The sequence below is a fragment of the Idiomarina aquatica genome (assembly GCF_004362895.1).
In the GTDB taxonomy this organism is placed as follows: Bacteria; Pseudomonadota; Gammaproteobacteria; order Enterobacterales; family Alteromonadaceae; genus Idiomarina.
In genome coordinates this window covers 1-57,671 of record NZ_SNXI01000004.1, presented here as the reverse complement: position 1 = coordinate 57,671, position 57,671 = coordinate 1, and the positions used below count along the sequence as shown (strand labels likewise).

Annotated in this window: 47 protein-coding genes (1 of these 47 running past the window's edge); 13 read left to right on the top strand and 34 right to left on the bottom strand. The window is 51.4% G+C overall.

Going from position 1 to position 57,671, the window contains the following annotated elements; translation table 11 throughout:
* Window positions 1-1,011: the 5' portion of a beta-ketoacyl-ACP synthase I gene (gene fabB, locus DEU29_RS04450; RefSeq protein ID WP_133539055.1), read on the bottom strand. The gene continues 204 nt to the left of window position 1, outside the view; 1,011 of the gene's 1,215 nt are visible here — the first part of the coding sequence; its start codon is at window positions 1,009-1,011; its stop codon lies beyond the left edge, outside the window.
* A 205-nt stretch (window positions 1,012-1,216) separates the two neighbouring features.
* On the opposite strand from fabB, the gene mnmC reads away from it, so the two are divergent.
* Window positions 1,217-2,974, top strand: a complete 1,758-nt coding sequence (gene mnmC / locus DEU29_RS04445; protein WP_133539054.1) for a bifunctional tRNA (5-methylaminomethyl-2-thiouridine)(34)-methyltransferase MnmD/FAD-dependent 5-carboxymethylaminomethyl-2-thiouridine(34) oxidoreductase MnmC — start codon at window positions 1,217-1,219, stop codon at window positions 2,972-2,974.
* Here mnmC and DEU29_RS04440 read toward each other — a convergent pair.
* Window positions 2,971-3,243, bottom strand: a complete 273-nt coding sequence (locus tag DEU29_RS04440; RefSeq protein WP_133539053.1) for a YfcL family protein — start codon at window positions 3,241-3,243, stop codon at window positions 2,971-2,973. The two genes, mnmC and DEU29_RS04440, sit on opposite strands and share 4 nt — an antisense overlap.
* Window positions 3,244-3,365: 122 nt before the next feature.
* Between DEU29_RS04440 and fldB the strand changes: the two genes are divergently transcribed.
* Window positions 3,366-3,890, top strand: coding sequence for a flavodoxin FldB (fldB, locus tag DEU29_RS04435; RefSeq protein ID WP_133539052.1), 525 nt, complete (start codon window positions 3,366-3,368; stop codon window positions 3,888-3,890).
* Between the two features lie 24 nt (window positions 3,891-3,914).
* Window positions 3,915-6,332, top strand: coding sequence for a zinc-dependent metalloprotease (locus DEU29_RS04430; protein WP_133539051.1), 2,418 nt, complete (start codon window positions 3,915-3,917; stop codon window positions 6,330-6,332).
* A 22-nt stretch (window positions 6,333-6,354) separates the two neighbouring features.
* Here DEU29_RS04430 and DEU29_RS04425 read toward each other — a convergent pair whose 3' ends face one another.
* The 3 genes from DEU29_RS04425 to DEU29_RS04415 all read right to left on the bottom strand — a co-directional run bounded on the left by DEU29_RS04425 (window position 6,355) and on the right by DEU29_RS04415 (window position 11,289).
* Window positions 6,355-6,750, bottom strand: a complete 396-nt coding sequence (locus DEU29_RS04425) for an acyl-CoA thioesterase (RefSeq protein ID WP_133539050.1) — start codon at window positions 6,748-6,750, stop codon at window positions 6,355-6,357.
* Between the two features lie 47 nt (window positions 6,751-6,797).
* A complete protein-coding gene (locus DEU29_RS04420; protein ID WP_133539049.1) occupies window positions 6,798-9,050 on the bottom strand; it encodes a S9 family peptidase in 2,253 nt (750 codons plus the stop codon).
* Window positions 9,051-9,132: 82 nt separating this feature from the next.
* A complete protein-coding gene (locus DEU29_RS04415; RefSeq protein ID WP_133539048.1) occupies window positions 9,133-11,289 on the bottom strand; it encodes a TonB-dependent receptor in 2,157 nt (718 codons plus the stop codon).
* Between the two features lie 174 nt (window positions 11,290-11,463).
* Between DEU29_RS04415 and DEU29_RS04410 the strand changes: the two genes are divergently transcribed.
* On the top strand, window positions 11,464-13,116 hold the full coding sequence (locus DEU29_RS04410) for a M28 family metallopeptidase (RefSeq protein WP_133539047.1): 1,653 nt from the start codon (window positions 11,464-11,466) through the stop codon (window positions 13,114-13,116).
* Between the two features lie 285 nt (window positions 13,117-13,401).
* Here the strand turns inward: DEU29_RS04410 and DEU29_RS04405 are convergent, their stop codons facing one another.
* From DEU29_RS04405 to cysS, 3 genes are all read right to left on the bottom strand, one after another.
* Entirely contained in the window at window positions 13,402-15,093 is a 1,692-nt protein-coding gene (locus DEU29_RS04405) for a GNAT family N-acyltransferase (RefSeq protein WP_133539046.1), read from the bottom strand.
* A gap of 244 nt (window positions 15,094-15,337) precedes the next feature.
* Complete coding sequence (locus DEU29_RS04400; RefSeq protein WP_133539045.1) at window positions 15,338-16,882, bottom strand: M17 family metallopeptidase; 1,545 nt, start codon at window positions 16,880-16,882, stop codon at window positions 15,338-15,340.
* Between the two features lie 18 nt (window positions 16,883-16,900).
* Window positions 16,901-18,280, bottom strand: a complete 1,380-nt coding sequence (cysS, locus tag DEU29_RS04395; RefSeq protein ID WP_133539044.1) for a cysteine--tRNA ligase — start codon at window positions 18,278-18,280, stop codon at window positions 16,901-16,903.
* 123 nt (window positions 18,281-18,403) lie between these two features.
* On the opposite strand from cysS, the gene DEU29_RS04390 reads away from it, so the two are divergent.
* Entirely contained in the window at window positions 18,404-18,901 is a 498-nt protein-coding gene (locus tag DEU29_RS04390; protein ID WP_133539043.1) for a peptidylprolyl isomerase, read from the top strand.
* A 10-nt stretch (window positions 18,902-18,911) separates the two neighbouring features.
* Window positions 18,912-19,634 carry a UDP-2,3-diacylglucosamine diphosphatase gene (locus DEU29_RS04385; protein ID WP_133539042.1) on the top strand — a complete coding sequence of 241 codons (723 nt, stop codon included), beginning with the start codon at window positions 18,912-18,914 and terminating at the stop codon, window positions 19,632-19,634.
* Window positions 19,635-19,762: 128 nt separating this feature from the next.
* On the opposite strand, the gene DEU29_RS04380 is transcribed toward DEU29_RS04385, so the two are convergent.
* On the bottom strand, window positions 19,763-20,362 hold the full coding sequence (locus DEU29_RS04380; RefSeq protein WP_133539041.1) for a Yip1 family protein: 600 nt from the start codon (window positions 20,360-20,362) through the stop codon (window positions 19,763-19,765).
* A 289-nt stretch (window positions 20,363-20,651) separates the two neighbouring features.
* Here DEU29_RS04380 and miaE point away from each other — a divergent pair, with 289 nt between their 5' ends.
* Complete coding sequence (gene miaE / locus DEU29_RS04375) at window positions 20,652-21,458, top strand: tRNA isopentenyl-2-thiomethyl-A-37 hydroxylase MiaE (RefSeq protein ID WP_133539040.1); 807 nt, start codon at window positions 20,652-20,654, stop codon at window positions 21,456-21,458.
* Between the two features lie 50 nt (window positions 21,459-21,508).
* On the opposite strand, the gene DEU29_RS04370 is transcribed toward miaE, so the two are convergent.
* The 5 genes from DEU29_RS04370 to DEU29_RS04350 form a co-directional block, all read right to left on the bottom strand.
* On the bottom strand, window positions 21,509-24,466 hold the full coding sequence (locus DEU29_RS04370; RefSeq protein ID WP_166635877.1) for a ligand-binding sensor domain-containing diguanylate cyclase: 2,958 nt from the start codon (window positions 24,464-24,466) through the stop codon (window positions 21,509-21,511).
* A 114-nt stretch (window positions 24,467-24,580) separates the two neighbouring features.
* Complete coding sequence (locus DEU29_RS04365; RefSeq protein ID WP_133539038.1) at window positions 24,581-25,540, bottom strand: isopenicillin N synthase family dioxygenase; 960 nt, start codon at window positions 25,538-25,540, stop codon at window positions 24,581-24,583.
* A 156-nt stretch (window positions 25,541-25,696) separates the two neighbouring features.
* The gene (locus DEU29_RS04360) at window positions 25,697-26,980 is read right to left on the bottom strand and encodes a dicarboxylate/amino acid:cation symporter (RefSeq protein ID WP_133539037.1); all 1,284 of its coding nucleotides are present in this window, start codon (window positions 26,978-26,980) and stop codon (window positions 25,697-25,699) included.
* A gap of 108 nt (window positions 26,981-27,088) precedes the next feature.
* The gene (gene sohB / locus DEU29_RS04355) at window positions 27,089-28,084 is read right to left on the bottom strand and encodes a protease SohB (RefSeq protein ID WP_133539036.1); all 996 of its coding nucleotides are present in this window, start codon (window positions 28,082-28,084) and stop codon (window positions 27,089-27,091) included.
* A gap of 239 nt (window positions 28,085-28,323) precedes the next feature.
* Window positions 28,324-30,738 carry a VolA/Pla-1 family phospholipase gene (locus tag DEU29_RS04350; RefSeq protein ID WP_133539035.1) on the bottom strand — a complete coding sequence of 805 codons (2,415 nt, stop codon included), beginning with the start codon at window positions 30,736-30,738 and terminating at the stop codon, window positions 28,324-28,326.
* Window positions 30,739-30,920: 182 nt separating this feature from the next.
* Here DEU29_RS04350 and DEU29_RS04345 point away from each other — a divergent pair, with 182 nt between their 5' ends.
* Both DEU29_RS04345 and DEU29_RS04340 read left to right on the top strand, forming a co-directional pair.
* Window positions 30,921-31,673, top strand: coding sequence for a YciK family oxidoreductase (locus DEU29_RS04345; protein WP_133539034.1), 753 nt, complete (start codon window positions 30,921-30,923; stop codon window positions 31,671-31,673).
* Window positions 31,674-31,722: 49 nt separating this feature from the next.
* Entirely contained in the window at window positions 31,723-32,793 is a 1,071-nt protein-coding gene (locus tag DEU29_RS04340) for a WD40/YVTN/BNR-like repeat-containing protein (protein ID WP_133539033.1), read from the top strand.
* Here DEU29_RS04340 and DEU29_RS04335 read toward each other — a convergent pair.
* The 12 genes from DEU29_RS04335 to DEU29_RS04280 form a co-directional block, all read right to left on the bottom strand.
* Window positions 32,741-34,852 (bottom strand): aminotransferase class V-fold PLP-dependent enzyme, encoded by a 2,112-nt coding sequence (locus DEU29_RS04335; RefSeq protein ID WP_133539032.1) that lies wholly within the window; start codon window positions 34,850-34,852, stop codon window positions 32,741-32,743. The genes DEU29_RS04340 and DEU29_RS04335 overlap by 53 nt on opposite strands.
* An 87-nt stretch (window positions 34,853-34,939) precedes the next feature.
* Window positions 34,940-35,152, bottom strand: a complete 213-nt coding sequence (gene nqrM / locus DEU29_RS04330; RefSeq protein WP_133539031.1) for a (Na+)-NQR maturation NqrM — start codon at window positions 35,150-35,152, stop codon at window positions 34,940-34,942.
* Window positions 35,153-35,164: 12 nt separating this feature from the next.
* Window positions 35,165-36,208 carry an FAD:protein FMN transferase gene (locus DEU29_RS04325; protein ID WP_243734475.1) on the bottom strand — a complete coding sequence of 348 codons (1,044 nt, stop codon included), beginning with the start codon at window positions 36,206-36,208 and terminating at the stop codon, window positions 35,165-35,167.
* A gap of 3 nt (window positions 36,209-36,211) precedes the next feature.
* Window positions 36,212-37,444, bottom strand: coding sequence for an NADH:ubiquinone reductase (Na(+)-transporting) subunit F (gene nqrF / locus DEU29_RS04320; protein ID WP_432206867.1), 1,233 nt, complete (start codon window positions 37,442-37,444; stop codon window positions 36,212-36,214).
* Window positions 37,445-37,484: 40 nt separating this feature from the next.
* Window positions 37,485-38,093 carry an NADH:ubiquinone reductase (Na(+)-transporting) subunit E gene (nqrE, locus tag DEU29_RS04315; RefSeq protein ID WP_133539030.1) on the bottom strand — a complete coding sequence of 203 codons (609 nt, stop codon included), beginning with the start codon at window positions 38,091-38,093 and terminating at the stop codon, window positions 37,485-37,487.
* 5 nt (window positions 38,094-38,098) lie between these two features.
* Window positions 38,099-38,731 (bottom strand): NADH:ubiquinone reductase (Na(+)-transporting) subunit D, encoded by a 633-nt coding sequence (locus DEU29_RS04310; protein ID WP_133539029.1) that lies wholly within the window; start codon window positions 38,729-38,731, stop codon window positions 38,099-38,101.
* Window positions 38,724-39,500 carry a Na(+)-translocating NADH-quinone reductase subunit C gene (locus DEU29_RS04305; protein ID WP_133539028.1) on the bottom strand — a complete coding sequence of 259 codons (777 nt, stop codon included), beginning with the start codon at window positions 39,498-39,500 and terminating at the stop codon, window positions 38,724-38,726. The genes DEU29_RS04310 and DEU29_RS04305 overlap by 8 nt, the downstream gene beginning before the upstream one ends.
* Window positions 39,493-40,695, bottom strand: coding sequence for an NADH:ubiquinone reductase (Na(+)-transporting) subunit B (locus tag DEU29_RS04300; RefSeq protein WP_133539027.1), 1,203 nt, complete (start codon window positions 40,693-40,695; stop codon window positions 39,493-39,495). The genes DEU29_RS04305 and DEU29_RS04300 overlap by 8 nt, the downstream gene beginning before the upstream one ends.
* Window positions 40,696-40,697: 2 nt before the next feature.
* Window positions 40,698-42,038, bottom strand: a complete 1,341-nt coding sequence (locus tag DEU29_RS04295; protein WP_133539026.1) for a Na(+)-translocating NADH-quinone reductase subunit A — start codon at window positions 42,036-42,038, stop codon at window positions 40,698-40,700.
* A gap of 174 nt (window positions 42,039-42,212) precedes the next feature.
* Entirely contained in the window at window positions 42,213-43,391 is a 1,179-nt protein-coding gene (fabV, locus tag DEU29_RS04290) for an enoyl-ACP reductase FabV (RefSeq protein ID WP_133539025.1), read from the bottom strand.
* A gap of 77 nt (window positions 43,392-43,468) precedes the next feature.
* The gene (locus DEU29_RS04285) at window positions 43,469-43,768 is read right to left on the bottom strand and encodes a BolA family protein (RefSeq protein WP_133539024.1); all 300 of its coding nucleotides are present in this window, start codon (window positions 43,766-43,768) and stop codon (window positions 43,469-43,471) included.
* Window positions 43,769-43,779: 11 nt separating this feature from the next.
* On the bottom strand, window positions 43,780-44,256 hold the full coding sequence (locus tag DEU29_RS04280; protein ID WP_133539023.1) for a hypothetical protein: 477 nt from the start codon (window positions 44,254-44,256) through the stop codon (window positions 43,780-43,782).
* Window positions 44,257-44,407: 151 nt separating this feature from the next.
* Between DEU29_RS04280 and DEU29_RS04275 the strand changes: the two genes are divergently transcribed.
* The gene (locus tag DEU29_RS04275; protein WP_166635876.1) at window positions 44,408-45,757 is read left to right on the top strand and encodes a capsule assembly Wzi family protein; all 1,350 of its coding nucleotides are present in this window, start codon (window positions 44,408-44,410) and stop codon (window positions 45,755-45,757) included.
* Here DEU29_RS04275 and DEU29_RS04270 read toward each other — a convergent pair.
* From DEU29_RS04270 to DEU29_RS04255, 4 genes are read right to left on the bottom strand one after another with little or no spacing between them, the layout of a single operon-like run.
* Entirely contained in the window at window positions 45,735-46,259 is a 525-nt protein-coding gene (locus DEU29_RS04270; protein ID WP_166635875.1) for a PqiC family protein, read from the bottom strand. The genes DEU29_RS04275 and DEU29_RS04270 overlap by 23 nt on opposite strands.
* Window positions 46,252-47,868 carry an intermembrane transport protein PqiB gene (gene pqiB, locus DEU29_RS04265; RefSeq protein ID WP_133539020.1) on the bottom strand — a complete coding sequence of 539 codons (1,617 nt, stop codon included), beginning with the start codon at window positions 47,866-47,868 and terminating at the stop codon, window positions 46,252-46,254. Before pqiB ends, DEU29_RS04270 begins: the two co-directional genes overlap by 8 nt.
* Before the next feature lie 22 nt (window positions 47,869-47,890).
* Window positions 47,891-49,114: a PqiA/YebS family transporter subunit gene (locus DEU29_RS04260; protein ID WP_133539019.1), complete on the bottom strand. Its 1,224-nt coding sequence runs from the start codon at window positions 49,112-49,114 to the stop codon at window positions 47,891-47,893.
* On the bottom strand, window positions 49,101-50,918 hold the full coding sequence (locus DEU29_RS04255; protein ID WP_133539018.1) for a cation:proton antiporter: 1,818 nt from the start codon (window positions 50,916-50,918) through the stop codon (window positions 49,101-49,103). The genes DEU29_RS04260 and DEU29_RS04255 overlap by 14 nt, the downstream gene beginning before the upstream one ends.
* Before the next feature lie 180 nt (window positions 50,919-51,098).
* On the opposite strand from DEU29_RS04255, the gene DEU29_RS04250 reads away from it, so the two are divergent.
* From DEU29_RS04250 to DEU29_RS04240, 3 genes are read left to right on the top strand one after another with little or no spacing between them, the layout of a single operon-like run.
* Window positions 51,099-52,082, top strand: coding sequence for a Fe(3+) ABC transporter substrate-binding protein (locus DEU29_RS04250; protein WP_243734486.1), 984 nt, complete (start codon window positions 51,099-51,101; stop codon window positions 52,080-52,082).
* Between the two features lie 34 nt (window positions 52,083-52,116).
* On the top strand, window positions 52,117-53,742 hold the full coding sequence (locus tag DEU29_RS04245) for an ABC transporter permease (RefSeq protein WP_133539016.1): 1,626 nt from the start codon (window positions 52,117-52,119) through the stop codon (window positions 53,740-53,742).
* On the top strand, window positions 53,743-54,807 hold the full coding sequence (locus DEU29_RS04240) for an ABC transporter ATP-binding protein (RefSeq protein ID WP_133539015.1): 1,065 nt from the start codon (window positions 53,743-53,745) through the stop codon (window positions 54,805-54,807).
* Window positions 54,808-55,289: 482 nt separating this feature from the next.
* Here the strand turns inward: DEU29_RS04240 and DEU29_RS04235 are convergent, their stop codons facing one another.
* The 4 genes from DEU29_RS04235 to DEU29_RS04220 are packed head-to-tail and all read right to left on the bottom strand — an operon-like array spanning window position 55,290 to window position 57,459.
* The gene (locus tag DEU29_RS04235; protein WP_133539014.1) at window positions 55,290-56,234 is read right to left on the bottom strand and encodes a CorA family divalent cation transporter; all 945 of its coding nucleotides are present in this window, start codon (window positions 56,232-56,234) and stop codon (window positions 55,290-55,292) included.
* Window positions 56,235-56,236: 2 nt separating this feature from the next.
* Complete coding sequence (gene bfr, locus DEU29_RS04230; protein ID WP_133539013.1) at window positions 56,237-56,704, bottom strand: bacterioferritin; 468 nt, start codon at window positions 56,702-56,704, stop codon at window positions 56,237-56,239.
* A gap of 1 nt (window position 56,705) precedes the next feature.
* On the bottom strand, window positions 56,706-57,182 hold the full coding sequence (gene bfr, locus DEU29_RS04225; protein ID WP_133539012.1) for a bacterioferritin: 477 nt from the start codon (window positions 57,180-57,182) through the stop codon (window positions 56,706-56,708).
* Window positions 57,183-57,222: 40 nt separating this feature from the next.
* Complete coding sequence (locus DEU29_RS04220; RefSeq protein ID WP_133539011.1) at window positions 57,223-57,459, bottom strand: (2Fe-2S)-binding protein; 237 nt, start codon at window positions 57,457-57,459, stop codon at window positions 57,223-57,225.
* Window positions 57,460-57,671: the final 212 nt, after the last annotated feature.

Below are 57,671 nucleotides of genomic sequence, written 5' to 3'. Positions count from 1 at the left end.
GCCTGCCGCACCCAGCGCATGACCTGTCATCGCTTTGGTTGCGCTGATCATTGGCGTTTGCTCCGGGAATACCGCACGAATGGCTTCCAGCTCCTTGACATCGCCAACCGGGGTACTGGTACCGTGCGTGTTCAGATAATCAACCGGCGTATCAACGGTTTCCATCGCCATTTGCATGCAGCGAATAGCGCCCTCACCGGACGGTGCCACCATGTCGTAACCATCAGAGGTTGCACCATAACCAACAATTTCGGCATAAATTTTGGCACCGCGAGCTTTAGCTGCTTCCAGTTCTTCAATCACCAGAATACCGCCACCGCCGGCCGGGATAAAGCCATCACGATCTTTGTCATAGGTACGCGATGCTTTTTCCGGTGTGTCATTATACTTGGTGCTAAGCGCACCCATAGCGTCAAATTCCATCCCCAGGGTCCAGTGCAGTTCTTCGCCACCACCGGCAAATACGCGGTCTTGTTTGCCAAACTGGATCAGTTCCAGCGCGTGGCCAATACAGTGCGCAGAGGTCGCACAAGCTGAGCTAATGGAATAATTCACGCCTTTAATTTTGTAAGGCGTTGCCAAACACGCCGAGGTAGTTGATGCCATGCAGCGCGGCACCATGTATGGGCCTACGCGCTTGACGCCTTTTTCGCGTAACGTATCGGCTGCAGCGACCTGGTGTTCGCCTGAGGCGCCACCTGAGCCAACCACCAGACCGGTACGCGGATTCGACACTTCCTCATCCGTTAAACCGGCGTCTTCAATGGCTTGCTTCATAGCAATGTAGGCATACGCTGCCGAGTCGCCCATAAAACGCAACGCTTTACGGTCGATGTGATCTTTAACGTCTAAGCGAACCGGTCCCCACACCTGGCAACGTAAGCCCATCTCGGCAAACGACTCGGACCGTTCCAGTCCTGACTTGCCGGTACGTAATGAATCCAATACTTCGTCTTGATTAGTGCCTATGCTTGAGACAATCCCAAGTCCGGTAATCACTGCTCTTTTCATTCTTTTGTCCTGTCTGGCGCCAACGCGCCGTTCGTTGCAACTTAAATTAAATATTGTCTATGGTAACCAAGCTGTCTTATGAATGTGGTCTGCTTTGTCACCGTTAGCTGATGTCGCCACTGCTATTTTTGGCGACGCTATTTTTTATCTACGATTGGCTGTTATTATAGCGCCCATTGTGCCAGATTCCATGAGCAACATCTAAATGAATCGTTCTGCTGACATACACTTTAACAGCGATGGCGTGCCGGTTTCTAACCAATTTGACGATATTTACTTTTCCGTCGACAGCGGTATAGACGAGTCCCAGTACGTTTTTTTGCAGCAAAACGGATTGCCCGACGCGTTTAAAAGCTTACCCAGCCATTATGAATTTGTGGTGACAGAAACAGGCTTTGGCACCGGACTCAATTTTTTATTGTGCTGGCAAGCGTTTATCGAACATGCGCCGCGCGACTGCCGGCTGGTATTTGTCAGCTTCGAGAAGTTTCCGTTAAGCCGTGAGCAACTCGAACAAGCATACGAGGCATTACCGACGTTGCGCGCTTTATGCGAACAATTACTTGCCGTTTACCCTGCCGGCGACGAAGGTTGTCATCGACTGTTGTTGGCCGATGGCCGGGTAACCCTGGATTTATGGGTTGGCGATATCGAACAACAACTACCGCAATTTGTCGCACAAGCTCGGGGGCAAGTGGACCGCTGGTTTTTAGATGGCTTTGCACCGGCAAAAAATCCGCAAATGTGGCAGTCTTTTTTATTTTCTGCCATGGCCGCCACCGCTCATCAAGGCACGCGTTATGCGACCTTTACCGCTGCCGGTGTGGTAAAGCGGGGGTTGCAAGGTGCTGGTTTTACGGTTGCAAAAGTTAAAGGTTTTGGCCGCAAGCGCGACATGTTGTGCGGGGCGTTTGAGGCTACCGACGCGCCACAGAAAGCCGCACTGAAAACGGAGCCCGTCGCCATTATTGGCGGTGGCATTGCCGCGGCCAGCCTGAGCCTTGCATTGCAGCGTCGCGGTGTTAACGTCACGGTAACCAGTCGTGGTGTCGCCGATGCAGCGTCTGGCAACCCGCAAGGCGCGGTCTACCCGTTACTGCACGCCGAAAAAACCCCACTCAGCCAGTTTTATCTGCACGCATTTAGTACTGCGGTTAGCGCTTACTTACCCTGGCGTGAACAGCACTGGTTCCCCGGCGGCGTATTGCAACCGGCATTTAATGCCCAGCGCCAGCAGCGCGCTGAGAAGATTGCCGCTGGTTTGTATGATCCACAAACGGTTTCGCTGCAGCCTGCTGGCGACACGGCCGCCGGTCTCGAAATAGGCACCAGTGCCCTGCATTATGCCCGCGCGGGCTGGCTAAGGCCGGCCGCTATGGTCAAAGAACTGTTTAATAAGGCCGGTATTAGTGTCGGTATTAGCGACAGACCACAAGTCGACGTGCAACAAAAAACCGTAATTGCCGCCGGTCATTGCAGTGGTGACATTGTTGCGGCATTTTCTGGACAGAAATTATCAATTCACCCCGTACGTGGGCAGATAACTCAGGTTGAAGCGACTGATGCGACGGCGTCACTGAAGCAGGTGCTTTGTTATAAAGGCTATATGGTACCAGCGGATAATGGCCTGCATTGTATTGGTGCAACCTTTAATCGTGGCGATGATAGCAGCGACATACGCGCTGACGATGACAGCGAGAATTTAGCCAGCTTAAAAGATTGCGCGCAGCAGCCGTGGGCAAATGACTTAACGATTATCAGCCAGCGCGCTAGTGTCCGCGCCACCACTCCCAACCATCAACCCATGATTGGCCGGGTGCAGGATAACCTGTATGTCTTCAGCGGCCTCGGCTCCCGCGGCCTCACCGCAGCCCCGTTATTAGCCGAAATCCTCGCCGCGCAGCTCAGCGGCGGCCTGCAGCCGCTTGCCACCGATGCGCTCGAACGGCTGCAGCCGCGCTAAGCCGCCGCAATACCCTCGAGTTTATCCATCAGGTTTTGCACGTGGGCCTGGTCGGCGGGGGCCAGTTCGTGTTTGGCCTGGTCGACGGCCGCGCGTAGATTGGGCATGATGTAGGCAGGGTCGGTCTCGCCATTCATCTCCATTTTCGCTACCACCAAATCAAAATGACCGCGCAAATAACCGCTGGCGAACAATTCATCATCGTTACCATCTTCATAGGCTTGATCAAATACAGCTTCGAGTTGTTCTACCACCACGTTAAGCGACATAGGCTACCTTTTTAATGTTAGGTTTCGTGTTAAGTTTCATATAAAGTAGAACGCCATTTTAACGGCCTTTTTGCTACAATGCACCCGAAGCGCTCAAATACAAAAAGGGGAAGCAGTAACCCATGTCATTACAAATTGGTTTATTTTACGGCTCAACCACCTGCTATACCGAAATTGCCGCCGAAAAAATTCAGCAAGCCATTGGCGAAGACATCGTCTCCCTGCATAACATTAAAGATACGCCACTGGCCGAAGCCGAACAGTATGACATTCTAATTTTTGGTATTTCCACCTGGGATTTTGGCGAGTTACAGGAAGACTGGGAAAGCTACTGGGACGACATAACGCCACTGAATTTAGACGGTAAAATTGTTGCGCTCTACGGTATGGGCGACCAGGAAGGCTATACCGACTGGTTCCAGGACGCGCTGGGCATGCTGCACGACGCAATCGCCGACAAAAACTGCAAACGCATCGGCTTTTGGCCCAACCAGGGCTACGATTTTGCGGCCTCAAAAGCATTGACCGCAGATCAATCGCAGTTTGTCGGTTTATCCTTGGATGAAGACACCCAGTATGATTTAACCGATGAACGCATTGAACAATGGACAACCCAAGTTTTAGAAGAAATTGCGGAACAGCTTTAACAGGACAACAATAAGGACAACATTATGCGGCAGCTGATAACCCTAATGGTGCTGTGTTTGAGTTTGCTATTGGCATTACCCGCCAGTGCCGACGACAGCATCCCCGGCGTGACTGAGTTCGAACAACAACACGCCCCCGCACTGCAAAAATACGACGGCTTTTTCAGTTTTTATCACCATACCGGCACGGGTAAGGTTTACTTGCAGGTGCCCACCGACGGTCAGCAGTTTATCTTTCAAACCTCGCTGCCATGGGGCCTTGGCTCTAATGACATCGGTCTGGATCGTGGCCAGTTAGGGCAAACGCAATTGGCATCCTTTTACGTGGAAGGCAACAAAGCACTGCTGATGGCACATAATACGCGCTTTCGTGCCAGCAGCCGCAATCAGGCTGAACGCAACAGCGTTGACCAGGCCTTTGCCGATGGTGCCCTGCACGGCTTTGAGGTCGTCGCCCGCAGCGACAACGCGGTGATTATCGACTACACCCCCTATTTATTGTCCGACGTACATGGTGTCAGCAAGCGTCTTAAAGCAACCGACCAGGGTAGCTTTAGTGCCGACAGCAGCCGTTCGGTGGTCTATCCCGCGCGTTCCAAAGCCTTTGTCGACAATACCGAATTAGAAGCAAAAGTTACCTTTAGCGGCGACGGTACCGGCCGTTATGTTAATCAGGTTGCCGCCGACAGCGATGCGCTGACACTGCATTTGCATCATTCATTTATTCGCTTACCGGATGATAATTACAGTACCCGCGCGTTTCATCCTAACAGCGGCTTCTGGGCCGAGAGCTTTGTCGATTATTCCGCGCCGCTGGGCGAAGACATGCAAAAAAAGGTTATTCCGCGCCATCGGCTGAATAAAAAAGACCCCATTGCATCAATCAGCGAGGCTCGTGAACCGATCGTTTACTACCTCGACCCGGGTGCACCGGAACCGGTTAAAACTGCTTTACTCGAAGGTGCTCGCTGGTGGGCCGAAGCGTTTGCAGCTATCGGCTACGAAAATGCATTTCAGGTTAAGGTACTGCCGGACGATGCCGACCCTATGGATGTGCGCTATAACGTAATCCAGTGGGTACATCGCGCCACCCGCGGCTGGTCTTATGGCTCATCGGTCATTGACCCGCGTACTGGCGAAATAATCAAAGGCCACGTTACGCTGGGCTCGTTACGGGTGCGCCAGGACATGAAAATTGCGCAGGGATTATTAGCGCCGTTTAACCAGCAAAACGAGAGCGAACTCAAAGCGCAAATCGAGGCCATGGCATTGGCACGTATTCGTCAGCTGAGCGCTCACGAGATTGGTCATACGCTGGGTATTGCGCATAATTTTGCTGCCTCGCCACAGGATCGCGCGTCAGTTATGGATTATCCGCACCCACTGGTAACGTTAACCACCGACGGTACCGTTAGCCTGGAGAACGCTTACGACACTGGCCTCGGCGAGTGGGATAAGCAAGTCATTGCCTATGGCTACAGTGATTTTGGTGGTATGCCATCAGAGGCTGACCAGTTGGCACGCATTCTAGCCGACAACAAAGCCAAAGGGCTGGACTTTATTTCGGACAGCGATGCCCGTCCTGCTAGTGGCGCCCACCCTACCGCTCACTTATGGGATAACGGCTCGGACCCGGTGACCGAATTGCAACGCGTATTAGCGTTGCGCCAGCAAGTATTGCAAGGCTTTGGTCAGGCGCAGTTAGGCAATGACCAGCCACTCAGTGATTTGCAGGAGGTATTGGTACCCATGTACCTGCTGCACCGCTATCAGACCGAGGCTGCGGTCAAAGTCATCGGTGGCGTTAATTACCGTTATTACATGAACAGTGACAACCCCAGCGATTATGGCCCGCTTGGCGCCGCTAATCAGCAGCGGGCACTGCAGCAACTGCTAGCCACGGTGAGTGCTGATACGCTGCAGTTACCGCAGCAGGTGCAACAGCTGATGGTGCCATTGGCTTATGGCTCTTACGACAACCGCGAACGTTTTAACGGCCGCACCGGACTCGTTCCTGATCCGGTAAGCTGGGCTGCCACGGCGGCCGACTTTAGTCTGTCGCTGCTATTCAACAGTGCCCGCCTTAACCGTCTGCAACAACAGCATGCCGCTGATAATAGCGTGCCATCCGCTGCCGGCGTGGTTAATCAGGTAGCAAAACAGGTGCTTGAGCAGTGGCAACAACAACCTGCCGATGTGCTGCGTCAACGCCTGTTAACAACTGCGTTTAACGCCATGGTTAACGCCGTTCAGGCAGATCAGTTAGCGCCGGAAGTCCATTTGGCACTGCGTAGTGCGCTGGCGACTCAGCAACAGAAGTTAGCGTCAGCGGATCAAAGCCTGGCACAAGAATTGGCCAAGCAACTGCAACGATTCTTAGAGGAAGGCGAATGGCCGGCCAGTTACCAGCCACACGCCATGCCACCGGGCTCGCCAATTTAAGGCGAGCCACGGCCGTAAAACGCTAGTCGATTTCGTAATTTGAATCGTCCAGCTCCGCCTCGGTTTTGCCATGAGGTGTGGGCTGGCGAGTGTCCGGGTCGATATGTACAAAGACAATATCATCGGCCACGCAGATATTCTGTTTGGTGTGCTTATTACGCACCACACAGGTAATAGTCAGTGAGCTGCGCCCTGCCTTTTTAACCTGCAGACCAAACTCCACCACGTCACCCTGAAACGCCGATGTTTCGAAAGTGATCGCACCAATGTGTTTGGTGACCAGGCTTTTCGCTTCTAACTGGCAACTGGCGAAGATGTATGCTTCTTCGTCAATCCATTCCAGAATACGGCCACCAAATAAAGAGCCGGCAAAGTTAAGGTCATTGGGCATAACCAAGCGGCGAGAAAGAAAACGCATAGCGACTCCTTAACAAAATAAGTTATAGAGCCGCTAAGTATAACGCATTATTTTTTAAGCGTTTGTTGAAAAAAGTCGTGGATCAATTGATGCCGGTGAATTTTCGTCGCTGTGCCGTTAAGCGAGTGCTTTTTACCCGGGTAATTCATCATTTGAAATTGCTGCTGATTATCCTGCAACTGCTTGTATAGCTTGGTGCTATGGGTAAACAACACATTGTCATCAGCCATACCGTGATACATCAGCAAGTCACCCTGCAGTCCGTCAGCGTACGGAAATACCGATGCATTTTGGTAAGCATCGCCGTCCTGCGGCATGCCCATATAACGTTCAGTATAATGGGTGTCGTACAAACTCCAGTCCGTCACCGGCGCACCCGATACACCGGCTGCAAAGTAGTCCGGCGCTTTAAACATCGACATCAGTGTCATATAGCCGCCATAACTGTGGCCGTAAATACCAATGCGTTCCGGGTCGACAAACTCCAGTGTACGCAGATATTCTACCCCACGGACCTGATCCGCCACCTCGGGTGTACCCATGTTACGGTAAATCGGCGCTTCGAACGCTTTGCCGCGATTAGCAGAGCCGCGGTTATCCAGACTAAACACCACATAGCCCTGCTGCGCCATGTATTGCAGGAATAGGCTACCGAAACCCTTATCAACCACCTGCACGCCCGGCCCGCCATACACGTAAACCAGCACCGGATATTGCTTTTCAGCATCAAAATTGGCCGGTTTGGTTAACTGATAATACAGCGTCTGACCATCTTCGGCTTCCAGCGTACCGTAGTCCGCATAAAGCCAGTCGTGGTAATAAGGCTTTAATGGATGTGAGGCATCAATAGCATTTTCATTTAACCACGCCAGGCGCTCACCGGTCGGTCCATGCAAACTCACCTGCGCCGGTTGTTGCGGCGACTCAAAGCTATCCAGATACGATTGCGCATTGGCTGCAAAGGTAATGTTATGCATACCCTCACGCTCGGTAATCTGACTCGGTGAGCCCGGCGAACCGGTATTTAACTGATTACGATACAGATGGCGCTGTAACGGCGACTTTAGACGGCCGGTGAAATAAATAGCCCCCGTTTGTTCATCAATGGCCGCTAGCGCATCAACGGCCCAGTTACCTGATGTTAACTGGCGGATTAAACTGCCGTCTAAACGGTATAAATACAGATGTTTGTAGCCACTGCGTTCAGATGCCCAGACAAAATGCTTATTGTCCGATAAAAAGTGTAAGTCATCATGAATATTAACCCAGCTGTCGCTGGTTTCAGTGATCAATACCTGCTGCTTTTGATCATTAGCATCGACCAGACGCAAATCCAGCTGCTGTTGATCGCGGCTCTGCCATTGGTAGGTAAAACGATCGCCATCAACCCAGTTAACCCGGGCCAGGTAGCCATCGCCAAGGACACTCAAACCCAGCCACTTAATCGATGACTCTATCGATGAACCTGAGGACTGCTCGTTATGGCTTAAGCTGACCACGCCCAAATCGACAGCCACATTATCGGTGCCGGCAAAAGGATAGCGCTGCTCAATCATATCGATGCGATCGGCGTAGATTTCGCTGCGGGCTGCGATCTCTACCGGCGACTCATCAACTTTGGTCAGCACCAGTTTTGACTCGTCCGGCGCCCACCAGTAACCGGTCATCCGATCCATCTCTTCCTGCGCCACAAATTCGGCCATACCGTATTTAATCGTGTCGCCGCCGGATTCGGTAATGGCTTGCTCTTTACCCGTTTGTAAATTAACCGTATATAAGTTTTGCTCGCGAATAAAGGACACGTAATTGCCCTGGGGTGACAAGCGGGCATCGGTTTCAAATGCATCGGTAGCGGTAATTTGACGGGCTTTTTGCTGCTGCAAATCATAGTAGTAAACGTCGCCATTCAGCGGAAATAACAACGCATCCGATTGCGCCGACCACTGGTAACTGACAATGCCCGAACCACTTAAGCGTAAGCGTTCGCGGCGAGCCTTTTCTTCATCGGAGAGGTTCTCGGGGCCGGAAAACAAATCATCGGAGTTAACCAGCAACTGATGCTGTTGACTATCGATGTTGTACTGCCATAAGTCGTAACGATTAGCATCATCGTCACGCCCTTTCAGATAAGTCAGAGTTTGCCCGTCGGGCGAGAACCGCAGCGAGCGGATAGATTCACCGGTTAACGATGGTGCCGTAAAAATACGCTCAATAGTCAGCTGTTCGGCGGCCGCAGAAGCGGTAAAACCGCTGCTCGACAACAGTGCCATGGTTGCGGTTAATAAAGACAAACGCCGCATAATAGTATCCTTGTTTTAAAGTTTACCGAAGGATAGCAAATTACGCGGCGCTAATGTGTCTGACTGCGATTAACGGTCAGGTTCAGAAGTTTATCGACACCCCAAGCTGCACATTACGTCCCGGCATCGGCACATCATCCTTAAGGAACGAACTATGCACCAGGCCCAACTGGTCAGTCAGGTTTTCTCCTTTTAGATAAACCGTCGCGCCATATTGCGCCAACATTTGAGGGTAATAATTGATGCGCGCATCAACAATGCCAAAGGCAGGTGTCACGGTCTCGTTGTCTGCAATGCGATCCTGTTCCATATAGCGCGTGTAGCCTACGGCAGCATCAAAGTCCTGTGCCTGATAACGTGCTTCTATGCCTATGCGCTGCGCCGGGATACGCGGTAAGTCGCCGCCGGCGGTTTGTTTGGCACGGGTATAGTCGCTAAAGCCATGCAATGACCAGGCGTCATCAAAGCGGTAACCCAGGTCTAACTCATAGCCATAAAGTTCGGCGTCAGCCTGAGCAAATTGCACCACTTCCAGCGCTTCTTCGCCTTCATGTCCGTGCTCGTCCGCAAGTTCTCCTGCATGCTCATCGTGCCCTTCGTCAGTATGAATCATGTCACTGCTGATACCGGTAAAACGTTCATAAATAAAGTTATCGACACGGTTGTAGAACACATTGACTTGCGCATGCACGCGCTCGTTTTCAAAATGTAGCCCTACGTCAATGTTGTTAGAGGTTTCGGTGCTCACTTCTGCGCCTGCATTTTCTATATGGTACTCACCATTGTCTTCCTGGTGCAGCTCATAAAAAGTTCCCAATTCGTAGGTCTGGGTGGCAAAATGTTCGCCGTTAGCAAACACTTCCGTCGCGCTGGGCGCACGTTCTGCATGGCTCAGGTTAACCGAAACCGAACTGTGCTGGTCAAAATGATACAGATAACCTGCCGATGACGAGACCGAGTCGAAGGTATCTAAGCGCACGTCTTCGCTGGCCAGTGTGGTTTGTTCGTAGCGCGCACCTAAATCGACGTGATGATCGCCAAATTCCTGCTCAACTAACCAGAACACACCTTGTGCCCGGCGACTGGTATCCGGAGTAAAAGCTTCGGCGCCAAACGCCTGTTTATCGCTGATATCCCACTGGTAGCCCAGGGCGCCGCTCCAGCCTTGTAACGGCTCGTGTTTAGCTATGACGCGCAGCTCTTTTTGATTATTGTTAAACTGCGTACCGACCTGTGCTCCTTCTATTTCACGGTGCTGATAATCGGTAAAGGCAGCGCGCATCTCGACCGCCTCGATGCCATTGACCGGAGCATTGAGTTGGCCGGCAATTTGCCAGCGCTGTTGTTCTAAATCAGCAAACGGCAACGCCTCTTCTTCAGCACCATGGTCCTCTTCGTGTTCCTCTTCACCATGTTCGTCTTCGTGCTCTTCGTCATGTCCGTGTGCATGTCCGGGAATACCGTACTCCGAGTACAACGCCTGATAACTGACACCGAAAAAGCCCCAGTCGTCATGATACGCGGTGCCTAAGGTGGCGCCGTCTGAATCAGAAAAACTGTTCTCGACCGAATCAACGGCCTCGCCCTCGTCATTGATAAAGTTCGGCGTATCAAAATCGTCGCTGCGGCGATAATGCGCGTCCGCATAAAAAGCCCAGCTGCCGTTACCGGCGGTGAAATTATACGAGGCTTCCTTCTGATCATTGACCGTCGCACCGCGAAGATTCAGGTTACCCTCCAAATCATAGACCGGCTGCGTCGGAATGCGGTTGTCCACCACGTTAATCACGCCACCAATGGCGCCACTACCATACAACAAGGTTGCCGGGCCACGCAGCACCTCAATTTGCTCAGCGCTACTGGTTTCGGTGGTCACTGCATGATCAGGACTGCCCCGTGATACATCGCCGGTATCTAAGCCATTTTGGGTGATTTTTACGCGCGGACCATCCAGCCCCCGAATAATAGGACTGCCTGCACCAGCGGTATAATGCGTGTTGTTAATGCCCGGTTCCGACGATAGTGTTTCGCCTAACGTCTGGGCATGTTTTTGCTGTAACTCGTCACCGCTGATAATGCTGACCGGTTGGGTTGATTCCAGCGCTGTTTTATTCAACGGGTTGGCGGTAATCACTATAGTTTCGCCTACAGGAACCGATTCGCTCTGCGATGACTGCTGAGCCGCCACCGGCAACGTCGTCATTCCGAGCAAACCCAGGGTAATAGCATTTAACCTCACACAGACTCCTTAGCTGATCTGAATCAATCGCTTATGTAATAATATAACATTACAATGCTTATTTACGATTTGCAACACTCTCGTTGCGATAAGCGGCTAGTGATTGCTTATTAGCTGGGTTACACTGAACCGGCAATCCAACATCTTTTAATAACAATACGTTGTGAGAACATCATGAAGAAGTTAACTCGTCTGCTATTACCTGCAGCCATCGCAGCTACTTTAGCTGCCTGTGGCGCGCAAGAAGCGCCCGCCAAAGACACCAGTGTCAGTGCGCAGCAACAAAATATCCGCGCCCATTTAGAATTTCTTGCCAGTGATGACCTGAAAGGTCGTCAAACCGGCAGCGACGGTCATGAGATCGCGTCAAAGTACATTGTCAGCGAATTCAAACAATTAGGCCTTGAACCCGCAGGCGAGGACGGTACCTATTATCAGCGCATTCCGTTTCGCACCAGTATGCTGAAAGCCGATAGCGCGAAAATGGTTTACTCGGCTAACGGCGAAGAGCTTGAATTTGAGTTTGGTAAAGAATTCATTACCGGCCCCAGTCATCATGCTGAACGCAGTGAAGTGACCGCACCATTGGTGTTTGTTGGCTACGGTATGGAAGCGCCCGAGTTTGGTTTAAACGATTACGACGGTCTGGACGTTGAAGGCAAGATCGTGGTGATGCTGACCGGCCGCCCCGAGAACCTGCCTAGTGAAGAAGGCGCACATTTAGCCAATATCAAAGATGATATTGCCCGCGACAAAGGTGCTGTCGGCATCATTACCCTGCATACGCCGGTGCGCGAGGAAGTGCGTAAATTTGAAACCAGCGTCTATTACACCAAAACGCCGCGCATGACCTGGATGGGGCCTAATGGTTTGCCACAGGGTCAGGAACAACAATTAATGGGCTCGGCCTATTTAGACGACGAGCCGGCGCAAAAATTATTTGCTAACGCTCCTACGGCGTTGGATGCGATCTTCGAACAAATCAGTGAAGATCCTAATTTTTCGCCTAAAGGCTTTGAACTGGACGGTTCGGTTATGTTGACTAAAGAGTCAACCCATGAGCAAACGACCAGCCCTAACGTTGCCGCAGTACTTCCGGGCACCGACCCTCAGCTTAAGGACGAGTATGTGGTTTACACCGCTCACTCTGACCATATTGGCGTAGTCAAAGACATGAGCAGTGACGATGTCATTAACAACGGCGCCATGGATAACGCCTCAGGCGTTTCAGTCATGCTGGAAACCGCGCGCATGTTTGTTGAATCAGGCATCGACAATAAACGCTCAATCATGTTCCTGTCGGTAACCGCAGAAGAAAAAGGCCTGTTGGGCGCTGATTACTTCGCCAACAACCCGACCGTGCCTCTGAACAGCATCGTCGCCAACGTCAACCTGGATATGCCGGTGTTGTTGTACGATTTTGCTGACGTTATCGCCTTCGGTGCATCGCACTCGACCCTGGGTGATACAGTGACTAAAGCGGCACAACAATATGATACCGAACAAAGCCCGGATCCAATGCCTGAGCAAGCGATCTTCACACGCTCTGACCATTACACCCTGGTTAAAAAAGGTATTCCTGCGGTATTCCTGATGACAGGCTTTACCTCACGTACTGAGGGTGAAGACGGTGGCGAAGTATGGGGTAAGTTCTTTGCTGAGCATTACCACCGCCCCAGCGACGATTTAAAAGTGCATGATGTTAACTACGAAGCGGGTGCACGCTTCACTAATATCAACTTTGAAATCGGTAAAGAAATTGCGAACGCGGATCAACGCCCGCAATGGCTGGAAGATTCTTACTTCGGTAAGCAATTCCAGGAATAACTATGCGCCTGCGGCGCGGCTGTGTGCAGCTGCGCTGCGGCCTTTTGTCGCTTCGCGACGGCTGTTTGGCCCTGCGGGCCGGCCCTTTGCAGCTGCGCTGCGGCTGTTTTTAGCGTGCATTCGGCCGCTAAGGCTGTTTGCCTAACGGCGGTAAAAGCCGTGCGTAGCACAAACAGCCGCAACGAGCGCAGCGATGTTGCAAACAGCCGGCCCGAAGGGCCAAACAGCCGTGCCGTAGGCACAAAAAGCCGCCCCGTCAGGGGCAAAAAGCCGCGCCGTCAGGCGCTAGAGATATCGTTTGCGCTTCTTCGGCTTTAATTTAGTAATATCCACCAGCACCAGTCCGTCGATGGAATTGGAAAAGTCCGGATCGACGCCAAACGCTAAAAACTGTACGCCGCCCTTTTCGCACAAATCTGCATACTGCTTATATAACGTCGGTATTGCTGCTCCCATCGATGCCAGATAGCTTTTTAAATCGCAAAAGTCCTGTTCGTAACAACCCGTTAGCCGAAAGTGTTTCGCCTCCGGATTGTAGGGATGATTTGCTGTGGCAAGCTGTGGATGCACGGGCGGAAAGTAGTGACGATAAAACGCGACTAAGGCTTCTGTCGCCGGATCCGGCAAGGCGTTACTGATACTGACCGAGCCAAATAAATAGCGATACTGCGGCCGCTGTTTTAATAACGCACCAATCCCCAGCCACAAATAATCGAGGCTGCGTTTACCCCAGTAGCGTGGTTGTACAAACGAACGCCCCAGCTCTAAACCCTGCGCGTGAATATCGAATATCGCCGTATCAAATTGATAAAATGCAATAGTATAAAGTCCGTTTGAGCCGACCTTTTGCAGGATCTTTGCGCAGTCTCCCAGCCGATACGCACCGGCGATTTCAAGGTCATCAGGGTCCCACAGAATAAGGTGCATATAATAACGGTCATGGTCATCCAGATCGCGGCGCTGCCAGGTGCCCTCGCCGACTGCCCGAAATGCCACTTCGCGTAAACGGCCAATTTCACGCAAAATCGGCGAGCTACCGTTAAACTCATACAAGACAATCCGCTTACCGCAGGCGGTAGTACCCAGTTGCTCGCACTGCTCAATAGCCTGCTTTAACGTTTGGCGCGGCTCAGGCCTCGCCACCGCCGTTTGGGTGGGTAAAATCAGCTCCTTTTGACTGCCCAGCCGGTAAAGGTGCTTTTTTAGTAGTTTAAGTTGTTGTTTTATCGGCAACAGACGCATCGTTTCCAGCGCCTGGTACGGAATCAGCTCACCAATACGGCAACTGACGTGTTTACGCTGTTGGCGGAACATCTCCTTCACCAACAATAAGGTCGCCAATGGTTTGTAAACCATAGAGGCGGTATAAAATAACGCCGAATTGTGGGCGTACAGACGAATGGGTAATAACGGTGCCTCACAGCGCTTGGCTAACTTAACAAACCCTTGCTGCCAACGCGTATCCCTGACTCCCTGGGGTCGCAAGCGCGAAACCTCGCCGGCAGGGAAAACAATAACCGCGCCCTCGTTGTTTAAATGCTGGTGCATATTACGAATATCATCGCGGCCCGAAGAGCCGTTAAACACGCGTACCGGTAATAGCATTGATTGCAGCGGTTTTAGTTTCATCAGCAGATCGTTGGCGACAATTTTTACATCGCTGCGCACTTCGCTGACCAATTTTAGTAAGGCTAAACCGTCGAGTGAGCCAATCGGATGGTTGGCAAATATAATAACCCGCCCTCGACTGGGAATATTATCCAGCTCACTACTGCGGTAAGCATAAGAAAAATTAAAATAATCGAGCACCTGCTCAACAAAGTCGATGCCATTAAGTTCAGGATAGTGCTGACTAAAGTCACGAATATCGCTTTCGTGCAGCAAGTTGCGTAAAAACCAAGTGGTGGGTTTGGCCAGCCAGGGTGTATTGTGTATACGCGGCAGGCTCTGTTTGACAACGTCTTCTACGTTCAACATGGGGCTGTCCTCATCGTTGCGATAAGAACAGCCTAAGCCGATTTTATGACACTAAGATGAATGGCCTTCGGCCGGCTTTTTGTCGCTTCGCGACGGCTGTTTGCAACATCGCTGCGCTCGTTGCGGCTGTTTGTGCTACGCACGGCTTTTACCGCCGTCAGGCAAACAGCCTTAGCGGCCGAAGGCACGCTAAAAACAGCCGTGCCGTAGGCACAAACGGCCGCGCCGAAGGCGCAAAAAGCCGTTATTTCCGCAGGTAGTGCCCTGCCAGCATCGTTACCGGTGCTGCCGTTGGCTTGCCGTGTTGCCAGTCACCGCCTTCAACACCGCTGCCGGCGATGTCCACATGCACGTAGTTCAGTGGTTTGTCACTATCAATACCGTGAGCATCCAGACCCGATACGCCGACTAAAAACGCCATTGGGAACTGGTGTCCGCGCGCGGTTGTTGCCGACGGGCCATTGTTTGACGACAGCAAGTCATCACACAACGTGCGCCCTTTAACAAAATCAAAGTCTTCGCGGCGTGACCAGGAGATCTCAGCCGGATCGCCGAATACTTCGCCCTGCTCAAACAACTGCTGGGCTACCTGTGCTTTGCGTGCCGCACCATTAGGTACTAACGCCGAATAGGGACCTTTGGACAGCGCCGCGTGTCCTGTCAACGTCGCTACCGTGTATAAGTCGCACGGCACTTCACTGGCGGCGGCTTCTTCACGCAGATGCGACAACAGGTCAGCCATGGCCAGACGCCCTTCGGCATCGGTATTACCAATGCGCACTCGTTTACCGCTGTGGCCGGTAATAATTTCGTCGGCGACAAAGGCGTCAGAGCCAATGCTGTTGCGTACCGCGGCAATTTCCGCAATCACGTTAATATTATCCGGCTGCACTTCTGCAACCGTTTTCACAAAACCAGCAACCGCAGCGGCGCCGCCCTTGTCACGGCTCATGCCTGCCATGTGGCCGCCCACCTTAAGGTCAGCGCCACCGGTATCGTAAACAATACCCTTACCGGCAAACATCACCGTGCGTTCAGGGTTCGCGCCTTTGTATTCTAATCGAATAACGCAGGGACGATGGCGTTCGACCTCGATCGATGCACGACCAACGGCCGCCGCCAATGGATATTCGTGCTGTAACTGCTGATAATCGTCAATCACTGTTACTTTTACTGGTGTATGCGCAAACGCCTGACGGCAATATTCCGCAAACCGTGGTGGTGCCATCCGCTCAGGTTCGGTACCGGCTAAATCACGCGCTACCCGTTTACCGGCCTCAACCGCCATTGCCCAATCGGCATTCAGCGCACCCACCAGGGTTACCGCTTTAGTCGGCTCAATCTCGTCCTCGCCATGGGCTTCGCGCGCCTCTAACGGCTGATACAGTGCCTGGCAAAAACCCAGATAGGCGGCAAGGTACGCTTGCTGATACCGTTCGTCCTGGGTATCAACCGCATTTAACATCAATACCGGATGGCGTGCACCGGCGTCCTGCGCTATTTTCGCGGCCTTGGCTGCGGCATCAAAAATTTGTCGTACATCGTCATAATCACGATTCAGCGGTCCGGTTGGCGCAACCACCAACCGGTTACCCGGCACGTCAGTCTGCAATAACAACAAGGTCTCTTTACCCACACGCTGGTCGCTCTGTTGCGCCGCACGAATAGCTTCGCTCAGCTCAGTGTCTTCAACCCGGTCAAATGGACCCATCACAATCAGTGCGTCGGTTTGTTCGTTTTCTTTTGCCTGAGTCAAAGACTCAACACAATGTAGTTGTGCAAATGCCATAATTAAATCTGCCTCCTGTTAGCTGCGGCGCCATTGGGTCCCACCGGGACCATCTTCCAGCACAATGCCCATCGCGGTCAGTTCGTCCCGCGCGGCATCGGCGGCCGCCCAATCTTTTTCTGCTCTGGCGTTATTACGTTTGGCAATCAGCGACTCGATCAACGCCACATCATCGTTGTCGCCCTGTAAAAACTGTTCGGGCTGTTGTTGCAATAACCCCAGTACCTCAGCCAGCTCTTGCAATACGGTTGCCAGCTGCGCTGCTTTGTCGGTGTCGGTATCGCGCACACGGTTCATTTCGCGCGCGATATCAAACAACACGCTCATGGCTTCGGGCGCATTAAAATCATCATTCATCGCGTCACTGAAAGCCTGCCAGTAGGGTGCTCGTAAGGTCTCTTCAGCAGTCACCGGTTCAATGCCACGTAAGGCGGTATACAACCGTTCCAGCGCGGCATGCGCCTGTTCCAGATTGTCCTGGGTATAATTTAACTGCGAACGATAATGACTGGATAACAGGAAATAACGCACGGTCTCGGCGTCATAGCTGTTTAACACGTCGCGAATGGTAAAAAAGTTACCCAGCGATTTAGACATTTTGACGTCATCAACCTGCACCATACCGCTGTGCATCCAGTAATTAACGTAATCCGAGTGGTTAGCACAGCAACTTTGCGCAATTTCGTTTTCGTGATGCGGAAAGGTTAAATCCGAGCCGCCGCCATGAATATCAAATGTCTCGCCCAGGTGCTCTTTGTTCATTGCCGAGCATTCAATATGCCAGCCCGGCCGCCCCTCGCCCCACGGCGATGGCCAGCTCGGTTCGCCGGCTTTGGCTTTCTTCCACAGCACAAAATCTAACGGGTCAGTTTTTGCCTCATCGACATCCACCCGCGCGCCTGCCTGTAATTGCGTCAGGTCCTGACGGCTTAACTTGCCATAATCAGTGAAGGTAGACACATCGAACAGCACATCGCCGTTACTGACAACGTAGGCGTTGTCATTGGCAATAAGCCGCTCAATCATGGCAATAATTTGACCCATGTGACCGGTCACACGCGGTTCGATATCCGGGCGCACCAGGTTAAGCGCATCGAAGTCTTTATGCATTTCGCCGATAAAACGCTCGGTAACCGCACTAAAATCTTCGCCGTTTTCCGCTGCACGTTTAATAATTTTGTCGTCCAGGTCGGTAATATTGCGCACATAGGTCACGTCATAGCCGATTTTGCGCAGATAGCGCACGACAATATCAAACGCTACATAAGTGCGGGCATGGCCAATGTGACAGAAGTCATAGGTGGTGACACCGCACACGTACATACCCACTTTGCCGGGTTCGATCGGCGTAAACGTCTGCTTTTCGCGCGTTAGGGTATTAAACAGTGTCAGTGCCATAATGCTGTGCTTCCTTTAGTTTTAGCGTGAAGATTGATGTTTTTGCAAAACACTAATGATACCACTGAACGTAACGCTCTGGTACACTAGCGCCGGTTTAATCATTAGTTACAGGATACCAATATGCAGGTTGTATTACACACAAACCACGGTGACATCACCCTGGAAATGCATCAAGATACCGCCCCGAATACGGTAGAAAACTTTTTAAAGTATGCGCGCGACGGTTTTTACAGCAATACGCTGTTCCACCGCGTGATTGATGGCTTTATGGTACAAGGTGGTGGCTTTGAGCCGGGGATGAAGCAAAAAGAAACCCGCGACACTATCGAAAACGAAGCAAAAACCGCTAAGCCGAACACGGTTGGTACCGTGGCGATGGCGCGTACACCGGATCCGCATTCGGCATCATCACAATTCTTTATCAATGTGAATGACAACAGCTTTTTGAACTTCCAGAACGAAACCCCGAACGGCTACGGTTACTGCGTATTCGCCGAAGTGGTTGACGGTATGGACGTGGTTAATCAAATCAAAGACGTTAAAACCGGTTCAGCAGGCTTTCATCAGGATGTGCCAGTCGACGACGTGATCATTCAAAAAGTGACCATCAACGACTAAACGTGCAGCTATGACGACTGCGTTTATTGCTGATCTTCACTTATCGCCGGCGCGGCCCGATATCACGGCCGCGTTCAGCGACTTTTGTCAGCAGCAGCATCATACTCTGGATGCGCTTTATATTCTCGGCGACTTGTTCGACGCCTGGCTGGGTGACGATGACCCCAGCGACTTTGCCAGGCAAATCAAGTCGCTGCTGCGCGCGCTAAGCGATGCCGGTGTAGCGCTTTACTTTATGCCGGGCAATCGTGACTTTATGCTGGGTGAGCGCTTTGCGGCGGACGTGGGCTTAACCCTGCTGCCGGACGAGACCGTTATTAACCTTAACGGCGAGCGCACGCTATTAATGCATGGCGACACACTCTGCACAGACGATACCGACTACCTGCGCTACCGCGCTATCATTCAGCACCCCATTAGCAAGTTTATTTTACGTCACTTACCGTTGGCCTTGCGGATGCGTATTGCCCGTAAACTGCGTGCCGGTTCAGCCTCTAAACGCCCCAACCTAACGCCGCAACGGTTGCGCCAAATGGATGTGCAGCATCCTGCGGTTATCTCGGTAATGCAAAAACATAACGTGCAACGGCTTATTCACGGCCATACGCATCGTGCTGCGATCCATTCGTTTTGTGTTAACGGCAAGCAGGCTGAACGCGTCGTATTAGGGGATTGGTATGATGCCCAGCGGGTTTTGAATACACGGGGATATGCGGGGGTTTACTTGGTCTAGGCGCTACGCGCGGTGTAGGCTCGACTGCGTCTCGCGGTTTAGGGGCCCTCGGCACGGTTTAGGCTCGACTGCGTCTCGCGGTTTAGGGGCCCTCGGCACGGTTTGGGTGCCGAAGGCGTTGGTGTGCTTTATGACATGAAGGTTGGGCCGAAGCCATTAGTCCATAAAATGGCTGTTGTTACCATTAGGATTACCATCAGGATAAGGCCGGCAGTAACGACTGAGCTGGCATATAAAAAGCCGCGCTCTTCCGGAATGTGCATAATGACCGGAATCCCCGCATACAGCAGGTAAACTGAGTAGGCGACACCCGCCAGGAAAATCAACGACACAAACCATAGTTCAGGATAAAGTGCCGCAACACCTGACATAATAACCGGAGTTGCTGTATAAGCTGCCAGTTCCAGCGACTGGGTAAAACTTGGATCGGCGCCAAAGGTCTTCGCCATCCAGTAGACCAAATAAGCTAACGCGAATGTGGCGGCGATGATACCTGCGTACATTGCAACGCCCAACATCACGCCGCTCCCCTCGGTTAAGAAGATTGACTCGCGTGCACCAACGCTCCAACCAATGTGAGCCGACGCGTAATAAGCTGCGGCACACGGTAATAATGCGACAAATAGTATATGCGTTAACGAATTGACGATACTTTCGCGTTTTGCGTCAATGGTTTTCCACTCATCCATCGGATGTGCGTATAAACCCCATATGTGATTCAGAATCATAATTGACTACCCCATATAACGCGGCTCTGCCGCCCTTGTTGTTCCCTAAAGTGTGCTTTCGCACCTGTCCGTTTAAAACGGCTTCTTATTGTTAAAATGTGAACTTGCGTAAAACTTCACCTTACCCCTACTATTGAGAACATTTTTTAGCCTGTCAAGCGATTTTTGTTAACAATCCCAACGATTTATTAACAATACTGACAAATGTCAGTAATGGATTATCTCGCATTCAGTTTTCGTCCCAAGTGGCGTAAAATAGCGTTATTATTCGCCAACACCAGACGCATAAATGACAGCTGTAGCCTCTAAATCAGAACCAACAGAAACGCAATCTGCCAGCGAAATCGAACACTTACTGCAACCCATTAACAAGTTTTTGCAGTGTCACACGCCCAACGCCTGGCTGGAGCAAGCCACAAAGCCGGAGAACCTGCCGGTGCTATTGCGTGATCACATGGTTTGCGAGTTAAAAGCCGCCCAGAGCGCCATGTTGCTAATCCGCCGCTACGCGGTTGATGAAGAAAGCGGCAACGCGTTGCTGGCCTGGTTAAAGCCGTATGAAGATTACACCTACCGGTTGGTCGGTAACTGGCGCGAGCTGGGCAAGCATAATAAGTTGAATAAGCGCATGGTACCTAAGTCAGAGCGGCCTTACAGTCAGGAACTGATCGACAAAATGGTGTTGTTGATAAAGGAAGAGCTGCATCATTTTTATCAGGTACTGGAGATTGCACAGGAGCTCGGCATTGAGTACGACAAGCTAACCTCCAGCCGCTATGCACGTGGGTTGCTAACCCATGTGCGAACCTACGAACCGGCGGCACTTATCGATAAGTTAATTTGCGGCGCTTATATCGAAGCACGCTCATGCGAACGTTTTGCCGCCATCGCACCGCACGTTGACGAGCGCTTAGGCCAGTTTTATATCTCGTTATTACGTTCCGAGGCCCGCCATTATCAGGATTACCTGACCCTGGCCGAGCAAATCGCCGATGACAATATCTCAGACCGCATCGCATTTTTCGGCGAGATCGAACGCGATTTGATTCAATCTCCCGATGCGGATTTTAAGTTCCATTCCGGTTCGCCGGCGTAACGCCCCGTCGGTATAGAGAGCCGCGGGCAAGCGCAACCGCGGAAGCGGCCTCAACCTACCACCCGATCTCTACCCTGGCGTTTGCCCGCATATAACGCTTCATCCGCACTATTTAGCCAGGTTTGCAATTCAGCCGTTTGAGCGAAATAACAGCTCACCCCAATAGTCACCGTTAACGTTAAACGTTTGCCGTCAGTCTCGACACCTTGCTTTGAAATGCTTTCCCGCACGCGCTCAGCAACTTCTTTAGCCTCTTCAAGCGCAAGCCCCGGTAACGCTACCGTAAACTCTTCTCCGCCCCAGCGGGCAACAATATCGAACTCTCTGAAACACGTTGCAAGGCTGTCACCTACCACCTTCAAAGCAATATCGCCAAGCTCATGGCCGTAATCATCATTGAACTGTTTAAAATGGTCAACATCAATCAGTAACACACTAATAGCGCTTCGAGTGTCTCGGTAATCACTAAGCAAGCGGTTAAAATGGCTTTCAAAGCCTCGTCGATTAAGCAGCCCGGTCAAGGCGTCGGTTTCAGATAAAGTCTGCAACTTTCTATTTGCAACTTTTAATTCACGGGTGTGCAACGCTATCTGCTCTTGCAACTTTTGATTAACACGTTCGAGGCTTTTGGTTCTCGCCCGCACAATGGCGTAAATGAGTAAAACAATTCCACTAATGCCGAAAAATACCGTCCAGAAACTGTACCACCAGGGCGCATCGACAGTAATCATTAGCTGCAATGGCTCGTTACTCTCAGTGCCCTGACTGTTTCTGCCTTCAACCAGTAGCGAATAGGTGCCCGGTGCTAACGAACTTAAGTACAGCGATAGGTTAGGCATCCAGTTACTCCAACTGTCAGTAACACCGGATAACCGATACCGAATCGCATTATTTTCCGGCACTCTAAAATCTGTCACACTAAACGATAACTTTAAGCTTTGAAAATTGGCCGGTAGCTTTAGTTCATTCGCGGTTAATGCAAATTTTCGCGTAACGTCTTGGTTATCCAGAATAACGGAAGTTAATGCGACATTAGGCGCAATCTCTGCGATATTAAGTTTAGCCGGGTTGAAACTGAGTGCGCCTTCCAGGCTACCGGCGGTGATTTCACCATCACTTGAGCTGTCAATAGCATGCTCTAAAAAGTTCGACATCGCCAGCCCATCCGACTTACCCAGAGTAACCACTTTACCGGATTCAATATTAAGCCGGGCCAAGCCACTGAGGGTTATTACCCATAGGTTTCCATGGTCGTCATTGGTCATACCGAGCACCCGATTAGACGGTAGCCCATCGGCCTTTGTGTAATGACCTGTCTCGCCCGTTTTGAACGAGTAATTCCAGATACCATTGTCACTGCACAGCCAAATCGAGTTTGAATCTATTGCATGCGCACAAATGAGCGTGTAATTGTTAAACTCACCCTTTACCCGTTGTTCATTTGACAGATCCAGCAATCCAGAATAGCGGGTTGCACTGTAAATGCCGGCACCCTGAGTATCAATAATGGAGTAGGCTTGGTCACCACGCAGTTGGTCGAAATTCTGGGTTTGCCATGAGAACGTTGCGCTACTGCGATCGTAACGGGCAATACCTCGCCCCCAAATACCGAGCAGCATATCGCCATTTTTCATTTCATGAATGGCCGTAATGGTGGCCTCTTCAAGTCCCAACTGTTGATTGATCGCGGGTGCCGCAGCCAACTCAGGCGCATCACTCGACGTTTTGATAACCGCCTCATTGATACCAATCCATAAATCACCGAAACGGTCGGCATAAAGCACATCAACTTTACGCACACCCAACCTCTCCGGGAACGGATAAAAATCCCAATTTCCATTACTGGTAGGCCGTTTAAAAATGCCCTTATCATTGGCCAGCCAAAGCGTATCATCACTGGCATAGTGAACCGCTTGAATCGGAGCTCTTGCCACATTCAGAGAACTCCTTGCCAACGAGTCCTTAAAGTTTTGATTAACCGTCACCCCTTTAAACAGGCCCTGACCACGGGTGCCAATCCATAAAATATTGTTGTTGTCCAAATGCAGCGACCGCACATCGATATTTTGTAACGCTGCCCAGTCATCCCCTTGTTTAACAAAGGTCTTTTGCGTCAAGTCAAACTGATATAACCCGTTACCGGAGCCAACCCATAACGTCGGTTCATGGTCCGGATTGGTCTCAACGACCAAATCATTAACCCGTAAATTGACAGCGGACCCCCCCTCATTGTCTTGAACAGACTTAAAGGCTTGCCCATTTTCTGGCAAATAATACAGCCCATGGTCAGTGCCCGCCCAAAGTGTTTCACCAATGAGCTCGATGGTTCTTACTTCGTTAGTGCGGTTTTCGCCAACGTTATCGGGGTCAATGTAATAGCGTGTACAACTTGATAAGTCCTGAGCGATTCGGAACACGCCTTGCGAACTGGCAACCCAAATCCAGTGTTTGGATTCAGTGATCCACCAAATTCTGAGGTCATTCAGTGGATGTTCATCGTCGATAAATTGCAATACATCGGCTTGGTTAGTCGTTACCTCTGGTTGCATATACTGCAGGCCATTTAAGGTTCCGACCCATAGTCTTTGCTGACGATCTAAAAACAGCGTCTGTACGCGATCGTTTTTTAACTGTCCTTGGCCGTTGTCAGCTTTAAACTGACGCGTCGACTGCTTGGCGGAATTCCAGGCAACCAAACCATGCCCCCAGGTCGCCGCCCAAATGGTATCTTGATGAATTCGAAGTTTCGAAAAGTCGGCCGCCTGAACATTATTCAAAACACTGTCGGTCCAACGCACAAATTGCTTTCCATCGTACCGCAAAATGCCATCGGTATCGGTAGCCAGCCACAGTAGACCATTATGGTCTGAGGTTATGTGATACACCGAAGATTGGCGCGCTGCCATGTTTTGCGCAACGCGAGAAAATTCCTTGGTCGACAGGTTAAGGTTAGCCGCTGCACTGCAGGAAAAACCAACAACAATGATAATAAAGAGGCTTAAGCGCATAAACGCGCTAACGCAACAGATCGGCATAAAATTTTTTTGTTACTTCTGTACTGATACAGAAGCTTACGCGAGCTCGCCGGCTTTAACAACTCCTGCCAACCAATATGTAAACCATTACGCTGCCTTGCCTGCGTCGGGATGCGAGCGCACCCGGCCTTTTAAAACATTTTCACCGACGTGCGATAACAGCGGATTGTTGGGATCCGTTGAAACGCCTTTCGACTGAGCTTTCAGTGGCTCGGGTAAATCCAGCACGGGTACCGTGGCATCCAACTGTGCCGCCATAAAATAGGCTACCGAATAACGCTCGGTTCCCGGCTGTGGCGCGCGTACTCGATGGTTGGTGGCTTGTAAAAAGCCGTCCGACGCCAACTCCAGTAGCTCACCAATGTTGACCACAAACGATCCGGGCATCGGTTCAACATCCAGCCACTGCCCCTGATGCTCGACTTCTAAGCCACTTTGCTGGTCTTGTAGGACGAAGGTCAGGTAGCCCGGGTCTTTATGAGCGCCAACGCCCTGGCGTGATTGCGCCGATCCCGGATAGCGAATAATTTTGGAATGCGTATAGGGGCTATCACGAAAGCTCTGATCCAACGCATGTGCGTCCATACCCATAGACTGACAAAGGGCGCGCAATAAAGTCACGGCAATGTCCGTTTGGCGTTCGCTTAAGGCCAATAGCGTATGCTCAAGCTGTGGCAACGCCGCAGGCCACAAATTGGGCCCGATAACCTGCTGCCAATCATGGCGTATTTCCGTCGGCGCCGGCTCTTCATTCATCCAGTCAAACTGCTCACGGACATCCATCGCCCCGCCGGTCAACTCCTGCCCAACCGCGTTATAACCACGGAAGTGAGGTGAATAACGCATATCGACACCCGCTTTCTGCGCGGCAGGCAAGCCAAAAAATCGCCGACTCAAGTTCATGACCTGTGCCAGTTCGTGCTCAGATAGCCCATGGTCAACCAAATAGAAAAAGCCCACTTCACTTGCCGCCCAGCGCAACCGCAGACGTTCCTGTTCGCTATCTAATTGTGCAAACGAAATTATCGGTAACTGCTGTATCGCCATCGTTGCCACCTTATTAAAATTTGATGGCAACGATAATAAATCCGATACAAACCTAAGCGAACGAACGATTTAATCTATAATAGGCGAGAATGGAATATGGCTCCAATCGCTGCGCCTCGGCACAGACGACGAGAGCATGTCGCGCCGGGGCGCGACCTACAGTTCTTCGAGCTTCTTGCCGGCCTCGCGGTCGTAATAGACCTCTTCGTCGAAGTCGCCTTCGGATTTGGCAACCACACAGCTGACCATCGCATCACCGGTGACGTTAACGGCCGTTCGGGTCATATCCAGCAAGCGGTCAACACCGATAATCAGGCCGATGCCCTCGACCGGCAAACCAACCTGTTGCAGCACCATCGCCAGCATGATTAGTCCGACACCCGGAACACCCGCAGTACCCACCGACGCCAATGTCGCCGTCAGGATCACCATCAGGTAGTCTGCTACCGACAGATCAAGACCATAAACCTGAGCAATGAATACGGTGGCGACACCCTGCATGATCGAGGTGCCATCCATATTAATGGTCGCACCCAGCGGCACGGTAAACGAACCGACGCTGTTTTTGACACCTAAACGCTTGGTCACGGTCTCCAGGGTAATCGGCATAGTGGCGTTACTGGACGCGGTGCTAAATCCAAATAATTGCGCATCACGCATCTTACGCAGGAATATACCTGGTTTAACGCGCGCTAACGTGCTGAGCAGGAACGGATGCACGATCAGACCGTGAATTAACAGCACGATCAACACCAGGAAGAAATACTTCGCCAGGCTCGCTATCATACCCAGACCCGTCTCGGTAAATAGCTTGGCCATAAGCGCAAACACACCGTAAGGCGCCAGGTTCATCAAAATAACCACCAGCTTCATAATGACTTCGTTAAAGTCATCAAAAAAGCTTTTCAGGCGCTCGCCCGGCTTACCTACCAACGCCATCGCAATACCAAACAACAACGCAAACACGATAATTTGCAGCATGTTGCCCTGCGCCATGGCATTAATCGGGTTATCCGGGAACAAGTCAATAATAACCTGCGACAGCGACGGTGCCTCGGACGGCTCAAAGGTCGTATTTGAGTCACGCTCAACACCTGAACCCGGTTGAATCAGTATGGCCGAGAAAATCGCGATAGAAATAGCGATAGCCGTGGTAACCAGGTACATACCGACGGCTTTACCGCCTAAGCGACCGAGCTTACTGGGGTCACTCAACGAACAGGTTCCCACCACCAGCGAGACAAATACCAGCGGTACTACCAGCATCTTCAGTGAGGTAATAAATATCTGACCAATGATATTAAACAAACCGTTCGTCAGATAACTATCAACCCAGGCACTTTCACCAGCAAAAAAGCGCAACGCCAGCCCCAATGCAATACCTGCGACCATACCAATGACGATACGGCTGGTTAGGCTCAATTTCTTTTTGTCACTCATACGAGTCCTTTATTTTATTAAATTGGCTTCCCAAAACCGCCTAAGACTAGCAAAAAGGCCGCGTCAGCGCTAGCGATTAACAGGCGCTTTAGCGACCGAATAACTCGCTTAAACGTCAGAGCGTGCAAACGAGGATTTTAAGGTCTGAATAATGGTCGCCGCCCCTTTAGCGAAACGCTCGCTTAGCGGCTTTTTAACACTGTACTCCAGTTTTAAAATCTCACGCTCGTCCAATTGCTTCAGTAACCATTCATCGCTGGTTACTACTTCGTCAACCAAACCCAGTTCTTTCGCTTGCTGTCCTGACCAGACTTCGCCGGTAGCCACCTTATCAATATCCAGCTCCGCGCGATTAGTCTGCACAAAGTCTTTAAATTGGTGATGAATGGCTTCTAAGTCTTTTTTGAATTTGCGGCGGCCTTCATCAGTATTTTCGCCGAAGACCGTCAGCGTGCGTTTAAACTCGCCCGCGGTAATCTGCTCAAAATCGATATCGTGATTTTTAAGCCAACGATGCACGTTCGGAATCTGCGCCACCACGCCAATCGAGCCAATAAAGGCAAACGGCGCCGCATAAATTTTATGCCCCACACAGGCCATCATATAACCGCCACTGGCAGCGACTTTATCCACCGCCACGTGCAAGGTCATGCCATGGTCACGTAAACGCTGCAACTGCGCAGCCGCCAGGCCATAACCATTAACCACACCACCGCCACTTTCCAGGCGAATCAGCACATCGTCTTTATCACTGGCGATACTCAGTACCGCATTAATCTCGCGGCGCAAGTTTTCGACTTCTTTAGCATCCATCGAGCCTTTAAAATCAATCACAAATAAACGGTTTTCATGTTTCTTTTCAGATTTTCGCGCTTTTTTAAGCAGCTTCTCGGCTTTTTTACGCGCTTTCTTATCCAAAAGCTCCATCCTCAGGGCATCCTGCATCTGTTGGATCTCTTTGGACAAATGGGTCACTTCCAATTCGCCTTTCTGTTTTTTCTGCTTCTGCGCCGCTTGCGCAATGACACCCGTGATAATCACGAAAGCAAAAATAATAATCCCCGCCTTCAACAAAAAACTGCCAATATCGGCTAAAAATTCCATACAAACAACTCCCAAGTATCACTATTTAGCCCAGTCTAACATCCCGTCGCGCCAAAGGCGCGACCTACATAGGCGAGTGGCGAAGCCTCAAGCCCAGAAACACAAGGCGAGTGGCGAAGCCACGAGCCGCCAAGCAAGCCCGCAGGGCGCCAGGCAAGCGCAGCGCCAAACAAAAAAAGGTCAGCGAAGCTGACCTTTTTGCCTAGCGGGCATGGCGGTGCAAAGCACCGACATGCCTGCTACTGTACCACTTCTTCGTTACTAATCGGCAGTGACAACATGTCAGAACCGAACCAGCTGAAGATTTGTGTTTGCATCTCTGCGGTTGCGGCTGCAGAAGCTGCCGGCGACACTAATGAACCGTGATCACCTGCGCTGAAGCGCACAGCACCAGAAACCGGATTGCCATCTTGCGACTGCACAGTGCTCGAAACTGACGGCAGACCCATTAACCCAATCAGTGGCTCAGTGCCCACCAGCGGCTTGCCCTGAACCGCATTAGGAATAGTCGCATCGCCAATGGCTTCGATTAAATGCACCGGCGTACCCGTCGCAGCAACACCCGCTGAATAGTTAACCGGGTCTGCAGAGTCAATCACAGCCTGCGCAGCAAAAGCAAACTGCTCGAAGGTTGCATTGATTTGGGCCACCTGCGCAGACGATGCTGAATTCATGAACTCAACATAAACCTGTGCCAGTAGTTCGCTAAAGCCAGGACCGCCGGGGTTAATACCCGCAGCTTCGGCCTGTGCATTAACTGCCGCTGCAAAATCTGAGCTTGCTGAATACAACAGTTGGCTCTTAACCGGCACTTCGAACGAACCTGACGCTAACAGGAAGTTAGCAATACTCCCGCCCGGCATACCAAGCGAAGACGCCTGCACACTGAACATTGGATTAAGCGGTGCTAACTGAGGGTTTTCAAACGGCGTATTGGCCATCGCCGTAAAGCCCACACCAGCAATTGCACCTAACGAGTGGCCCACGAAATGCACGTCCTGGCCATTTAACTGCGCACCATCGGCTGCCATAAAGTTATTTAAGCTCATGCGCAAACCAACTAAGTCAGCAATAGACTGACGCACATTATCACGCGCGGCCAACAAGTTAGCTAAGTTCATGTAGCTGGTAACACCGGCCGCACTTGAGGCGTTAATTTCGTCCGTGCCATCACCGTTAAGGTCGAAACCACGATCGCCATGCAGCGGATGGTCAATGGCTACGGTAGCAAAACCAGCCGCCGCTAACGAACCCGCAATACCAGCAGCATTAGTTTTGTTACCGGTAATGCCGTGTTGGAAGATCACCACCGGCCAGCCGCCTTGTGGCACAGCTTCTAATTGTGCCATACCACGCTGGGCGCGAATGGCATTCACAACCGCCAAATCAGGAATAGTGATAAAGGCAGGCACCGTTTGCGTACCCTGAATCGCCGGGATCGGGTTGTACTTAGTCAGGTGACGCTCTTCGTCCACACCCGGGAAGTCAAAACAGTTGTTAGGTGGCAGCAATAGCGTTGGATCCTGCAATGCTTCCTGTGGAATGCCTGCGCCTGCCGGGTCGATAATACCCTGCTGCACCGCACCTAAAATAGACGCCGGGCTATCACAGGCTGCACGCCAGCGACCATCCACCGGTGCACGCGGGTTTTCAGCTGATGGTAACGGCGAGTAGTAAGGTAGATTCACCTGACCACCGTATACGCGCGCAGCAGAAGCAGCTGCCAATACCGTAGGATCAGTGACGCCACTTTGCTGCAACACCACGTCCAGCGAATAGTCCTGCGGCGCCGCCTGCATTACCGGAACTTCCGGTGACCATGGTGTTTCTATACCAGCAGCACTCAGGCCTAACATCTGTTTAGTTGCACCTAAGACATCACCCACCGATTGCGTGGTGAAGTTAGACGTGTAAATAACCTCTTCGGCATCAACGCCAAACTGCGCCAGCGCACCTTCGTAGCTATTAATCAAACGTTGCAGAGACAGAGCCGACGGATCAGATGATACCGGATCGCTGTCTGCCGGACGTTTCATCAGGGTGTAGGTCTGTGATGGCTTCACGTCACGGCCCAGGGTATCCTGAATACCGGACGTCAAAGCAACAATGTAGCCTGTTTTAGGCTTTAACGGCCGTAGTGGCACCACCGCAACGGTATCTTCATCAACCGCTGATACGGTAAAATCAACGCCGTGTGTTAATTCTGCTGTTACCGCACAAGCTGCTGCGGGGCTAGCCGCGGCACAAGTTGCATTAACGTCAGAACCGCCCTGAATGGTTTCGAAAACACGAATAGAGCCCTGGGCTTCCAAACTACCAGCGGCTACGTTAACCAAGTCGCCGTTCTCATCACGTGGCAGTGAAAAGTTAAAGGTTATCGTGGGGTGTGTACCCCAACCATCCAGACCATTTAACGCCACTTGTGGGTCACTAATATCACTTGGGTCCGCTACCGGAATATTTAAGGTTCCGTCGACAGTACCGCTAAGCAATACGTTAGTTGGCACCGGAATAATGCTGTTCGATGGGTCAAATTGCACGCGCGTTGCCGCAACGCTAACTTCCGTTTCTGTTAACGGTGCTTCGTCACCGCTACCACAGCCGACCAGACTCAATGCTGATCCAATCGCCAATGGGAGTAATAGTTTTTTCATGTGGATTCCCCAGTCCTTTTTACATTTTTATTATGAAGCCTTTCGCTTAACGATTTTTATACACCTGTATGAATTAAGATAAAAGGCTTTTTCCGGAATTTCTATTCGTTTGCTGAGAAGTTATCCGAATATCAGTACAATAGCCTACACTGACCTTAACAGTCCAATGGAAAACGATAAATATGCAAATCAAGACGGTACATGATTATCAAGCCCCTAAAGACCTCTTAACCGATAAAGTTATTCTGGTAACCGGCGCCGGCGACGGTATCGGCCGCCAGGCAGCGCTAACTTTTGCCGAACATGGTGCCACGGTTATTCTGCTGGGGCGCACAGTTGATAAGCTGGAAGCAGTATACGACGAGATTGAACAAGCCGGTGGCGCCAAGCCAGCGATTATCCCGCTGGATCTCAAAGGCGCGACTCTGGATCACTACCAGGGCATGGCCGCAACCATCAAGGAACAATTTGGACGCTTAGACGGCGTGTTACACAACGCCGGCATTCTGAGCATCTTGTCGCCGTATACTCATATCGAAGCAGACGACTTTAACGATGCCATGCAAATCAATGTTACAGGCCCCATGCTGATGACCCAGGCACTGCTGCCGGTGATGCAATTAGCCGACAATGCTTCGCTGGTATTCACCTCGTCAGGTGTTGGCCGTAAAGGACGTGCCTATTGGGGCAGCTATGCCATATCTAAGTTCGCCACCGAGGGCATGGCACAAGTGATTGCCGATGAGTACGAAACCACCTCGGTACGCACTAATGTGATTAACCCGGGCGCTACCCGCACCAGTATGCGAGCAAAAGCCTACCCTGCGGAAGATCCAAAAGCCCTTAAAACACCGTTAGATCTTATGCCAACTTATTTGTATCTGATGGGCGATGAGAGTAAAAAGGACAACAACCTGTGCTTTGATGCGCAATAATTGTCCGAACTGACTCCTCAATAAAGGACGTCTCAACTTAGGTGACATAATGCAATTAACTCGGTTTACCCAATTCAGCTCGACCCTTGCGCTTGCAGCTGCCGTTAATTTATCGGCCGTTGCTGCAGAGCCGCCAAAGCTGAAGGTACTGGAAAACCTCGAAAAGCAACTGTGGATTGGTGCAGCGCCGGTCAGCCGCTCGACTATTTGGCTGTCCGGCGAAAATGGCCTCGTCGCACACAGCGACGATGGCGGCAACAGTTGGCGATACAGCCAACCGGGTCAGGATGACCTGCAGTTTCGCGACATCGAGGCGATTGATAATCGCCAGGCTTACGCGTTAAGCATCGGCGACGATGGTCAGTCGAAGGTCTATTTTACCGATAACGGCGGTGCTAATTGGCGTATGCGCTACCGTGCCGAAGCCGATACCTTTTTAAATTGCATAGATTTGTCACCTAATGGCGAGGCCTGGGTTTTCGGTGACAGCGTCGGTGACAGCTGGCGTATTGTGCGCAGTCCGGGTGGTCGCAACTGGATAAAGGCGTACAGTGCTGTTAGTCAAAAACCCCTGTCTAACGAGGGTGGCTTTGCCTCGAGCGGCAGCTGCGTACGCTTCAATAACCAAACCTGGTTAGTCGGCACCGGTAACGCTGATACCGCGCGAGTTTTACGCAAAGGCGGTTTTGGTATTCGTTTTGAAGTTATTGACACGCCCATGCAAGCCGGTCCTAATGCCGGTATTTGGGCGGTATGGCCAGTGGATGACGAGCAGTTTTACATCGCCGGTGGCCATTTAAACACCGACGATAACGAAGGCGAACGACTATGGTACTACGATGGTGATGAGTTTAGCGCGCTGCCCGAACCGCCGTTACAAGGTGCGCTGTACAGCCTCAGTGTAGTTGAACACCAGGGCCGCTGGATCTTAACCTCTAATCCATCAGGTGCCGCAGCCTACCACGAGCCGTCGCAAAAATGGTTCAAGTTAACCGACGCTAACGTTTGGAACGTGCAGTGTCACAGCGATATCAGTTGTTGGTTCGTCGGCAAAGATGGCTTCGCTGCTACGCTTGTTTGGAAGCCAGAGCCAGACCGCCCAACAAATGCCGAGTTTTAGTAAAACCCTGACGCCGCAGCGCTTTAGCCACCACGCCGCTGCGGTTGCCTGAACGGCACACACAAACTAACTCGCGGTCTTTTAGCGCAGCATTGTCGTGGATGAACTGGATAACCTGCGTTAGGGGCACGTTGATAACCTCCGCACAGCAGGGTAAATCATCCACCACATGCTCCTGACGTTCGCGTACATCGATAATAATCACATCATCGCGGTTCCAGAAGGCTTCGTCGCCAATGGCTATATCGATGCCCGTTTGTTTGGGATCAGTGTGTCCGGCAGCACCAGTTTGTTCACCCAACGATGTGACCAGCTCAGAATCAGGATCCTGCCCTGCGCAGACAAGCGTCTGACTGCCGATGCAGCGACATAAGGTTTCGACTGCAACCTCCGAGCCGATAAAGGCGAAGTCAACGTGCAACGGCTGCTCATCGGCAACCGGCTCACTGAGTAAATAAACCGGTAAACGGCTCCCCCAACGGAACAGCCGGCGCGCACCAATCGATAAGCAGCCGTCAACGCCGCTTTGGCACTCCTGCGGGATAGCGTCACAGTTTGCCACCGCATCAACCGGCCAACCGAATACGTCGGTATCGGTATGCTGCAGTGGCAGCATTGCACGTAACATCGCTGCTGCATTAGCAATTTCACCCTCGGCGGATGTACTTAAAACAGCCGGAATTTGGTATCCCTGACAATGGACAATGTTTTCGATACGGCCGGCTAGTGCCGGATGCGGGTCAATAACAACCATCTGTCGGGCAGCGCGATCGATTAGCAGATAACTGCACTGGTCGTCATAACGTAATTGCACCACGCCATCTAATAAACCATCGTTATCGTCATTGGTGTCGGCGACAATCAAACAGGACTGTTTTAATGCGGTTGCAGCTTGCTGCAGGCGTGTGCAAGCTTCGTCAATCTCAGCCTGAGTGGTTGCCGGCCCAAACGACAAACGGATGGCTGACTCGCTACGCCAGGAGTCCAATCCCATTGCGTCTAAAACAAAGCTGCGGGTGACTTTAGAGCTACAGGCCGACCCGGAACTAACCCGAATATGGCAGGCATCAAGCACATCCATAATGTCGCGCGAGGATACCCCGGACACCGAAAAATTAAGCGTGGTGGGTACCGAAACCGAAAAATCGTTGTTGAACACCACTGTCGGAAAGGCTTGTCTTAATGCTTTCGCCAGTTGTTCACGATAGCTATTAAGCTGTTCAACCGATGCGAACGAACTGCCTTGCTGCATTAACCGGAACAACGCGTTCAATGCGGCGATGCCGGGCAAGTTTTCAGTACCTGAGCGATAACCACTCTCCTGACCGCCGCCGATAATTAACGGCGAAAACGGTGCCGCGTCACGCACCGCCATAAAACCAATACCTTTTGGTCCATACAACTTGTGGCCACTAAACGGCGCGTAATCAATGCTGGTATCATCCAGCGCAAGCTGTTGTTTGCCAAGCGCCTGCACACAGTCGACCATCCACGGAATCGTTGCTGCGTTGCTGCGGATAACCGTTTCTAACGCGGCCAAATCCTGTACTACGCCAGTCTCGTTATTCACCGCCATGGTACAAATCATCGCTGCCTGGCTTACGTGCTGAGCAATAAACTCATGATCCAGCAAGCCTTTGTTATCGACCGGTATGGCCAACAGTTCTGCGTTAAGACCCAGCATTTGGTTCCAGTGCGCTAACGCCTGCGGTACCGCTTTATGTTCCGTCGCTCCATACATCAGATAACGACGTGGTCGCCGGGCATCCTGCACGGCGGCACTAATGGCGGAAACCACCGCGGTCTGAATGCCCTCAGTGGCACCACTGGTAAAAATCAGTTTACTGTTAAACGAGCCGATAGCTTCACGCGCAAGCTGGCGTGTGATATCCAAAATATAGCGCGCTTTTAAGCCGGTAATATGGCTACTGGAGGGATTACCAAATATGGCCTCCATGGTATGCGATACAGACCGGGCTACTTCCGGAAGTACGGGGGTGGTGGCGTTACAATCGAGGTAAATTTCCTGACTATCTGGCCGTAACTCTAATGGATTCATAACTACCCCCCGCTTAAACAACATCGATTGAGGGTAGTTATATCGTTATAACTGTTTTGCGTCAATTGCTGACGCGAAAAGCGTGCACTAATGGATTTGGTTTTCTTTCCACTGTTGCTCTTTTGCCATGCGCGCCTTTTTCTTATCGCAAGGGTCATCGCAATCGCAGGCTTTATCCATACCCAGCGAGCTAATACCGCCGCAACTACCGGAAATCGTCTTGCGCTGAACAATATAGCCAACCGCCATAATCAGTACGACGATTAAAAACAGCGCCAACACCAGTAAAAATGTTTGCATGAGAACTCCTAATCACTCATCCGATAACAGTTTTTCGAACCCGGGGCTTACCCATTCTTCAAAGCCATCGTCGGTTTTTAGCACCAACATGGTATCGATTTGGTGCTCAGTAACAAAGGCTTTTGCCTGTTCCGGCCCCATAACCAACAACGCCGTTGCATAGGCATCGGCTGACATGCAGTCATCAGCATAAACGCTGACCGATACTAAATTGTGTTGGATAGGCTCTGCTGTTAGCGGATTAATAATGTGTGAATAACGACGTCCGTTCTCTTCGTAAAAATTACGGTAATCGCCTGAAGTGGCTAATGCCCCTTCACTAAATGAGACAACTTCCTGTACTGATCGTTCCGTCGATACCGGCTTCTCGACCGCTAACCGCCACGGTTTACCGTTAGGTTTACCACCGCGGGTGCGGATCTCACCACCAATTTCGACTAAGTACTGGGTAATATCCAGGTCGTCCAATAAATAGGCAACCCGATCAACCCCATAACCTTTCGCAATCGTCGATAAGTCGACATAGACCTGCGGGTGACTTTTAGCCAGCTGGTGATTCGCCAGCGTGAGCTTGTCGTAGCCAACGTAAGCACGAACTTCGTGCAATTCATCCGGCGTAGGCACCTGTTCAGGTTTCGCCTGCGGACCAAATCCCCACAGATTAACCAGTGGCCCGACCGTCACGTCAAGCAAACCGTCGGTTTGCGCGGAGATTTCCAGCGCCCGGCTAACCACGCGTTCCAATGCCCGGCTTATCACTACCGGCTGAGTCGAGTCGTGTTGATTAAACCGCGATAATTCCGATTCAGGGTCGTAGGTCGACATCTGCGCGTTGACCTGCGCTAAAACCGTCTCGACCTTTTTCTGGATCTCAGCCTGACTATGGCGCGGATCCTTACTGAACAGGGTGATGTTGTAGGTGGTACCCATGGTATCGCCGCTAAAGCGAATTTGCTTTGGCGCGTCCGAACAGGATACTAAAAAGGCTAGCCCCAGAAGGACTAGCCAGAATTTAGCGACCATGTTGGCAACCACGGCGGGTTTATAGCCCATCATTGATTAACCACCAAAGTCATCCAGCATGATGTTATCGTCTTCGACACCTAAATCATGCAACATGTTGATACACGCAGCGTTCATCACCGGTGGACCACACATATAGAACTCACAATCTTCAGGTGCGTCGTGATCTTTCAGATAACGCTCATAAAGCACATTGTGGATAAAGCCGGTATCGCCATCCCAGTCGTCTTCAGGCTGCGGATCCGACAAGGCCACGTGCCACTCAAAGTTGTCGTTCTCTTCCTGCAACATATCGAAATCTTCAACATAGAACATTTCGCGCAGTGAACGCGCACCATACCAGAAGCTGATCTTACGATTGGTGTTTAAGCGACGCAGCTGGTCAAAAATGTGCGAACGCATCGGCGCCATACCGGCACCACCACCGATGAAGACCATTTCAGCTTCGGTGTCTTTAGCAAAGAATTCACCAAATGGACCGGAGATAGTGACTTTATCACCCGCCTTCAGGCTAAAGATGTACGATGACATTTTACCTGCCGGCAGACTCAAGTCGTTCGGTGGCGGTGTCGCACAACGAACGTTCAGCATGATAATGCCTTTCTCTTCCGGGTAGTTAGCCATTGAATACGCACGGATAACTTCTTCGTCCACTTTAGATTCTACATCTAAGAAGCCAAAGCGTTCCCAGTCACCACGGTACTCAGGGGCAATATCAAAGTCTTTGTACTTAATATGATGCGGCGGAGCTTCGATCTGAATATAACCACCGGCACGGAACGGCACTTCTTCACCTTCCGGCAACTGCACCACAAACTCTTTGATAAAGGTTGCGACGTTGTCGTTAGACTTAACCGTACAATCCCATTTTTTGATACCAAAGATTTCTTCCGGCAGTTCAATTTTCATGTCTTGCTTAACATTAACCTGGCAAGACAAACGCACACCTTCGCGCGCTTCGCGTTTGGTAATGTGATCAAGCTCGGTTGGCAGAATATCACCACCACCTTCTTTAATCGTTACCCGGCACTGACCACAAGAGCCACCACCACCACAGGCAGAAGAAACGAAGATACCGGCATTGGCCAACGCGCCAAGCAGTTTCGTACCCGGCTGGGTAACAATCTTCTTCTCTTCGTCCTCGTTAATCAGGATTTCTACATCGCCCTGCGGTACTAACTTTGATTTGGCGACCATAATGATCGCCACCAAAATCAGTACGATGATGGTAAACATCCCTACACCGAGCGCTATCAGAGTAATATCCATCGATTCGTACCTTTAACGTTTACTGATTCAACACACTGGATTAAAGAGATACGCCGGAGAACGACATAAAGCCCAAACCAATAAGACCGACCGACATAAAGGTTGCGCCTAAACCACGCAAACCATCGGGTACGTCAGCATACTTGAGTTTCTCGCGCACCGCTGCCAGGGCAACAATCGCCAGACACCAGCCAACACCACTGCCGATACCGTAAACTACCGACTCGCCAAAGTTGTAGTCACGCTCAACCATGAACGACACACCACCAAATATGGCGCAGTTAACGGTGATAAGCGGCAGGAAGATACCCAAGGCGTTGTACAATGCCGGTACGTATTTATCCAGCGTCATTTCCAGGATCTGTACCAATGCAGCGATAACACCGATAAAGGTCAGGAACCGCAAGAAGCTTAAGTCCGCATCCGGAAAGCCTGCCCAATCTAATGCACCAGGTGCCAGAATGTTGTGATAAACCAAGTTGTTTACCGGTACCGAAATACCCAGTACAACGATAACCGCGACCCCCAAACCAAAGGCTGTTTTTACCTTTTTAGACACCGCCAAAAAGGTACACATGCCCAAGAAGAATGACAGCGCTAAGTTTTCGATAAAGATCGCGCGGATGAACAGGTTAATATATTGTTCCATGGCCATTACTCCTTAGGTTCGACTTGGTCAGGGTAGAACGTACGTAGTACCCAGATAAAGCCACCGATGATAAAGAATGCACTTGGCGGCATCAGCAGCAAGCCAACCGGCTCGTACCAACCACCTTCAGATACCAATGGCATAATTTGCACATCGAACAAGCTACCTGAACCAAACAGCTCACGCACAAAACCAACCACAAGCAATACCACAGAGTAGCCTAAGCCGTTACCGATACCGTCCAGCAATGACATAAACGGCGTGCTCTTCATCGCGTAAGCTTCGGCACGACCCATAACGATACAGTTGGTAATAATCAAACCAACGAATACCGATAGCTCACGGGATATTTCGTAGGCATAAGCCCGCAATACCTGGTCAACAACAATAACCAGACTCGCGATAATGGTCATCTGCACGATAATTCGCACACTCGATGGAATGTGATTACGAATAATCGAAATAAAGAAGTTGGAAGCGGCAACAACCGCGGTTAGTGCAATACACATAACCAGGGTGTTGCTCATCTTAGAGGTTACCGCCAACGCCGAGCAGACACCTAAGATCTGCAGTGCGATGGGGTTATTCGCGAAGATCGGTCCGAATAAAACGGACTTCATTTCTTTTGCACTAGCCATTGGTCAGCTCTCCTTTGCGAAGTTTCTCGAGTAACGGACCGTATGCTTTGTCGCTCATCCAAAAATCGATGGTCGCATCAACGCCGTTACTGGTTAAGGTGGCACCTGAAAGCGCATCAACTTCGTGCTCGTTAGACGCACCGCCTTTAACCAAATCAAACTTCACTTTTCCGTCGTCACCGAAAAGCTCTTTGCCTTCCCAGGTTTTTACCCAGGCCGGATTGGTGATTTCGCCACCAAGCCCCGGTGTTTCAGCATGTTCATAGAAGTTAACACCACGTACGGTATTCAAATCGTCTTCTAACGAGATTAACCCGTACATTGTGCCCCACAGGCCTTGCCCGCGGATGTGCAGAACCGCACCGTTACGGTTACCATTTTCGTCCATCACCAAATAAACTTCGGTCATGGTTTCCATGGTACCTAAACCAGCAATGTCTTCACTTTTATCAAGTTTGGTGCTGGTTTCAGGGTCGCCAGCGGCTTTACGGTTATCAAAGTCCTTCGGGTCTTTGTCCTGCACCACTTGATAATCTTCCAAACTAACGACGTGCGCTTTAATACGCTCGTCGTAAACAGAAGGAATATCCATACCGGCTTCTAAGATGCCTGCCGCGTTCAAGATGTTACGCTGCATCGCCAGCGCCGCGTTCTTTTCCTGCATCGGTTTAAGCGCTACCGCCGAACCCGCAACCAGAATTGAACACACCAAACAAAGTGCCAGCACAACACCTATCGTTTTGCCTAAACTTTCGTTCTTACTAGCCATTGCGTGCTAACCTCCGTTTGATGTTTGCCTGTGCTACAAAGTAGTCAAACAACGGTGCAAAGACGTTCGCGAACAAGATGGCCAGCATAATACCTTCCGGGAATGCCGGGTTAATTACGCGGATCATGACCGTCATAAAACCAATTAACAGACCGTAAGCGAATTTACCTTTGTTGGTGAATGATGCCGACACCGGATCGGTTGCCATAAACATCATCGCAAAGGCAAAGCCACCCAATACTAAGTGCCAGTACCACGGCATCGCAAACATTGGGTTACTGTCGCTGCCAATCAGATTTAACAGGCCAGAGAACAGCACCATACCCACGAATACGCCGGATACGATACGCCATGAGGCAATGCGGAAGTAAATCAGTGCTAAACCACCGATTAAAATCATCAGCGTTGATACTTCACCCACAGAGCCCTGGATGTTACCTAAAAACGCGTCCCACCATAATTCGGTGTTACCGTAGTCCAGGTTACCCAGTGCCGCAGCACCCAGGTTAGTCGCGCCAGAGAAACCGTCAACTGCTGTCCAGATAGAGTCACCAGACATGCTCGCCGGATAGGCGAAGTACAGGAATGCACGACCCGTCAGTGCCGGGTTAAGGAAGTTACGGCCGGTACCACCAAAGATCTCTTTACCAATGACAACACCAAAGGTAATACCCAGTGCAACCTGCCACAGTGGCGTGGTTGCAGGCAGGATCAATGAGAACAGTACCGAGGTAACGAAGAAGCCTTCGTTGACTTCGTGCTTACGAATGCTCGCAAACAGGACTTCCCAGAAACCACCGACAATAAAGGTGACCGCGTAGATAGGCAGATACCAGCAGGCTCCGTACCACATTTTCGCGCCCCAACCGGCGTCAGCACCCAGCTCACCGCCCAGCAACTGGAACAAGCCCACCTGCCAAACGTCAGCTAACTGGTAGCCTTCAGCTAAAGCCATCGCGGCCTGGTTACCAACGTTGTACATGCCCCAGAACATCGCCGGGAACGTCATCATCCACACCAGGATCATAATACGCTTAAGGTCGATGCGGTCACGAACGTGTGTGCGAGACTGCGTCACCGTACCTGGCGTGTACAAGATAGTGGCTACCGCTTCATACAGCGCGTACCACTTTTCGTATTTGCCGCCCTTTTCGAACTGCGGCTCAATACGCTCGAGTGTATCTTTCAAGCTCATGGTTAGCCTTCTTTCTCAATCTTAGTGAGACAATCGCGCAGCACCGGGCCGTACTCGTACTTCCCAGGGCAAACATATGTGCACAATGCCAAGTCTTCCTCGTCCAACTCTAAGCAACCCAGTTGCTGAGCTTCATCGGTATCGCCTGACAACAAATCACGCAACAATAACGTCGGTACGATGTCCAACGGCATAATGCGTTCATAGTTACCAATCGGCACCATTGAACGAGACGAGCCGTTCATTGATGTGGTCATGCTGAACAGCTTCTTCGGATTGAAATGACCGGCATAAGCTCGGGTAATCGAGTGCAAGTCTGAGCCCGGACGGATCCAACCCAAGAATTCTTTGTGGTTACCCTCAGGGATAACGCTCACTTGTGTGTGGAAGCGACCCAGCCATTGATGGGCTTCGTCCACTTTATGACCATTAAGCACCGAACCACTGATAATACGGTTATTATCGCCTTGCAGTTCGCCATCGCTCAACTCACGTAAGTTGGCGCCCATGCGAGTACGCAAAACGCGAGGCTCTTTAACGCCTTCGCCCGCTAATGCCACCATCCGATCGGTGAAAATTTCACCGGTGGTAAAGAGCTTACCGAATGCCACAACATCCTGGTAACCAATATGCCATGCCGGACGCTTTAAGCTAACCGGGTGCAAAAAGTGCATATGGGTACCGACCAAGCCAGCCGGATGCACGCCGCCAAAAGATTCAAGCTGAACCTTAGCGTCGCCGGTATCCACTTCAGCATCGCCCGCTTTAACCACGAACACTTTACCGTCAGTTAAGTTTGACAGCACTTTTAAGCCATCAACGAAAGCCTGCTTGTGTTCGTTAATAAACAGCGTCGGATCCATGCACAGCGGATTGGTGTCCATAGCGTTAACGAAAATAGCCGAAGCTTCTGCGTCAACTGCCGGCGCCTTGCTGTAGGGGCGGGTTCTGAGCGCTGGCCATTGACCAGACTCAATGAGGATTTCCTGAACTTTGTCGCGACCCAATGAGTCGAGTTTGTCGCTATCGAATTTATCGAAGGTGATTTGCTCGTCACCATCACACTCGACAACAACGGCTTGCAGAACGCGGCGTTCGCCACGAGGAATGTCTTTTACAACACCCGCTGCAGGAGCCGTATATTTAACGCCCGGATTCTTCTTGTCTTCGAAAATCACTTGACCTTTTTTCACACGCTCATCAACTTTAACGTGCATGGTCGGGCGCATACCGACGTACTCTTCTCCCAGGGTAGCGACCGTCGTCACGGCCTTACCGTCGGATACTTGCTGCTGGGGGGCTCCCTTAATCGGGATATCCAGCCCTTTCTTGATAGTAATCATATGCGTTTGCACTACTCGTTAGGGAAGATTCATCACAACCAGCCGGTTAGGGCTAGAAACCTGAAAAATCAATAAGTTACCGAGCATAGCAACGGCTACGCGACAGCCAAACTCCGTAACTTAAAAACGTATTCCACACTTATCGGGCGGATTTTAACACTTTTTCAGGTGCGCTTACCAGTTAACTTTTGGATTAACATCAGCTTCGTAGTCAACGTTATCGAAGCCAAAACCAAACAGATTTAAAAAGTCCTGATGGTAACCTTCGTAGTCTGCCAGCTGATGGAAGTTGTCCTGGGTTACCTGATCCCAAAGTGCTTCAATTTTTGCCTGCGTCGCATCATTGGTTTCGTAGCCATCCATATGCAAGCGCCCTTCGCTGTCTAGCTCAGGATCCGCGGCATACAAGCCTTCGGTGAAGAGGCGGTAGATTTGTTCAATACAACCCTCGTGCGTGCCTTCTTGTTTCATCACCTTATAAATTAACGAGATGTACAAAGGCATCACCGGAATCGCAGAACTGGCTTGGGTAACCAGGGCTTTAAGCGACGAAACATAAGCTTTCAGGTTGATATCCTGATAGTTTTTGTCAAGTTGCGTTGACGCACGGTCAAGATCTTCTTTGGCCCGGCCGATAGTCGCATGGCCATAAATTGGCCAGGTCAGTTTTTTACCAATATAGGTGTAAGCCGTGGTCTGACAATCCTGCGCCAGCACACCGGCATCATGCAGTTGTTTAATCCAGCGCTCCCAGTCTTCGCCGCCCATCACTTTAATGGTGTTGGCGATGTCTTCTTCAGTCGCCGGGTCGAGCGTTACATCGTGCACTTCGTCACGGTCGGTGTGGTAGGTTTTGGTGGTGTATTGCTTGCCTACCGGTTTTAATACAGAACTGTGCAGTTCGCCGGTTTCCGGGTCTTTGCGCTTAGGCGAAGCCAAGCTGTAAACGACCAAATCAATTTTGCCCATATTGGCTTTGATGTAATCGATAGTCTCTTGTTTGATTTCGTCCGAGAATGCATCGCCGTTGATTGAGTGGTACTGAAGCCCTGCCTGATCGGCTTGCTGATGGAAGGCCGCGGTATTGTACCAACCTGCGGTGCCGGTGCGTTTTTCAGTGGGCTCTTTTTCGAAACACACGCCCACCGTCGCGGCGCCGCTGCCAAACGCAGCAGTAATGCGCGATGCCAGTCCATAACCGGTCGAACAGCCGATAACCAATACATTTTTCGGCCCGTTTTCAATACTTGGCTGCTGTTTTATCCATTCGACCTGACGCCGCACGTTCTCCGCACAACCCACAGGATGAGAGTTGGTGCAGATAAAACCACGAATCTTCGGTTTGATCACCATAGTTGACTTCCCTATTTTGAATTTGGTCTTATTGTAGCTGTTTCTGGCAGTTTAACAGATCATACCATTTTTACGGGCTAACGCCCGCCACCCATACAATTAGGCGAATCCGGAGCCTGGCCTTGCCATTCGTCGGGGGTGTAGGTGTGCAGCGCCAGCGCGTGGATTTGTTGTAGTTCTTCTGCCAGCACTTTGTTAATCGCCCGGTGGCGTTGCAATAAGCGTTTATCGGAAAACGCTTCGCTCACCATGGTCACCTTAAAATGCGATTGCGCTTCGCGGCCACTAGCGTGCATATAACTCTCATCATCCACCTGCAAATGCAGCGGTGCGAACTGCTGCTGTAACTTTTGCTCAATCTGCTCGCGCATCTTCATCTCTAAACTCCTTACTGCTCAATTACCGCCGTGTGACAAATCACACGCTTGGATGCCAGCGTCGCCACCGCCGGAAACAACTGTTCGGCTACATCTCCCTTCGATGCCGATGCCGGCATCACCAGCCGATAGCGCTGGGCGCTGACCGTGCCATCGGTCTGCCATAGCATAAACGGCTGCCCGGCAAGCACCTGCTGTAACTGCTGCAAACCATCCTTGCGATAAGGCGGAAACGCAGTCTCATCGCCCGTCAAACGCCAATTATTCAATTCCATCTGCGACGCCAGTAACGCCTCGTTAACCGGATTACGACAAAAACTCAGCTCAATAACCGCGGTGCTCAAACGCCATTGCTCATTCGGCAGTAACTGCAGATCTAATTGCTGCATCGTCGTATCTAAGCCACTTTCAGTTGTTGATTGCGGTGCCGGTGAACAACTCACTAACACTACCGACAATAAACTAATCAGCCACGCTACTCGTTTCAAAATTTGCTCTCTCAGTTATTACCCGGCTGCACTCTATCAAAACACGCTCAAAGCACGCCATAAAAATTATAGGATTGTCTATTCACCAATGCTTCTGGCATCATAGCGTTATTCGTGCATTGGCATCAAAAACAATTATAAGGGACTCTCTGTGAGCAAGTCGTTGTTTTCTGCAGTTATCCTGGCCACCGGACTGGGATTGGTATCCCCCCAGGCGCAGTCTTCTGTCTATATCAGTGCCGATAACCAGGATCTCAGAAACAGTCTGAATGTGCTGGTCGATGCCGGTCTGATTAATACACCACTACAGCAATTACCCATGCCATGGCGGGCGATTTTGCTGGAACTGGATACCATTGATACACAGCAGCTTAACGATACCCAACAACTTGCCTTATTACAGGTGCGTCATTATCTGCGCAATGCCCAGAGCGGACCGCAAACCTACTTAAAACTACAAGCCAGTAGCGAAGCGCCCTGGGTAAACCGCTTTGGTCGCAGTGTGCAAGAGCGCGGCAGCCTAAGCGTAGCAAGGCATTTTAAAGGCGAGCACTTTGCCGCAAGGTTACAAATCAATCACCGCTGGGACCCATACGAAGACGACAACGAACAGACGCTGGATGGCAGCTATCTGGCCTATAACTTTGGCGACGTCAGCCTGTCGCTGGACGCACAACCGCTGTGGTGGGGACCTGCACAACACAGCAGCCTGCTGATGTCGACCAACGCCCGGCCACTAACTAAACTGCGGTTCGACTATAGTCCCGACTTCGCTCCCATCGGCCTTAATCCGCTACATATCAGCACCTTTGTTGGCTATAACGAAACCCGGTTAGGTAATATTAATGTGTCGCGCGAAGTCATCGGCCTGCGCGCTGCCACCCAATTACAATGGGGTCTTCAGGCCGGAGTTAGTGCCTTGCATCAGACGAGTAAGACCGATATAAACAGCGAAATACCAGACAACACCATGGTCAGCCTGGATCTGCGAAAAGGCTGGCATTGGCAACAGCATCATTTTGCCGCTTACGCCGAAGTTGGCTTTGACGGACAGTTAGAGGAAGGCGAAAACCCTGCATTTACAGTCGGTGGTGAATGGCAGTTTAATGCATCGATATTCAGCGCTCAGCAAATGCGTCACACCCTGGTAGCGGAATACACCGATACAGAAAGTCGCAATTTCTATCAGCGTCTGCCCCGCGTTTCGACCCAGCCGTTTTATCAGCATTACCAACGCAACCTGGGCTCGTCTTTTGCGCCCGACAGCCGCACGCTATCACTCAGTTACCGACTATTTGCAGCAGACGGCAGCGGCTGGACCGCTCAGCTGGCTTATTCCAGCCTTGCCGATGACAGCAACCAGACACAGGCATTATTACAACGCTCACAACCGGTGTTCGGTGGCTTGTTAAATATTGGGTTTGAATACAATGACAATGAGCGCGCCGGCGCCAATACCGACGACATAGGCGCGCGAATCAGTTGGGAATGGCGTTTTTAATTTGTTCTAGCGTATCGCTCCAGGCCTGGTTAAGCGCCATAACCAACGCCTCGTAACCATCGTTGGTTAACGGCTGCCGCTGGCTAAAGGTTTGTTCGATTTGCGTGTCGTCTTGACGATAAAGCCAATGTCCTGTGACGACTGCGTTGCCTTCATCGTCACCATAAAAATCCATAACCTGAATAACCAGCTCGCCGTTGCAATGCGGCTCACTTAAAACCCGCTGCACGCTTTGTTGCAACTGCTGCTCCAGCGAGCCACTCCAGCGATGATGGCGGGCGGCATGAATGCGGGTTGCGCTCTGTTGCAACAAAATACCATCGCTGAGCATCAAGTCACTTACCACAACCTGCCGCTGCGCCGCACTGCACACCTGCTCCGGACTGCTGTTTAACAGCGGCAAACGATACTCACCTTTAACACTCTCAGATTGACTGGCACAGCCACTCAGGGCTACCAGAGAAACCAACGTAACAGCAACACTCGGAATCAATTTAATCATGGGCTTTAGGCTCCGGATCGGCCGGCTTTTCGGCATCAAAAATTAGCGAATTCGGCTGTTCACGTAACTGCTCTGCAAGCGGTTTTAAGTCGCGCGTTAACGCCTCGATATTAGATAAGGTTCTGTGCAACTGACGGCGTGTGGCCGAACCATCATCAACGCTACTTAACAGCCGCTCTAATTGGGTTAAATTATCCTGCAATAGCTGCGGTAACTGTTGCATGCCCGGCTGCTCAACAATGGCCGCTACTGACTGTGCCAAAGCTTCAATCTCGTCGGCACTTTGCTCCGTCGCCGTCATCGCCTCACTAAATTCGGTCAGGCTCTGTTCAAGCTCCAGATCATTAAATTTATCCAGCAGCTGGTTCAACTTTTCTTCTAAGCGGCTAAAGTCACTGACCATCGACGGCATCACCGAGTAACCGGCAAATTCAGACTGCGCCTGCAATTCGGTTTCGGGATAAAAGCGTAAGTCGACATACAAGGTGTTGGTCAGTAAGTTTGAGGCCCGGATATTGGCTCGCAAGCCCTGTTCAAACAGCTCCGGCAATCGCTCACGCCAATAGCCGATGTCGGTATCAGGCACCAGTCCATCCATGCGTTCCGGCTCGTAACGTACTAATACCGGGATCTGTTTTAACGGCGCTTTGTCACTGTCGGTGGGGTTCCAGCGCAGCGGCACTTTAAGCACAGTGCCCACGCGCACGCCCTTAAATTGAACCGGCGCACCTTCTTCCAGGCCGGCAACCGACTCATCCAGTAAAATCACATAATCAATGCCATTAACAAAGCCTTGTTGCCGCGCAGCCTCGGCACTGGCAAATAACTCAAACGAGCGTTCCTCAGTCATTTTAGCGCCACTCGGCTGCCCTTCAGGCACGCCAAAATTAATCCCCGCGCCCAGCAATGACTCGAAAGAACCCAGCGACACGTCCAGACCATTGGCATTCCAACGCAGCGATAAACCGCTTTGCAACCAAAAACGCGTATTCTCGGTCAATAACTCGTCATAGGGCTGTTCAATAAACACCTGGTAGCGCATGCTGCGGTCATCAACGTTAAAATCAACCTTTTCGACCTGCCCCACCGACAGGCCGTTATATTGCACGGTATCACCGACTACAACCGCACTATTAACCGAGCTGGTCAGCGTAATACGCCGTCCCGGCGTTTGTTGCGGTGTTACCGGCGGCTCTTCCAACGCCTCAAAACGCGTCGCTGTCTGCTCTGATGACCCCGGCTGTAGCCGTATATAAGCGCCGGACAGCAAGGTGGATAAGCCACTAACGCCCTGCCGGCCAATACGCGGTTTAACCACCCATAAACGACTATCTTCGGCCAACATGCGCTGCGTATTTTCGTTCATTTCGATGGTTAGCACCGCCGCGCTCATGTCCTCGCTCAGGCTGATTTCACTAACCAAACCGACGTCCACATTGCGCACCCGCACCGGCGTTTTACCTGCTTCAAGGCCCTCGGCATCGCTAATCAACACCTCTATTTGCGGCCCCGAGCCGGCACTCTCCTGCCACACCATCCACAGCGCTACCGCCAAAGCCAATAGCGGGATAAGCCAGATGGGTGAGAATACGTTTTTCATCGCGCTCATGGGTCGTCCTGATTCCTTCACTTTACTTTGTTGTCGGCATAAAAAAGCGTCGCGTGTCAAAGGTCATCGCTGCCAGCATGGTCAATATCACCGTTAACGCAAACGCCAGCGCCGCGTTACCGGGATACACCGACATCAACTGCCCACTGCGCACCAGCGCTACCAGCACGGCAACCACGAAAATATCGATCATTGACCAGCGACCAATCCAGTCAGTGACCTTATACAACACCACCCGGTTTTTTACGGTACTGTCGTTGCCGCGTTCAGCAACATAAAGTAACACCAACAACGTCAGGATTTTAGCCACCGGTATCACCAAACTAGCAACAAATACGATAATCGCAATAGGGGCATCGCCGCCTTGCCATAATTCCAGCACGCCACCGATTATGGTATTGGGCTGAGTGCGGCCAAAGCTCGTTGTTTCCATAACCGGTAATACATGCGCAGGTACCAGCAATAACGCCGCTGCAATTAACAACGCCAGGGTTAAGCGCCAGCCACGCCAGCGGGTTAGCGACAGCGTTTCGCCGCAGCGCCAGCATTTTTTATGCTGTCGTGAATTCGGCGCCTGACAACAAACACAACCGCTCAAACCCTGGTTATGGGCAGCCCTGCCGGCTTCGGATTGCGGCGCTTGCTGATGCGGTAACCGATGCCACAATTGGTAACGGCTGACATTATTGGCAACCCACAACTGCAGCACCACAAACGCAATAAACGTATAGAAACCCGACGCCAGTTCCACTGCCGCCAGCCCCGATATTTTAATCAGCGACACCAGTGCACCCAGCAAAAACACATCGGCCATCATCCATACCCGCAGCTGCACCACGGCCCGGATAAAATAGAGAGTCACCGGGCCCAATGGCCCTGAACCAAGTAAACGGGTGAATATCCAGCAGATCGCCAGCAAATATAAAACCGGCACAACCCACACCGTGAATAGCACCAGTATCGCCAATAAGCGTTCGTGAAAGTGCAATAACTCGGCACTGGTATCCAGCAGGCTCATGGTCTGCGATACACCACTGGCGGAATAGCCGACAAACGGCAACCACAAGCTGACCAATGCCAATATTAACGCCGCCAGCGCTAACGCCAGCGTGTGCCGCTCGCTAACGGGCGCACCGCCCCCCAGGCGATGCCCGCAGCGCGGGCATTTAAATACCTCGGTTGATGTGACGGGTACATCGACAACCCAGTCACAATCCGGGCAAACGCAACGATTACTCGTCGTCACGACCACCTTCTTCGGCCTCTTTCTCCGGTGATATCATGGCAATAACCAGCCAGCCCGGCATCGGCTTCAGTTCACGCTCGGTGCTGAATATATGCACCTTCTTCTGCTCGTCCAGCGCAAACATGGGTACCGCCCGGGCGCCGTACTGCTGTTGGTAATCTTCAAAACTGAAGTTGTCAGTAATCGGCGTCGACTTCATTTTAGCGCCCTGAAAGTGCAGGCTGGCTAACTTAGAATAGGTCACGCTCTCACCAAACAAATTCAGTGTAGTTTTGTACGCTTCCGATAACTGATGGCTGGCCCGAAAGTCCGATTCGCCGCTATTTAAGCCATGCACTTTGTTACTGCCAAACCAGTCCTGATAATACACTGAAACCAGTGGGTTTAGCTGCTTATACGGCGACATCACTAACAACCGGCCAATACCGGTCAAATCGATATTATTAGAGGCGTGTTCCGAGGCCGGGTTACCAAAATAAACCGGCAGGTTATCCATGCGCGCGCTGCGAATGTTCTCCCAGTTGGTATCAGCCAGGCGCACCTGTACATCGTGTTCCTGCAACGATTTAGCAACGGCCCGCGCCATTTGATTAGCACCAAATATCAAAAACCCTCGCGCCGGCGGCTCAATTAAGCCCAGTAAACGCGCCAGTGGCTTAGCGGTAAGACTTTGCAGTACCACCGTGGTCATGATCACCAAAAATACCAGCGGTACAATCGACTCCGCACCGTCCCAGCCGGACTGCTCCATTTTTAACGCAAACAGCGCCGACACGGCTGCGGCTACGATACCGCGTGGCGCAATCCACGACAGCAGCACCTTATCTTTGAAGCGCAGCTCGGTGCCAATAGCCGATAACCACACCGCCAACGGCCGCACCGCAAACAGAATAATAGCCAGCAAAATCACCGCCGGCAGGCCCAGTGCGTCGAACTGCGCATAGTCCAGCCGCGCTGCCAGAATAATAAACAATGCCGAAATCAACAGCACACTGAGCGTTTCTTTAAACTCCAGGATCTCGTCCAGATTCAGGTTTTTGGTATTGGCCATTGCCATACCCATTACCGTTACCGTCAACAAGCCCGATTCGTGTTGAATTGCATTAGACAGCGCAAACACACCCAGTACGATGGTCAGCGTAGCGACGTTTTGCAGGTAATGCGGAAACCAGCCACGGCCCAGCGCCAGGCCTAATAACTTGGCCGCAACCCAACCAAAGAAAAAACCAATACCAATGGTTTTGGCAAACGCCTGCAGCGAGTGTAAGAACGCCACGTCCTGGCTGGCGATAATAAATTCATACACCAAAACGGCTAACAGGGCGCCGAGCGGATCAATAATGATACCTTCCCAGCGGAGGATATTCGCCAGCTTATTAATCGGCCGAATGGAGCGTATCATCGGCTGAATAACGGTTGGTCCGGTGACCACCACCAGCGCCCCGAACAGCGCCGACAGTTCCCACTCCCAGCCCATTAAAAAATGCGTCAGTACGCCAATGGCAATCCAGGTAACCACCATACCCACACTGACCAGGTTAGTCACCATACGGCCGTGGCCGCGAATTTCTTCAAACTTAAGTGTCAGACTGCCCTCAAACAGGATCACCGCAACGGCCAGCGAAACCAGTGGAAACAGCAAATCGTCAAACAGTTGATCCGGGTTCAGCCAGCCCAGCGTGGGGCCAATAATCAGGCCGCATACCAGTAACGGTAAAATGGCCGGCGTTTTTAAACGCCAGGCTAACCACTGACAACTGATTGACAGCACCCCGATTAGCGCTAACAGGGACAATTCAGACATACACGCTCCATGTAAATCACTTGACTTTCGTCAAAATACAAATGAGAATAGCTATCATTAAGTTAAAAATGTGATAGCCTACTCGAACTATCTGATTCTATACGCAAATTATTAGCAAGAGGTTTCTCTATGGCAACTTTCTTTAACAAAGCATTCACGCTGGCTGCAGTCGCCAGTGTCATGACCAGTTTATTGCCGGTCGCAGCCAATGCTGCCGAAGTTAACGTTTATTCGTCTCGCAAAGAAGCACTGATCAAACCCTTGCTGGATCAGTTTAGCGAAAAAACCGGCATCGAAGTGAATTTATTAACCGGTAATTCCGATGCACTATTGGCACGGTTAAAATCTGAAGGCGAATATACCGCCGCTGATTTGTTCCTGACCGTTGACGCCGGCGCCCTGCATCGTGCCGTCGAGGCTGATGTTTTCCAGACTGTATCATCGCCACGCATCAATCAGGTGGTGCCGGAACATTTTCGCTCACAAGATGACCACTGGGTGGGTTTGAGCCTGCGTGCACGGCCTATTTTTTACTCACCGGAGCGCGTTGACCCATCACAGTTGAGCGATTATCTGTCGCTGGCCGACGAACAATGGAACGACCGCATTTGTATTCGTTCATCAAACAACCTTTATAACCAGTCACTGGTTGCTGCATTAATCGAGCACCACGGTGCCGATAACGTCGAAAACTGGGCCGAAGGCTTAGTCGAAAACTTCGCCCGCCAGCCGGTCGGTGGCGACCGTGACCAGATCAAAGGCGTCGCCTTTGGCGTCTGTGATATTGCGGTGGCAAATACCTACTACTTTGGTCACATGCTGAATTCAGATGACGCCGAAGAAAAATCAGCCGCCGAGAAAGTAAAAGTTTTTTGGCCGGCACAAGACAGTAACGGTGCCCACGTTAACGTATCCGGCATCGGCATTACCAAACACGCGACCAACGTCGACGAAGCCAAGCAGCTCATCGAATTTTTGCTCTCAGAAGAATCGCAAAAATGGTATGCTGAAGCCAACTACGAGTACCCCGTTCGGGAGGGTGTTGCCTGGAGCGAGACTCTGCAACAATGGGGCGACTTTAAACAAGACGACATTTCCATGGACATCCTCGGCGAGAATAATGCCGAAGCCGTGCGCCTGATGAACCGCGCAGGCTGGAGATAAGTCCTTAGTCATTGAATTCTAAGGAGAGTTGCTAATGACCCGCGGCCCGTTATTGTTGTTCGGTGTTGCGGCATTGATAGGGTTACCCTTAATTGTGGTGGCCCTTTCTTTGTTAAATCCTCAATGGGATACACTGGCGCATTTATGGCAAACGGTGATCCCGGAATATGTTGGCCATTCACTGATCCTGCTGGTTTCGGTGGGTATTGGCGTGACTGTGCTGGGCGTCAGCAGTGCCTGGTGTGTGTCACAATTTGATTTTCCCGGCTGGCGTTGGGTTAGCTGGGGGTTATTACTGCCACTGGCGATGCCTGCCTACATTACCGCCTACACCTACACCGGTTTGCTGGACTATGCCGGCCCGGTACAGCAGTTTTTACGCGCTGCCTTCGACTGGCAATTAGGTGAGTACTGGTTCCCCAATATTCGCAGCCTGCCGGGCGCTATTTTCGTGCTCTGTGTGGTGCTCTACCCCTATGTTTATTTAATTACCCGCGCCGCATTTATGCAGCAATCCACGGCCGCTTTTGAGAGCGCAAGGACGTTAGGCGCCGGTCCCTGGAAGAGCTTTTGGCGGGTTGCTATGCCGTTAGCAAGACCGGCCATTGCCACCGGCGTTACCCTGGCATTGATGGAAACACTGGCCGATTACGGCACCATGGAATACTTTGGCGTTACCGTGTTTACCACCGGTATTTTCCGCACCTGGTACGGCATCGGCGATACTCAGGGCGCGCTGCAATTGGCGGCTATTTTATTGCTGTTCGTGATTGCGCTGATTTTAGTCGAACGCTACTCTCGCCGCCGCGCCAAGTTTTATCAACGCCGCAGCGATGGTCAATCGCTGCGCAAACCGTTGCACGGCCGACATGCGGTTTACGCCGCTGTGGTTTGTTGGCTGCCTATTGTACTGGGCTTTATCATTCCGGCGTTTGAATTGGTGGTGTGGTCCATCGAGCGCGCGGAGGTCTGGACCCAGCCGTCGTTTTGGCAGTTAACCTTAAATACATTGTGGCTGGGGCTGTTGGCTGCAATGATCACGGTGATGCTGGCGTTATGGCTGGCCTATGGCCGTCGCCGCCACCCGACCCGCCCGCTGCGGGTTGCCGTAAGTCTTGCCGGTCTTGGCTACGCTATTCCCGGTATAGTTATCGCGGTGGGTTTGTTATCGCCGCTGGCCTGGATGGACCATCGCATTATCGATTTCAGCCGCTGGGCATTTGATTTTAATCCTGGCTTATTGCTATCCGGCACCGTGGTGGCGCTACTGTTTGCTTACAGTGTACGGTTTTTATCGGTATCGCTACAGACGGTCAGTTCGGGGCTGGAGCAAATTACTCCACAAATGGACGATACCGCACGCACCCTGGGTGCCTCACCGCGGCGTATTCTGTGGCGTGTGCACTTACCCCTATTACGCAGTTCTATTTTGGCGGCGCTGATATTGGTGTTAGTGGATGTCATGAAAGAACTACCGGCAACGCTGGTGCTGCGCCCGTTTGATTTTAATACGCTGGCCGTGCGGGCGTTCGAGATGGCGTCGGACGAGCGCCTGGCCGATGCCGGGCCACCGGCACTGATGATTGTCGCGGTCGGATTAATTCCGGTGATGATGTTATCGCGGGCGTTAAAAACCCAAAGTATAAAGACGGGAGACTAAATGAGCGCGTTCCTTAAACTCGACAAGGTATCGATAGAACTGGCCGGGCATCGCATCGTCGATGACCTGAGTATCGCGTTAGAACCCGGTGATATTGGTTGCTTAATGGGTCCGTCCGGCTGTGGCAAAACCACCGTGTTGCGTGCTATTGCCGGTTTTAACCCGGTTTCCGGTGGTGCGATTTCTTTGCAGGGCTCCGTTGTGTCGTCGGCTTCGCTGTCGTTACCGACGGAACAGCGCCAGGTCGGCATGATGTTTCAGGACTTTTCATTGTTTCCGCATTTAAACGTCGCCGATAACATTCGCTTTGGTATTGAGCATTTGTCTGCCGATGCGCAGGAGCAACGCATTAAAGAGCTACTGCAACGGATTGGTTTAAATGGCTATCAAAAACGTTACCCGCACGAGCTATCCGGTGGCCAGCAGCAACGTATCGCGCTGGCTCGCGCATTAGCGCCGAAGCCGCAACTGATGTTGCTGGATGAGCCGTTTTCGAGTCTGGACGCGGAACTGAGGGAGTTGTTGGCGCAGGATGTGCGACAGCTGTTGAAAGAGGAAGGCATTACGGCATTATTGGTTACCCACGACCAGCAGGAGGCATTTGCTATGGCCGACAAAGCCGGTGTGATGTACGCAGGCCAGCTGTTGCAGTGGAATACCCCTTACGAGCTTTATCACGAGCCGGAGCATCAATTGGTAGCCGACTTTATCGGCCGCGGCGTGTTATTACAAGGCCGGATCCGCGAACATCAGCTGCACTGCGCGCTGGGCGTGATTGATCACGAAATTTTGTGTGACCAGGACGACCACGACGTGACCTTTTTAGTGCGCCCGGATGACGTCTTAATCACCGATAAGCGCGACGCCGAATTAACCGCCATAGTCGCCGGTCGCGGCTTCCGCGGCTCGCACTATCTCTACACCCTGGAGCTACCCGACACCTCCCAGGTACTGGCCGTCGGCCCCTCACACCAACCCCTGCAAAACGGCGCCCAGGTCGGCATCGAATACGACTTCGACCACCTCGTCGTCTTTGATTCAGATGTTTGCGAGTTGCCGGATTAATTGCGCGGGTCCTCAGTCGACGGCACGCTTCGCCCCGCCGGTGCGCGAGTTGTCCGGTTAATTGATTGGATCTTCAGTCGACGGCACGCTTTGCCCCGCCGGTGCGCTCGGCTTCGCCTCGCTAAACCGGCGGCTACTTACGATATGCAATGATTCATTGGCAGTGCGGGCATCGACGCTCTGAATGCGTTTTACGCATGCATTCTTTCAAAACCAAAATGCCGGAATAAAGGTAAGGCCTTTACAGATCATAAGTACCCGCCGGCTTAGCGACCGCAGGGAGCGCGACGGCGGGGGCGGACCAGAACCCACCGCCGAAAGCCGGCATAAATCCCCCCGAATTCAACGCCAACACGCTAAAAATGAAAATATGCTCGCGACGCAGAGGAGCCTTTGCAGCTCGTAAGTACCCGCCGGCTTAGCGACCGCAGGGAGCGCGACGGCGGGGCGGAGGCTCCCTCCCCCGGAGAGTCAGCTAAAAGCTACCAAAATCGCAGCCGCCGCAACAACAAAAACTCAATAACCGCGATGACGACTAAAGCATAGGTAAAAATCTCAAAAGCGTCTTCGTTTTCGACGCCCGGCATGCCGCCGATATTGATACCGAACACGCCGGTTAAAAAGCTTAATGGCAGGAATACCCCGGCGATCACCGATAGCCAATAGGTATTGCGGTTCATTTTTTCAGCCACCGCCTGCTGCAACAGTTCGCGTTGCATCCACAGCTGCTCCAGCATTAAATCAATCTGCTCGAGCAGACGCTGGGTAGTGTCACGCTCGTTCAACAGCCACTGATGCATCTCATTATCCATGCTCCGTTCACTTTCTGTAGTGAACTTATCTAACGCCGCCAGCTGCGGTCGCACAAAGCGGTTAAGACGCAACAACCGCCGGTGCAATTTGCTAATTTCCTGCTGCTGCACAGCCGTATTGTCGTAACCTCCCGCCTCCATATCCTCGATTTTTACCTCGACCGCATCAATCACATCCTCGATGCGCAGGTTAAGCTGCTCGACCAAGTGCACCAAAAAATCATTCAGATCATCCGGCCCGTCCTGCTTTTCGAGGCTTTCACGGATATGAGTAATGGCCTTAAACGGCCGCTTACGGAAGGTATAAATCACGCCTTTGTAGGATAAAATGCGCAGGCTCAACATGTCTTCCGGCGCGGCGCCCTGATTTAGGTTCACGCCACGCAACAACAACACAAAACCTTCTTTTAAGCGCTGAAAGCGCGGGCGCGTGTCTTCTTCAGTCATCGCATCAATCAACGGCTCCGGAATGTCGGCCTGTTTAAGCCAATCCTCTAGCCCGTCGGTATCCCGCTCTAGGTGATACCAACAACCAACAACCGGCTTACCGGTTAGGTCCGTAACCCGACTCGCCGGCTGCTGGTTAAAATCCCACGCATCAATAATAAAGGCCATGCTTATTTCATACTCTGTAGGTAAATCTCCTCACCCAGTTTATCCATCAGGCCTAACTGGATCCGCAACCAATACGCGTGATCTTCTTCGGTATCACGTAAAATGCCGATCAGCATGTCACGGGTCACGTAATCACGAACTTCTTCGCAATACTGAATTACCTCACGTAAGGTGTTGGCGTTGTTATATTCCAGTTGCAGATCGTTTTCCAGCATTTCCCGCACGTTATGACCAATATTGTGCTTTTCGCGGGTGGTCATATCCGGCTCACCCTCTAAAAACAGGATGCGGCGGATCAACAAGTCGGCATGCCCGCGCTCGTCATCAATCTCGTGGTTAATGCGCTCATATAGCTTCATCAACCCAAAATCTTCGTATTGGCGCGAGTGCGAGGTGTACTGATCAATCGAGGTCAGTTCGAAAGCCAGCAGACGGTTTAATTGCGCTACAACATTGTTATCTGCCTTCATACTACTCCCCTTTTTCTACCTGCGATTGTAAGTAAAGTTCGTTACCCAGACGTGACATCAGGTCGATTTGCGTTTCCAGCCAATCCAGGTGTTCTTCCTGGCTGTCGAGAATGTGGTTCAGCATATCGCGGCTGACGTAATCCTGGTGCTCTTCGCACACCTTAACCGCATCGCGAATCGCATTAACATCCTGAAACTGAACTTTGTGGTCCAGCTCAATCATCTCGCGCGGATCTTCGCCAATGTAGAGTTTACCGAGCTCTTGCAGATTCGGCATGCCTTCCAGGAATAAAGTGCGTTCGATAATGTCATCAGCGTGCTTCATCTCGTTGATGGACGCTTTGTAGATCATTTTATTGAGGTTTTCGAAGCCCCAGTTTTGATACATGCGGGCATGCAAAAAATACTGGTTAATGGCGGTTAATTTGAGGGTCAGCACCTTGTTCAGCTGCTGAATAACTTTTGCATCACCTTTCATCAGGGTGCACTCCTTAAGCTATTTCGTGTATGAAATTAACTTAAGTGTAGCACACCGATCCAGGAATTTTAGCGGCAAAGGCAAGGTCTTTCGCAGATTCGGTAGAGCGCTTGGCCAGTGCCTCATTGAGGGTTTCTTTCGCGCACTGCTTGCAGCACCCGCACTGCGATGCCACACCATATTGCTGACGCAGGTCGCGCATGGAATCAACATCACCACACGCCACCGCCTTCTTGATGGTTTTATCGGTTACGCCCTTGCATAAACAAACATACATTCGCAATCACCTCTCTAGCTAAAGCAAGATTAGCGCAAATGCGAATAGTTTGCAACCCCATCAAAGAGCTGTAGGTCGTGCCTTTGGCACGACTCGTGCTGACCTTGCGCCAAAGGCGCATATATGGTCCCCTCCCGTTTTGCAACTTCAACGTTGTGGTAAATGTTGGGTGCTCGCATATATACGGCCTGTTTCGGTGACGTGTCACCTGG

Bases quoted from the DNA above. Each gene is read 5' to 3' on its own strand.
- mnmC (WP_133539054.1), top strand. From the start codon at position 1,217: ATGAATCGTTCTGCTGACATACACTTTAACAGCGATGGCGTGCCGGTT.
- DEU29_RS04440 (WP_133539053.1), bottom strand. From the start codon at position 3,243: ATGTCGCTTAACGTGGTGGTAGAACAACTCGAAGCTGTATTTGATCAA.
- fldB (WP_133539052.1), top strand. From the start codon at position 3,366: ATGTCATTACAAATTGGTTTATTTTACGGCTCAACCACCTGCTATACC.
- DEU29_RS04430 (WP_133539051.1), top strand. From the start codon at position 3,915: ATGCGGCAGCTGATAACCCTAATGGTGCTGTGTTTGAGTTTGCTATTG.
- DEU29_RS04425 (WP_133539050.1), bottom strand. From the start codon at position 6,750: ATGCGTTTTCTTTCTCGCCGCTTGGTTATGCCCAATGACCTTAACTTT.
- DEU29_RS04420 (WP_133539049.1), bottom strand. From the start codon at position 9,050: ATGCGGCGTTTGTCTTTATTAACCGCAACCATGGCACTGTTGTCGAGC.
- DEU29_RS04410 (WP_133539047.1), top strand. From the start codon at position 11,464: ATGAAGAAGTTAACTCGTCTGCTATTACCTGCAGCCATCGCAGCTACT.
- DEU29_RS04405 (WP_133539046.1), bottom strand. From the start codon at position 15,093: ATGTTGAACGTAGAAGACGTTGTCAAACAGAGCCTGCCGCGTATACAC.
- DEU29_RS04400 (WP_133539045.1), bottom strand. From the start codon at position 16,882: ATGGCATTTGCACAACTACATTGTGTTGAGTCTTTGACTCAGGCAAAA.
- cysS (WP_133539044.1), bottom strand. From the start codon at position 18,280: ATGGCACTGACACTGTTTAATACCCTAACGCGCGAAAAGCAGACGTTT.
- DEU29_RS04390 (WP_133539043.1), top strand. From the start codon at position 18,404: ATGCAGGTTGTATTACACACAAACCACGGTGACATCACCCTGGAAATG.
- DEU29_RS04385 (WP_133539042.1), top strand. From the start codon at position 18,912: ATGACGACTGCGTTTATTGCTGATCTTCACTTATCGCCGGCGCGGCCC.
- DEU29_RS04380 (WP_133539041.1), bottom strand. From the start codon at position 20,362: ATGATTCTGAATCACATATGGGGTTTATACGCACATCCGATGGATGAG.
- miaE (WP_133539040.1), top strand. From the start codon at position 20,652: ATGACAGCTGTAGCCTCTAAATCAGAACCAACAGAAACGCAATCTGCC.
- DEU29_RS04370 (WP_166635877.1), bottom strand. From the start codon at position 24,466: ATGCGCTTAAGCCTCTTTATTATCATTGTTGTTGGTTTTTCCTGCAGT.
- DEU29_RS04365 (WP_133539038.1), bottom strand. From the start codon at position 25,540: ATGGCGATACAGCAGTTACCGATAATTTCGTTTGCACAATTAGATAGC.
- DEU29_RS04360 (WP_133539037.1), bottom strand. From the start codon at position 26,980: ATGAGTGACAAAAAGAAATTGAGCCTAACCAGCCGTATCGTCATTGGT.
- sohB (WP_133539036.1), bottom strand. From the start codon at position 28,084: ATGGAATTTTTAGCCGATATTGGCAGTTTTTTGTTGAAGGCGGGGATT.
- DEU29_RS04350 (WP_133539035.1), bottom strand. From the start codon at position 30,738: ATGAAAAAACTATTACTCCCATTGGCGATTGGATCAGCATTGAGTCTG.
- DEU29_RS04345 (WP_133539034.1), top strand. From the start codon at position 30,921: ATGCAAATCAAGACGGTACATGATTATCAAGCCCCTAAAGACCTCTTA.
- DEU29_RS04340 (WP_133539033.1), top strand. From the start codon at position 31,723: ATGCAATTAACTCGGTTTACCCAATTCAGCTCGACCCTTGCGCTTGCA.
- DEU29_RS04335 (WP_133539032.1), bottom strand. From the start codon at position 34,852: ATGAATCCATTAGAGTTACGGCCAGATAGTCAGGAAATTTACCTCGAT.
- nqrM (WP_133539031.1), bottom strand. From the start codon at position 35,152: ATGCAAACATTTTTACTGGTGTTGGCGCTGTTTTTAATCGTCGTACTG.
- DEU29_RS04325 (WP_243734475.1), bottom strand. From the start codon at position 36,208: ATGATGGGCTATAAACCCGCCGTGGTTGCCAACATGGTCGCTAAATTC.
- nqrF (WP_432206867.1), bottom strand. From the start codon at position 37,444: ATGGATATTACTCTGATAGCGCTCGGTGTAGGGATGTTTACCATCATC.
- nqrE (WP_133539030.1), bottom strand. From the start codon at position 38,093: ATGGAACAATATATTAACCTGTTCATCCGCGCGATCTTTATCGAAAAC.
- DEU29_RS04310 (WP_133539029.1), bottom strand. From the start codon at position 38,731: ATGGCTAGTGCAAAAGAAATGAAGTCCGTTTTATTCGGACCGATCTTC.
- DEU29_RS04305 (WP_133539028.1), bottom strand. From the start codon at position 39,500: ATGGCTAGTAAGAACGAAAGTTTAGGCAAAACGATAGGTGTTGTGCTG.
- DEU29_RS04300 (WP_133539027.1), bottom strand. From the start codon at position 40,695: ATGAGCTTGAAAGATACACTCGAGCGTATTGAGCCGCAGTTCGAAAAG.
- DEU29_RS04295 (WP_133539026.1), bottom strand. From the start codon at position 42,038: ATGATTACTATCAAGAAAGGGCTGGATATCCCGATTAAGGGAGCCCCC.
- fabV (WP_133539025.1), bottom strand. From the start codon at position 43,391: ATGGTGATCAAACCGAAGATTCGTGGTTTTATCTGCACCAACTCTCAT.
- DEU29_RS04285 (WP_133539024.1), bottom strand. From the start codon at position 43,768: ATGAAGATGCGCGAGCAGATTGAGCAAAAGTTACAGCAGCAGTTCGCA.
- DEU29_RS04270 (WP_166635875.1), bottom strand. From the start codon at position 46,259: ATGATTAAATTGATTCCGAGTGTTGCTGTTACGTTGGTTTCTCTGGTA.
- pqiB (WP_133539020.1), bottom strand. From the start codon at position 47,868: ATGAGCGCGATGAAAAACGTATTCTCACCCATCTGGCTTATCCCGCTA.
- DEU29_RS04255 (WP_133539018.1), bottom strand. From the start codon at position 50,918: ATGTCTGAATTGTCCCTGTTAGCGCTAATCGGGGTGCTGTCAATCAGT.
- DEU29_RS04250 (WP_243734486.1), top strand. From the start codon at position 51,099: ATGACCAGTTTATTGCCGGTCGCAGCCAATGCTGCCGAAGTTAACGTT.
- DEU29_RS04245 (WP_133539016.1), top strand. From the start codon at position 52,117: ATGACCCGCGGCCCGTTATTGTTGTTCGGTGTTGCGGCATTGATAGGG.
- DEU29_RS04240 (WP_133539015.1), top strand. From the start codon at position 53,743: ATGAGCGCGTTCCTTAAACTCGACAAGGTATCGATAGAACTGGCCGGG.
- DEU29_RS04235 (WP_133539014.1), bottom strand. From the start codon at position 56,234: ATGGCCTTTATTATTGATGCGTGGGATTTTAACCAGCAGCCGGCGAGT.
- bfr (WP_133539013.1), bottom strand. From the start codon at position 56,704: ATGAAGGCAGATAACAATGTTGTAGCGCAATTAAACCGTCTGCTGGCT.
- bfr (WP_133539012.1), bottom strand. From the start codon at position 57,182: ATGAAAGGTGATGCAAAAGTTATTCAGCAGCTGAACAAGGTGCTGACC.
- DEU29_RS04220 (WP_133539011.1), bottom strand. From the start codon at position 57,459: ATGTATGTTTGTTTATGCAAGGGCGTAACCGATAAAACCATCAAGAAG.